40 protein-coding genes are annotated in these 53,595 nt (G+C 59.7%); 16 read left to right on the forward strand and 24 right to left on the reverse strand.

The features are described 5' to 3' along the window. Positions 1-616: 616 nt before the first annotated feature. The 4 genes from HNQ65_RS05240 to HNQ65_RS26635 are packed head-to-tail and all read right to left on the reverse strand — an operon-like array spanning position 617 to position 5,455. Positions 617-4,264: an FtsK/SpoIIIE domain-containing protein gene (locus tag HNQ65_RS05240; RefSeq protein ID WP_184338446.1), complete on the reverse strand. Its 3,648-nt coding sequence runs from the start codon at positions 4,262-4,264 to the stop codon at positions 617-619. Next, the gene (locus HNQ65_RS05245) at positions 4,248-4,448 is read right to left on the reverse strand and encodes a hypothetical protein (RefSeq protein ID WP_184338447.1); all 201 of its coding nucleotides are present in this window, start codon (positions 4,446-4,448) and stop codon (positions 4,248-4,250) included. The genes HNQ65_RS05240 and HNQ65_RS05245 overlap by 17 nt, the downstream gene beginning before the upstream one ends. Then, positions 4,445-4,966: a hypothetical protein gene (locus HNQ65_RS05250; RefSeq protein WP_184338448.1), complete on the reverse strand. Its 522-nt coding sequence runs from the start codon at positions 4,964-4,966 to the stop codon at positions 4,445-4,447. The genes HNQ65_RS05245 and HNQ65_RS05250 overlap by 4 nt, the downstream gene beginning before the upstream one ends. Before the next feature lie 30 nt (positions 4,967-4,996). Next, a complete protein-coding gene (locus tag HNQ65_RS26635; RefSeq protein ID WP_246437701.1) occupies positions 4,997-5,455 on the reverse strand; it encodes a WXG100 family type VII secretion target in 459 nt (152 codons plus the stop codon). A gap of 14 nt (positions 5,456-5,469) precedes the next feature. Between HNQ65_RS26635 and HNQ65_RS05260 the strand changes: the two genes are divergently transcribed. After that, on the forward strand, positions 5,470-6,186 hold the full coding sequence (locus HNQ65_RS05260; RefSeq protein WP_184338449.1) for a hypothetical protein: 717 nt from the start codon (positions 5,470-5,472) through the stop codon (positions 6,184-6,186). A gap of 294 nt (positions 6,187-6,480) precedes the next feature. Continuing rightward, complete coding sequence (locus tag HNQ65_RS05265) at positions 6,481-7,200, forward strand: hypothetical protein (protein ID WP_184338450.1); 720 nt, start codon at positions 6,481-6,483, stop codon at positions 7,198-7,200. Here HNQ65_RS05265 and HNQ65_RS05270 read toward each other — a convergent pair. After that, positions 7,197-9,878 (reverse strand): PSD1 and planctomycete cytochrome C domain-containing protein, encoded by a 2,682-nt coding sequence (locus tag HNQ65_RS05270; RefSeq protein ID WP_184338451.1) that lies wholly within the window; start codon positions 9,876-9,878, stop codon positions 7,197-7,199. The genes HNQ65_RS05265 and HNQ65_RS05270 overlap by 4 nt on opposite strands. 244 nt (positions 9,879-10,122) lie before the next feature. Between HNQ65_RS05270 and HNQ65_RS05275 the strand changes: the two genes are divergently transcribed. Next, positions 10,123-15,015 (forward strand): RCC1 domain-containing protein, encoded by a 4,893-nt coding sequence (locus HNQ65_RS05275; protein WP_184338452.1) that lies wholly within the window; start codon positions 10,123-10,125, stop codon positions 15,013-15,015. A gap of 361 nt (positions 15,016-15,376) precedes the next feature. Here the strand turns inward: HNQ65_RS05275 and HNQ65_RS05280 are convergent, their stop codons facing one another. From HNQ65_RS05280 to HNQ65_RS05315, 8 genes are all read right to left on the reverse strand, one after another. Continuing rightward, entirely contained in the window at positions 15,377-16,480 is a 1,104-nt protein-coding gene (locus HNQ65_RS05280; RefSeq protein WP_184338453.1) for a type IV pilus twitching motility protein PilT, read from the reverse strand. A gap of 37 nt (positions 16,481-16,517) precedes the next feature. Then, the gene (locus tag HNQ65_RS05285) at positions 16,518-17,624 is read right to left on the reverse strand and encodes a type IV pilus twitching motility protein PilT (protein WP_184338454.1); all 1,107 of its coding nucleotides are present in this window, start codon (positions 17,622-17,624) and stop codon (positions 16,518-16,520) included. Positions 17,625-17,642: 18 nt separating this feature from the next. Then, on the reverse strand, positions 17,643-18,050 hold the full coding sequence (locus tag HNQ65_RS05290) for a hypothetical protein (protein WP_184338455.1): 408 nt from the start codon (positions 18,048-18,050) through the stop codon (positions 17,643-17,645). After that, positions 18,023-18,424: a phage holin family protein gene (locus HNQ65_RS05295; protein ID WP_184338456.1), complete on the reverse strand. Its 402-nt coding sequence runs from the start codon at positions 18,422-18,424 to the stop codon at positions 18,023-18,025. The genes HNQ65_RS05290 and HNQ65_RS05295 overlap by 28 nt, the downstream gene beginning before the upstream one ends. A gap of 29 nt (positions 18,425-18,453) precedes the next feature. Further along, positions 18,454-18,819, reverse strand: coding sequence for a DUF883 family protein (locus HNQ65_RS05300; protein WP_184338457.1), 366 nt, complete (start codon positions 18,817-18,819; stop codon positions 18,454-18,456). Positions 18,820-19,072: 253 nt separating this feature from the next. After that, a complete protein-coding gene (locus tag HNQ65_RS05305) occupies positions 19,073-19,735 on the reverse strand; it encodes a hypothetical protein (RefSeq protein WP_184338458.1) in 663 nt (220 codons plus the stop codon). A gap of 108 nt (positions 19,736-19,843) precedes the next feature. Beyond that, positions 19,844-20,281, reverse strand: a complete 438-nt coding sequence (locus HNQ65_RS05310) for a hypothetical protein (protein WP_184338459.1) — start codon at positions 20,279-20,281, stop codon at positions 19,844-19,846. A 172-nt stretch (positions 20,282-20,453) separates the two neighbouring features. After that, positions 20,454-22,187: an arylsulfatase gene (locus HNQ65_RS05315; protein WP_184338460.1), complete on the reverse strand. Its 1,734-nt coding sequence runs from the start codon at positions 22,185-22,187 to the stop codon at positions 20,454-20,456. Positions 22,188-22,304: 117 nt separating this feature from the next. On the opposite strand from HNQ65_RS05315, the gene HNQ65_RS05320 reads away from it, so the two are divergent. Further along, a complete protein-coding gene (locus HNQ65_RS05320; protein WP_184338461.1) occupies positions 22,305-22,757 on the forward strand; it encodes a hypothetical protein in 453 nt (150 codons plus the stop codon). A 34-nt stretch (positions 22,758-22,791) separates the two neighbouring features. On the opposite strand, the gene HNQ65_RS05325 is transcribed toward HNQ65_RS05320, so the two are convergent. The 4 genes from HNQ65_RS05325 to HNQ65_RS05340 form a co-directional block, all read right to left on the reverse strand. Further along, on the reverse strand, positions 22,792-24,402 hold the full coding sequence (locus HNQ65_RS05325; protein ID WP_184338462.1) for a tetratricopeptide repeat protein: 1,611 nt from the start codon (positions 24,400-24,402) through the stop codon (positions 22,792-22,794). Between the two features lie 2 nt (positions 24,403-24,404). Further along, on the reverse strand, positions 24,405-25,607 hold the full coding sequence (locus HNQ65_RS05330; protein ID WP_184338463.1) for an SEFIR domain-containing protein: 1,203 nt from the start codon (positions 25,605-25,607) through the stop codon (positions 24,405-24,407). A 93-nt stretch (positions 25,608-25,700) separates the two neighbouring features. After that, complete coding sequence (locus HNQ65_RS05335) at positions 25,701-26,711, reverse strand: zinc-dependent alcohol dehydrogenase family protein (protein WP_184338464.1); 1,011 nt, start codon at positions 26,709-26,711, stop codon at positions 25,701-25,703. Between the two features lie 797 nt (positions 26,712-27,508). After that, entirely contained in the window at positions 27,509-28,108 is a 600-nt protein-coding gene (locus HNQ65_RS05340) for an LOG family protein (protein ID WP_184338465.1), read from the reverse strand. A 92-nt stretch (positions 28,109-28,200) separates the two neighbouring features. Here HNQ65_RS05340 and HNQ65_RS05345 point away from each other — a divergent pair, with 92 nt between their 5' ends. Further along, positions 28,201-29,127, forward strand: coding sequence for an amidohydrolase family protein (locus HNQ65_RS05345; protein ID WP_184338466.1), 927 nt, complete (start codon positions 28,201-28,203; stop codon positions 29,125-29,127). Between the two features lie 565 nt (positions 29,128-29,692). Here HNQ65_RS05345 and HNQ65_RS05350 read toward each other — a convergent pair. Next, positions 29,693-30,259 (reverse strand): response regulator, encoded by a 567-nt coding sequence (locus HNQ65_RS05350; RefSeq protein WP_184338467.1) that lies wholly within the window; start codon positions 30,257-30,259, stop codon positions 29,693-29,695. Positions 30,260-30,798: 539 nt separating this feature from the next. On the opposite strand from HNQ65_RS05350, the gene purB reads away from it, so the two are divergent. Both purB and HNQ65_RS05360 read left to right on the forward strand, forming a co-directional pair. After that, positions 30,799-32,226: an adenylosuccinate lyase gene (purB, locus tag HNQ65_RS05355; RefSeq protein ID WP_184338468.1), complete on the forward strand. Its 1,428-nt coding sequence runs from the start codon at positions 30,799-30,801 to the stop codon at positions 32,224-32,226. Between the two features lie 287 nt (positions 32,227-32,513). Next, the gene (locus HNQ65_RS05360) at positions 32,514-34,340 is read left to right on the forward strand and encodes a hypothetical protein (protein ID WP_184338469.1); all 1,827 of its coding nucleotides are present in this window, start codon (positions 32,514-32,516) and stop codon (positions 34,338-34,340) included. On the opposite strand, the gene lnt is transcribed toward HNQ65_RS05360, so the two are convergent. Then, on the reverse strand, positions 34,337-36,040 hold the full coding sequence (gene lnt / locus HNQ65_RS05365) for an apolipoprotein N-acyltransferase (RefSeq protein ID WP_184338470.1): 1,704 nt from the start codon (positions 36,038-36,040) through the stop codon (positions 34,337-34,339). The genes HNQ65_RS05360 and lnt overlap by 4 nt on opposite strands. A 147-nt stretch (positions 36,041-36,187) precedes the next feature. Between lnt and HNQ65_RS05370 the strand changes: the two genes are divergently transcribed. After that, positions 36,188-38,413 carry a peroxiredoxin family protein gene (locus HNQ65_RS05370; RefSeq protein WP_184338471.1) on the forward strand — a complete coding sequence of 742 codons (2,226 nt, stop codon included), beginning with the start codon at positions 36,188-36,190 and terminating at the stop codon, positions 38,411-38,413. A gap of 6 nt (positions 38,414-38,419) precedes the next feature. Here the strand turns inward: HNQ65_RS05370 and HNQ65_RS05375 are convergent, their stop codons facing one another. After that, on the reverse strand, positions 38,420-39,718 hold the full coding sequence (locus tag HNQ65_RS05375; protein WP_184338472.1) for a hypothetical protein: 1,299 nt from the start codon (positions 39,716-39,718) through the stop codon (positions 38,420-38,422). Positions 39,719-39,920: 202 nt separating this feature from the next. On the opposite strand from HNQ65_RS05375, the gene HNQ65_RS05380 reads away from it, so the two are divergent. After that, complete coding sequence (locus tag HNQ65_RS05380) at positions 39,921-41,189, forward strand: exo-beta-N-acetylmuramidase NamZ family protein (protein ID WP_184338473.1); 1,269 nt, start codon at positions 39,921-39,923, stop codon at positions 41,187-41,189. On the opposite strand, the gene HNQ65_RS05385 is transcribed toward HNQ65_RS05380, so the two are convergent. Genes HNQ65_RS05385 through HNQ65_RS05395 form a run of 3 tightly spaced genes read right to left on the reverse strand, consistent with a single transcriptional unit; the run spans position 41,180 to position 44,750 of the window. Continuing rightward, complete coding sequence (locus HNQ65_RS05385; RefSeq protein ID WP_184338474.1) at positions 41,180-41,857, reverse strand: response regulator transcription factor; 678 nt, start codon at positions 41,855-41,857, stop codon at positions 41,180-41,182. The genes HNQ65_RS05380 and HNQ65_RS05385 overlap by 10 nt on opposite strands. Beyond that, positions 41,854-43,419 (reverse strand): sensor histidine kinase, encoded by a 1,566-nt coding sequence (locus HNQ65_RS05390; protein ID WP_184338475.1) that lies wholly within the window; start codon positions 43,417-43,419, stop codon positions 41,854-41,856. Before HNQ65_RS05390 ends, HNQ65_RS05385 begins: the two co-directional genes overlap by 4 nt. After that, a complete protein-coding gene (locus tag HNQ65_RS05395) occupies positions 43,416-44,750 on the reverse strand; it encodes a hypothetical protein (RefSeq protein ID WP_184338476.1) in 1,335 nt (444 codons plus the stop codon). Before HNQ65_RS05395 ends, HNQ65_RS05390 begins: the two co-directional genes overlap by 4 nt. A gap of 119 nt (positions 44,751-44,869) precedes the next feature. Between HNQ65_RS05395 and rsfS the strand changes: the two genes are divergently transcribed. From rsfS to HNQ65_RS05430, 7 genes are all read left to right on the forward strand, one after another. Continuing rightward, entirely contained in the window at positions 44,870-45,346 is a 477-nt protein-coding gene (gene rsfS, locus HNQ65_RS05400) for a ribosome silencing factor (protein WP_184338477.1), read from the forward strand. A gap of 92 nt (positions 45,347-45,438) precedes the next feature. Continuing rightward, complete coding sequence (locus tag HNQ65_RS05405) at positions 45,439-46,488, forward strand: sugar ABC transporter substrate-binding protein (protein WP_184338478.1); 1,050 nt, start codon at positions 45,439-45,441, stop codon at positions 46,486-46,488. After that, positions 46,485-47,996: a sugar ABC transporter ATP-binding protein gene (locus tag HNQ65_RS05410; RefSeq protein WP_184338479.1), complete on the forward strand. Its 1,512-nt coding sequence runs from the start codon at positions 46,485-46,487 to the stop codon at positions 47,994-47,996. Before HNQ65_RS05405 ends, HNQ65_RS05410 begins: the two co-directional genes overlap by 4 nt. A gap of 317 nt (positions 47,997-48,313) precedes the next feature. Continuing rightward, positions 48,314-49,906, forward strand: a complete 1,593-nt coding sequence (locus tag HNQ65_RS05415) for a sulfatase family protein (RefSeq protein ID WP_184338480.1) — start codon at positions 48,314-48,316, stop codon at positions 49,904-49,906. 259 nt (positions 49,907-50,165) lie between these two features. Beyond that, entirely contained in the window at positions 50,166-50,486 is a 321-nt protein-coding gene (locus tag HNQ65_RS26510; protein WP_221306046.1) for a hypothetical protein, read from the forward strand. Continuing rightward, positions 50,461-51,168 carry a DinB/UmuC family translesion DNA polymerase gene (locus HNQ65_RS05425; RefSeq protein WP_184338481.1) on the forward strand — a complete coding sequence of 236 codons (708 nt, stop codon included), beginning with the start codon at positions 50,461-50,463 and terminating at the stop codon, positions 51,166-51,168. The genes HNQ65_RS26510 and HNQ65_RS05425 overlap by 26 nt, the downstream gene beginning before the upstream one ends. 2 nt (positions 51,169-51,170) lie before the next feature. Further along, a complete protein-coding gene (locus HNQ65_RS05430) occupies positions 51,171-51,578 on the forward strand; it encodes a hypothetical protein (RefSeq protein WP_184338482.1) in 408 nt (135 codons plus the stop codon). A 91-nt stretch (positions 51,579-51,669) separates the two neighbouring features. Here the strand turns inward: HNQ65_RS05430 and HNQ65_RS05435 are convergent. Beyond that, positions 51,670-53,595, reverse strand: a 1,926-nt coding sequence (locus HNQ65_RS05435) for an NHL domain-containing protein (protein WP_184338483.1), incomplete at its 5' end; no start/stop codon positions are given.

Raw genomic sequence — 53,595 nt, forward strand, 5'->3', positions numbered from 1 at the left:
CCGCTTCTCGCTTTTCTTTTCCTTTTGTTTCAGCCGCCGCTTTTCGTCGGGGGTCAGGAGAGTAGTTCAGCTCTGATTTCGTGCAACTGTATTTTGATAAAAAATGAAGATTTTTAATTCCGCGTTTTTTAAACATCCCGCAGCCGCTGCTTGACTTTGCAGATCACCTTTACCGCGCACCACAAAACGCCACCACATCACTTCTACGCCGCATGTGCATAGCGTCAGCATCTCCAATACCTGACCAGGCGGAAGCCCATCCGCCTCTTCATCTATGACTTCGTTTGAGATCTTCGTTCACCAGCACGCTGCGCCGAGCTTCAGGCTTCACCATCTGCATTCACAGATCATGCACGGCATTCTCTTCTCTACGCTGCTGTGCAGCAGGATGAGAACTCACCATCTTTCTAGCGCCATGTTTTACATGAGCTTCACTCACTGCTGCGTGCACATGGATGCTCTTCGAAGAGTCATTGCCATGCAGATGTCTGCTTTATCAATTTCTAACACCCACGGCAGAACAGTTCCGACCACACAAGCCTCAGCACTTCTTGAGTGAGGCCACTGCAGCCGCCGGGCTCTCCGCCACGACGGCTACAGTGAATTTAAAACCAAATTATCCGATGACCGCCAGAGCCTCTTCCACCCAGCCGGAGTCCGGCAGGGCAAAGGGACGGAAGGTTTCGAGACGGGACTCGTGCTCGCTGTAAAACAGGGCACGGTGAAGACCGAGTGTACCGGCCTTGGGTGAGTCGATGAGGCTGGCAGAATCGTTGGCGCTCATCTGGAAAAGAATGCGCATGCCGAGCTCGCTGACTGCCTTGCGACTGAGAGAACGATTGACATTGTTCAGAGTGTCCAGGCTCGTGATGACATGCACACCGACGGGCGGCCCCTCGGAAATGATTTCATTAAGCTGATCGCCCGGCTTGGGAGCACTGTCGCCACCAAAGGAGAAATCCTCTTCATAGCGCAGCTTGCGGAATTTCTGCAGTCCGTGGATGAAGAGGTAGATGGGCGGAGCCCCTGCGCTGCCTTCATCATTGCGGCGCTTCATCTCGGCATGAATCTCCGCGATGTATTCAGGAGCCTCATGCCCCTGCGAGATGCGCGCACGACCTTGGGCTATCTTTTCAAAGAACTCGAATTCCGGCGTGCCTGAGAGCGCGCTGTGAATGAGGTAGAAATGCGGTGCCTGCGCGCGCGGATGCTGCGCAGCCAGTGCGACAATTCCAAGCCCCATAATGGAGGCCACGGCTTCCTCGTTCTGCCCCACAAGCAGCAGGTGACGCCCGCTCTGGCGTGGGAAGACGGCTTCGGTGGGGCCTTTGATGGCATTCGGCATGCCCAGCCAGCATTTGGGATCTGCCGGAGCACTGGCAGGCGGCGAGGCAAGGGCGTTGGCCAGGAGCATGTTGTCCCGCACATCGGCTGGCATGTTCCCTTCAAAGACAATCGGCCGCTTTTTGTCGTAGCCATGCGTTCTGGCGTAGGCAGACACTTTGGCCAGATTGGCATCCCGCTCTTCGTCTGTGAGCCATACCACCTGGAAGGGGCTGTTTCCTTCCAGAGCACCGGCGGCATCGTTGTAGATGCCCTCCCCGGGACGGGAAAGAAGGCGCGGCGCCGTGTTTGTGTCGTCCATGATGAGGGCGGCATCAGCCTCATTGCACTGGAGCGCGATGCGGATGACCATCTGTCCCAGCGTCGTGCGGGCGAGTGTGTAGGCCCCCCCGAGCGTCTGCGAGCCCAGGAAGACATGAATGCCAAAGGCACGCCCCTGACGTACGATGCGGTCCAGCAGCAGCGAGGCCCCCTGCGCCACCGAATCGTCCTCCACAAAGTATTCCTGAAACTCGTCAATGATGAGCATGGAGCGCGGCATGGGCTCGGCACCCGGCGTGCGCTTGTACCCAGCAAGATCCTGCACACCCGCCTTGCGGAAGATTTCACCACGGCGGCGCAGCTCTTCATCGATGCGCTGCAGCACACTCAGTGCAAACTCGCGGTCGCTCTCGATGGCGATGACCTTGGCATGCGGAAGCTTTGCATCCGAATAGCATTTGAATTCCACGCCTTTTTTAAAGTCGATCAGGTAAAATTCGATCTCATCTGGACTGCAGGTGAGGGCGAGGTTCGTGATGATGATATGGAGCAGCGTCGATTTACCGGAACCCGTTTTACCAGCCAGCAGCGCATGCTGGCGGGTGCCCTTGCCGATGGCAAGGTACTGCAGCTTGGTGGCCCCGGTGCGGCCGATGGCGATGCGAAGCTCGTTGGTCGTGCTTTCCGCCCACATTTCCTTGGGTGCGACGACGCTAAAGGGCACCTGCACACGGTTCGAATCGATGCTGGACTGCCCGATCTGGTGCGCGAGATCTGCAGCCACGGCGTCTGAAGGCGGCGCATCCAGTTCCAACGCGCGGATGCCATTGACGCTGATCGCACCTTTTTCTCGCACGATACGCACGCAGCTTTTGCGCAGGTCCTCTGCACTCAGCCCCTCTGGCAGCGCCTGGCGGCGATCCCAGTGGATGAGCACAAAGACCCCGCAGCGTGCACCGCTCATGACGATGCTCTTGAGCCGGGCCATGGCATTTTCTGTAAAGGCCGCAGGCAGCCCCGCAATGACAAGAAAGTGGTACTTCTCCGCCACACTGCCGGCCTGCTCATTGTACTCCGTGATCGTGGCGTACTCATTGCGCAGGTACATCTGAATGACCTTTTCCACATGCTCATTGAGCTCGGCAAGACGCTCGTCGATCTGATCTCTCTGCGTCCAGATGCGGCGGTTGATCAGGGCGGGCTCATAGTCCGCCAGATGCATGAGGCCGGCAAAGTTCTGCCCGAGCCCCACGGGGTCGATGATGGTGAAGTGCACCTTTCCGGGAGGAGCCTGGGAGAAGAGGCTGAAGATGACGTGGTTCATCACATCAGAGACCCATTTGCCTCCATCATCATCTGTCTCGATGAGCAAGTTCCCCTCCTGCGGGAAATCGAGCGCCAGAGGTAGGCAGACGCGCTCATGGCCGTCGAGATTAAAGGGGGCCTCCTTGGCCAGCAGCGCCGCAGTGCTGTTGAAATCAAGGCTCAGCGCCCCCAGACGCAGCGCGTCAGGAAATCTCTCCTGAGGCTTGTAGTCGGTGCTCCATGCTTTTGCCTGGGAAACCGGGCTCTGCTGGATCTCTGCCACGGCAGCGAGGAGCGGAGGTATCTTCTTCTGCCACTCGGCATGCAGCGCGGTCCATCGTTGCTGCGCCTCATTCTGCATGGCCAGCTTGGCAGCCGAGTGCTTGTCCAGGAGTTGCTGACGCTGCTGCAAAAGCGGCGCTCCTACCTGCGCGATTGCCGCAGCCTTCTGCACCTCAAACCGCTGCAGATTGCGCGCCAGGAGCCGCTCATTGCGCGCCAGACAGGCCGGGATCTGGATGGCCAGACGTCGCTGCATGACCTTGCGGTACTTCTCCGCCACATCATCAGCGAGGTTCCAGTCTGCAGTCACCTGCGCGTCGGTACGTTCAAATTCCCCCTGAATTTGGGCTGCCGCAGCGTCCTTGGCCGCGTGGAGCTCCGCCAGGCATGTTTCATAGTCCAGCACCGCCGCACCGAGCTCCTTGAGGTCGATGCGTGGCTTGGAAAACAGTTTAAACATCCCCCCTCCTCCCTTGGCGGAGGCCAGCTGCTCCTCCAGGCTCTGGGCATGTCTCTCGATGTCTTCAATGCGCGCAGGGATGTCCTGCAGAGTCAGCTCGGGATTAGGCTGCGGCGCCTCCTTGCGGCCAAGTCGCTCCCCTGCGGCCTTGAGGACGGCCAGCAGGCGGTCCTTCGCGGCCGTCAGCCGGTGCAGCAGCTCATCGGCGGTGTGCTCCAGTTGCTGCAGGCCACGCTTGCGCGTTCCCTCGGCATGCACGCGGCGCATCTGCTGCCGGCCCAGCCAACGCTCACGCTCCTTTTGCGTCATGGCGGGGAGATCTCGCCGGATGCGGTCCTCATAGCGCTTGAAGGCAGTGGTGCGCACAGCATGGCGCGCATGAATGGTCTTGGCGTATTCATCCCACTCAGCGGCAGACGCATGCACCACGGAGGCATAGTGCGCGTCAAATGCCTCCAGATTCTGAATGTGTTGCTGCTCCACAGTGTAGCGGCGGGAGCGGGTCTCGCGGGAGATCTGCTCGCAGCGCTGCGCAAAGTCGGCGATGGACTCGTTCAGAGCGGAATGGATGGAGAGGATCCGCGAGGCGCGGAGGTCAAGGGTGCGGTTCACAGTCTTTTCGGATCTTGCGTAGCAGGTTTTCGAGTTCGTTGATCATCGCGCTGGTCTTCGTTAGAAGACCAGGCAGCTGCTCAAGATATTGTTTTTCAAATTCCTGGGCCCTGGCATCACGCCAGCAGGCCTGGGTGGCGCTCCAGCGCTCGGAGAGCTCACGCCCGTTTTGAATGAGATTCATGGTGTCTCTGGAGTGGTAGTAGGCGCAGCCGCAGCAGGTGCTAGCGGAGGTCTCTCATTGTAGGACTCAAGGATTTTTTGGATTTCGACGAGGTAGGCCGTCGCCTTGGCCAGGTCTGTCTCCAGATAGTCGCGCAGTGAGTCCGCCTTGCGGGCCAGCGGAGCCACCGTGGTGTCAAAATTCCGCCCCCAAGTCCGTGTGCGCTCCGCACCGGCCTGCGCCGCCTCCAGCGCAGCCCGCGCCTTGCGCACCGCAGCCTGCTGGGTGACCGGCGAATCCACATAATCCGACATCCGGGCGCTCATAAGTTCCTGCTGGGCCATATCCAGCTTCTTCTGCCAGTGGCGTATCTGCGCCGCCCAGTAGGCAGGTTGCTCAGTCTGCAGCCAGGCGCGGGTCCTGCCCACCCCCTCCTGCACAGAGTCCAGAGCCTGCCGTGTTTTGCTGATAAAAACAACCAGCGCGGCGCGAAAGGCCTCAATGGCGTCGAGATTGGAGATACGTGCCTGGTCTGACATCGGGCGGGGGGCTTGGATCCTGCCTGCGCATCAGCGCTGGCTGAGATAATCCTCGATACGCTGCGCCTTGCGCAGCAGGAATGGGGTGTGCTGCTCGGACATCTCCATGAAATGCTTGATGGCCTTCATGGTTGCAGAAAATTCTGTGGCAAACTTTTCGTGCTCGGCGTCCTGCCAGGTTTCGCCCAAAGCACTGAAGCGGCTCTGCAGGGAGGCTGAGCGCTGCTGCATCTCGGTATTGAAACGTTTCAGCTCCTGCGCAAAACGCCGGACCTCCTCGGGATTCATGATTGCCTGGGCCATGGCGGAATGATGAATGGCGAAATGATGGATGACGAGTGTTTTTACGATGAAATTTGGATCAGCCCACAGCCATCCCCTGCCCCCTGCGATTCTGAGCCGAACTGCGAAATAATCTCGACATAATCCCCAGCTCTTTGATAAAAAATGCGCTTTCGAATTTTTCACCACCTTCTGGCTCTCTTGCATTCAACACTCATGCAATGAAGCTCCCGCACCACGACACCATCGCCGCTTTTGAGCAGCCTTCCGTGAGGAATTGGCTGGTGGTTTTCATCTGCGGATTTCTCACCGTGTGCATCATCAGCCCCGTCGTTTATGCACTCCTCTTGCTGCTGCGCCTGGTCGCTGCTGGCATGAAAATCCCCCTCCCCGCCACACTGCAGGATCTGCCGCTTCCCTTTGTGGTCCGCATCACTCTGCTGGCCGCAGCAGGTTTCGGCACCTTGCTCGCAACACTGATGATTGTGGAGCTGGCCAGGCGCAAACAGCAGGAATATCGCGTCAAGGGGCAGCACTTGGTCTTTGGTCCTTATGAGCACTCGCCCTATCTCAAACGCTGGAGAGCCACCTCCACTCTCCCCAGCGGCGACTCTATTCGTGTTGAGGCCCGTGGTGCCAGTCCTTCCGAATTGCAGGCAGCAGTCTGGCAGCAGTTCATTGCAAGATACGACACGCTCAGCACCAAAGTGACTCGCGCTCTGCTGACACCCCCGCACCCGCTGGAAGGCTGCGGCTCCATCAGTCTCACACCAGATTCGGTCACCCTTTCCGAAGATGGTCATCTGCATCTGGGCTTTCATTTTATGACCAAGCCGGAGGCCTTCTGGAACTCTGAGGTGGAAGAGCCCATCCCTGTCGCGGTTTTCAGCCCCCGCCTTGAGCTGGAGAGCACGGAGTGGATCAGGCCTTTGAGCTAGGCACAACATGAGACGCGCCCTTCCTTCGCGTCTTGACCAGGCATCAAGACTTCTCATGGCAATGCAGCAGCTTATTTCTTTACGGCCTTGACCAGCTGGCCGCCAACCCCAGGAAAAACTCAACGCATTCCTGCCTGCGGAGTCTCTGTCATCCCGCCAAGTATGCGTTTGTAAGATGCTGATGTCGCCGCCCCTTCCGGACTATCCATTCAATGAAGTTTTTCAAATACGACTCCCCTTCGGGATCCGTTTGTAAAACGCTGATGCCGCCCCTCCTCCAGGACCATCCATTCAATGAAGTTCTTTAAATACGACACCTCCACAGAACTGGCACGGCCATGCCTCAGAAGCTGGCTGGTCATCTTCATCTGCGGCTTCCTGACAGCATGCATTATAACACTGGCTCTAGGCCTCCTCACTTGGGTGGTGGCGCTGGCCTTCACGCTGCTAAAAGGTGGCGTACCGTCCCCTTTCCAGCACCTCACGATGCACGCTGCCGTGATCATCATTCTCAAGGCCGCTGCAGTCTTTGGGGCGCTGGTCGCCACGGTACTTATGCTGGAGCTGCTGCGCCGCAGCAGACAGGAGGCGCACGTGAAAGGAACACATCCCGTGATTGGAGATTACGCCCACCGCCCATTCTACAAGACCTGGCATGCGGAGCCCATCCTGCCCACCAGCCGGCCGGTCCGTCTTAGCGGATACGGCAGCGGTCCGTCAGAGGTGCAGACTGCTCTCTGGCAGCAGTTCATCGCCCAGTATGACGGACTCATTGCCACCGCTACCCATTCCCTGCTGAGTGCCGCCCACCCGCTGCAGGGGGCTGAGCAGGTAAAGCTTGCTCCCAGCGGCATCACTCTGGCGCTGGATGGCGGACTGCATGTCGGATTTGAATACAGCACGGTGCCAGAGGACTTTGTCCCTGCCGAGTCCGAACCACACCCCTACCCCACAGCTAGCTTCACCAAGACATTGGAGCTCAAAAGCACTGAGTGGCTCAATGACTACGCTTAGTCCACATACAGCAGCGCATTGGAACTGAGCAGGGCATGACAAAAGGCGGTGAGCCCGAGGAAAGCGGGGTCTGCAGGTGTTTTGGAAGGCGCACCCAGCTCCACCTCCAGCGGCGAGGGGTTCTTCTGGTAGTAGCCAGTCTGCGCCTGCACAAACTCCACGCTCTGCTGCACATCAGCTTCTGAAGGCGCGCGACCATTCACCAGCTTCCAGGCCAGGCGGACCTCGTCGGCCACATCCTTGCCAGCGTCTGCCTGCACACGCTGGGCAAACTGCTGTGCATGCACTCGCATGGTGGTGCTGTTCATGAGTAGCAGGCTTTGTGGACTGACGGTGGTAACGGCACGCGCATCGCAGCTCGGCTCCATAATCGGGGCGTCAAAAGTGGCAAACATGTCCAGCGGGCGGGAGCGGCGTACCTGCACATAGATGCTCCTGCGGAACTCCGCACCATTCAGCGGGATGACCTTGCCTGAGGGACGCCCGGCGGTATCCGTGGTGTCCACACCAATAACGACCTGGCCATCTTCCGTGAACATGACGGGCACAGGCGCGCCACCCACCTGGGGATTGAGCTTTCCGCTGACGGCCAGCAAGGCGTCGCGGAGGATCTCGGCCTCGATTCGGCGCACACTCATTCGGCTGAGGTAGGAGTTGTCAGGGTCGATCCGGTCACGCATGGCATCCCGAGTGGAGGCTTGGCGATAGGTGCGGGAGGTCATGATTTCGCGGTGAAGCTGTTTGAGACTCCAGCCGCGGGCCACGAAGTCGGAGGCCAGCCAGTCGAGCAGCTCCGGATGGGTGGGCTTGCTGCCGAGCTGGCCAAAATCCCCGGGAGTAGCGACAATGCCTTTGCCAAAGTGGTGCATCCACACGCGGTTCACCATCACGCGTGCCACCAGCGGATGCTTCCCATCCGTGAGCTCGGTGGCCAGGGCCAGCCGGCGGCCGGTGGTGGCCAGCGCAGGATTTTTCTCCGGAATCTCCACCTTGCGGAATGAGGCTAGCACCGTGAGGTCACTGGGTGGCACCTGTTCCTTGGGTTGGTCAAACTGGCCGCGATTGAAGATGTAGGTGGCAGGGACGTCGCCGGGCTTTTTGGCCAGTTCGGTGAAGGCATGCAGAAACTCCTGCTTGGGTTTGGTGGCACGCACAGCGGCAGCCTCCTCCGCCATCTTTTTCAGCGTATCGGCATGCTTGGTTTTGTAGGTGGTGTCGTAGAGGTAAAGGGATCCGGAGCTCAGCTGGTTCACACGCGGCCAGGCCTTGAGGAGCTTGGTCTGATCAGCAGTGCGCTTTTTCACCTCGGTACGGTAGGCCGTGCGCAGGGCATCACGGTCTTTTTCAGGAGCCTTGGCCAGCTCCTTTTCCAGCACTTCGGTGATGAACTCTTCAGCCTTGGCTGTGCGTGCAGCATCGAGCTTCTTGGCCTCGGCCTCGATCTTGGCAGACTCGGCGATCTCCTTCTCTGTCAGCAGCGAGACGAGGCGGCCGCCGGGGGCGCGCCACGCCTTGGTGTCAAAACCGGGCTCAAATACCGCACGCAGGCGGTAGTAATCAGCCTGCGAGATGGGATCATAGCGGTGGTCGTGGCACTGCGCACAGCCGATCGTCAGGCCGTAGAGGGAGGTGCCGACCATCTTCAGCGTATCGGCGATGTTGGCATTCTGCGTGGCGGCGTCGTTCGTTTCACCGGTGCCATTGGGAGACATGCGCAGAAAGCCAGTGGCCGCCAGCTTGTCGATGGCGTCAGCCGAGAGGTCCTTGTAAGGCTGCGGCACCATTTCATCTCCTGCCAACTGCTCACGGATGAACTGGTCAAAAGGCTTATCCTTATTCAGCGAGCTGATGACGTAATCGCGGTACTTCCAAGCCCACTGGCGCTCGATATCTTTCTCACCATAGCCCTCGCTGTCCGCATAGCCTGCGGCATCCAGCCAGTGGCGGCCCCAGCGCTCGCCATAGTGAGGAGAGGCCAGCAGGCGGTCCACGAGGCGCTGCACGCTCGCTTCAGGATCCTTGATATAGGCGGCCACAAATTCATCCACCTCCTGCGGCGTCGGCGGCAGCCCCAGCAGGTCAAAGCTGGTACGGCGGATAAAAGTGGCTGGATCCGCCTCCGGCGAGAACGAAAGCCCCATCTCCTGCAGCTTCGCAGCAATGAAGGCATCGATCCCAGGCTTCATCTTCATGCTCTGGGCACTTGAAACTTTGAACTTCAACCTTGGAACTTGTGGCTTGGAAATCGGCTGTAGCGACCACCACGCGCGCTCCTCATCCGTAAAAGCATGCTCCGGCCCCAGTTTCTCAGGTTCCGGGCGCATCGTCTTCGCCCCCTGGGCCACCCAGGCCTCCAGAATGGCGATGTCCTGATCCTTGAGCTTCGTCTTGCCTTTCGGCATCTCGCCTTTTTTGACGAGGTCGATGAGATGGCTCTCCGCCGTCTTTCCAGGCACGATGACGGGGCCGTCCTTGCCGCCTTTGAGAATGAAACGCGCCAGACGCACATCCAGCCCGCCTTTCATCTCGCCATCCTCGCCGTGGCAATGAAAGCAATGCGTCTTCAGGATGGGGCGCACGTCTTTTTCAAAAAGCACCTGTGCAGGCGCAGCCCCGGCAGAAAAAGGGGCGGCGGCCAGCAACAGGAATGCTGGGAACGTATGAGAGGCGCGTGTCATGCTGCGGAAAATACGGGGAGGCCGCGGCAGCTCTTGCATCTGCGTAGGGACAGCAGGCCGCAGTCAGGAAAAACGCGAGCGTTTTCTGTGCCAGCGCAGCGCAGGACTCCCCTGCGCCACCGCGCCAGACAGGCGGCAGCCCCAGGCTCGGAGAGGTGTTTTCACCCACTTTTTGAAACAGGAAATGGCTTGATGAGAGGACTATGATCCATGAGAGATCGAACGCATACCACCTGAGTCATTCATGCCGATCATCAGTAGCATTTACCTAACCCTATTCTGCGTTTTCTTTGCATGCGCCCTGTCCGCTGAAGCCGCCACCGTCAATGCCACGTGGAATACGGCTGCGGATGTGCCCGTGACGGCAGCCAGCTACACCGCCACGGGAAACACCGTGAACTTCACCCTGAACTTTGCCCCGCCCACGGGGACGAACCTGACGGTGGTGAACAACACGGGGCTGCCCTTCATCAATGGCTACTTCGACAACCTACCCCAGGGGCAGGCCGTGGCACTCAGCTACAATGGGCTGACATACAACTACGTGGCGCACTACTACAGCGGCACGGGCAATGACCTGGTGCTGGTCTGGGCGAACAACCGCGCCTTCGCGTGGGGCTACAATAACGACGGTGAAGTGGGAGACGGCACCACGATCAGCCGCCCCCTTCCCACTGCAGTTTCGGCCACGGGTGTGCTGGCAGGCAAAACTGTGCTGGCACTCAGCATGGGAGCCAGCCACGCACTGGCGCTGTGCTCAGACGGAACGGTGGCTTCATGGGGGGACAACACCTATGGACAACTGGGCAACAACAGCACAGCCTCAAGCCTGGTGCCGGTGGCCGTGAACAATGCCAGCGGAGTCTCCGCACTTTACGGCAAGACGGTGGTTGCCGTCTCAGCAGGGGGCGTTTTCAGCCTGGCGCTGTGCTCAGACGGCACCGTCGTCGGCTGGGGATACAACCTTATAGGGCAGCTCGGAGACACCACCCCCGCACAGCGCAATGCGCCGGTGGCCGTCAACACCGCCAGCGGAACCTCGGCATTGCATGGCAAATCCGTGGTGGCCATAGCGACGGGCCAATATCACAGCCTGGCCCTATGTTCGGACGGCACCGTGGCAGCCTGGGGATACAATGGTCCCGGCGCACTCGGAAACAACACCATCAGCACCAGTTATACGCCGGCGGCCGTCAACACCACGAACGGACTCTCCGCACTGTATGGCAAGTCCGTGGTAGCGGTGGCGGCAGGCCAATATCACAGCCTGGCCCTTTGCTCTGATGGCGTGCTGACGAGCTGGGGCAGCAATGACAGCGGTCAACTGGGCAACACAAGCTTTACGAGCCGGCAAGTGCCAGTGACGGTCAGCAGCAACTCGGCACTGAATGGCAAAACCGTCGTGTCCATCTCGGCGGGCTACAGTCACAATCTGGCGCTATGCAGTGATGGTACGGTGGCAGCCTGGGGTAATAACAGCTTCGGCCAACTGGGAGACAGCAGCATCACATCGCGCAATGCTCCCGTGGCGGTCAGCACAGCAAGCGGAATCTCGGCCCTGTATGGCAAATCCGTGACCGCTTTCGTTGCAGGGCGGATGTACAGCATGGCGCAATGCTCCGACGGCACCATGGCGGCCTGGGGGGACAATTATTATGGGGAACTCGGTGATTCCACCACCACGCAACGAATCGCTCCGACAAGATGCAGCCCGCTGGTGGCAGGCCAGCAGCTTTCCATTCTTCCCAAGAGCAGTCCCAATGCGGCTCAGTGGACTCTGGCGGCGGTAGCGGTGCCGGCCTCTCCCACCGTGGGCACCCAGGCGGCAGCAAACATCTCCGGCACCAGCGTCATCCTGAACGGCACCGTGGTGGCCGCGAACGACAGCATGGCCGTATCCTTTGAATATGGCACCACAACAGCCTACGGCAGCACGGTCACTGCCACGCCTGCGCAGGTCAGCAATGATTTGCCGGCCGCCGTAAGCGTCCCGCTCTCCGGGCTGCTGCCGGGCACAACCTACCACTACCGCGTGAATGGAGTGAACAGCGGTGGCATGCTCAGCGGCGATGACCTGACCTTCACGACTCTCAACAACAATGCAAACCTGGCCAGCCTGGTTCCTAGCGCGGGCACAATGTCCCCCGCTTTTGATTCAGGAACACTGAGCTATACGATAAATGTCCCCTACCTCACCACCTCCATCACCGTCACGCCGACGCTGGCGGACGTGAATGCACAGGTCCAAGTCAATGGGGTGGTGGCAAGCTCCGGCAGCGCCAGCTCCAACATCAGTCTTGCCGAAGGCAGCAACTCCATCATCCTCGTCGTCACCGCTCAAGATGGCATAACGCAGCAGACCTACTCACTGAACGTGGTACGTGCAGCAGGCCCCATGCTTTCCAGCCTGACGCTGAGCAGCGGCGCGCTGAGTCCCGCTTTTGCAAGCACCACGACAGCCTACTCGGCGATGATTCCGGGCGAGACCAGCTCATTGACGATCACTCCAGCATGGGGCGACAGTGGTGCCACCACGACGATCAACGGCCAAAACATCTCATCCGGCAATCCCAGCAGCCCGTTTACGGTCACTTTCGGGAATAGTACGACGATCACCATCACCATCACGGCCCCCGACGGCATCAGCACCCGCACCTATGTCATTGCAGTCCAGTGCCAGCTGAATGCAGCTTATGCATCTGGCAGTGACGTGCCGTTCACGAGCAACGGCTTTACCGCCACGGGCGGGATCGTGGACTTTGCGCTCAACTATGCACCAACGCCAGGCACCGCCCTGATGGTGGTGAACAACACCGGGCTTAGCTTTATCAGCGGCACGTTTGCCAATCTGGCCCAGGGACAGCTCGTGGGGCTGACCTACAATGGCATCACGTACAACTTTGCAGCGAACTATTACGGCGGCACAGGCAATGACCTGGTGCTTGTTTGGGCAAACAGGCGCGCTTTCAGCTGGGGCAGCAACAGCAGCGGACAGCTGGGCGACGCCACCACCACACAGCGCAACGTGCCGGTGGCTGTGTCTGCCTCCGGGGTGCTCGCGGGCAAGGTCATCGTAGCCATCGCAGAGGGCGGATCTCATACCCTGGCGCTATGTGCTGACGGCACCCTGGCGGCCTGGGGCAACAACGGCTCCGGGCAACTCGGAGACAGCACCTTTACACAACGCACTACTCCTGTGCTGGTGAACAAGACCAACGGGCTGTCCGCTTTGTATGGGAAGCAGGTGGTTGCCATCTCGGCCGGCTTTAACCACAGCCTGGCCCTTTGCTCGGACGGCACCGTGGCTGCATGGGGTGACGGGAGCCAGGGTCAGCTGGGCAACGGCAGCACCAGCAGCAGCAGCGTGCCGCGGCTGGTCGTGGCCAGTTCCGCGCTGTATGGCAAGACGGTCGTGGCAGTGGCGGCGGGCCTGGCACATAGCCTCGCTCTTTGTTCGGACGGCACTGTGGCAAGCTGGGGGTTCAATGTGTATGGACAGCTCGGCAACGCTACCACCACAAACAGCTCTTCTCCGACGGCTGTAAACACCGCGAATCGTATCTCTCAGCTTTATGCCAAGACTGTGGTGGCCATAGCCGCAGGAGGCCTCCACAGCCTGGCTCTCTGCTCCAACGGCACTTTGGTGGCATGGGGCTTGAACTCATCCGGCCAGATCGGCGACAACAGCACAACGAACCGTCTGGTGCCGGTGGCGGTAAACACAGCCAGCGGCACCTCAGCCCTGGCGGGCAAAACCATAGCGCTGCTGGCTGGCGGCACCCAGCACAGCTTGGCGCTATGCACTGACGGAAGCCTCACAGCTTGGGGAAATAACGCCTCGGGGCAAATCGGTGACAACAGCACCACCAGCCGCCTTGTGCCCACAACGGTAAACACGGACAACGGGATTTCAGCCTTGGCTGGAAAAACCGTGACATCCATCGTGGCAGGTTCAGCTCACAATCTGGCTCAGACTGCCGACGGCTCGCTGGCAGGCTGGGGGGCAAATAGCAACGGACAGATAGGCGACAACACCACGAGCAATGATCTGGTGCCGGTGGCGGTGAACCGCAGCGGACTCGTTGCAGACGAAGTTTTTGCCGGAGTCTCCGGAGGCAGCTCTGGCACGCACTCACTGGCTCTGGCTGCAGGGCCGCCAATGCCAGACGTCATCAGCTTGGCAGCCACTTCCGTCACCGCTGGCAGCGTGACTCTCAACGGCACGGTAAACGCAAACAATAATAGTACAACGGCCGCCTTCGAATACGGAACAACCACCGCCTATGGCATCACAGTGCCCGCAACGCCAGCCACTGTGACAGGCGTGAGCACTACAGCGGTGAGCGTGGTGGTGACGGGTCTCGCACCCGGCACAACGTATCACTTCCGCAGCACGGGCGTGAATGCGGCGGGCAGCAGCACCAGCGGGGACCTGAGCTTTACCACTCTGAGCAACAATGCTGACCTGGCAAACCTCACTCTGGACAGCGTCCTGGTGAATCCCTTTTTTGCCAGCGGGACCACCTCCTACCTCGGAAACGTGACCAGCACCACAAACTCAACCACCGTGACAGCCACTGTGACCGAGAGCCATGCCACGGTCACCGTCAACGGTGTAGCGGTGGCCTCCGGCAGCGCCAGCAGTCCCATCCCCCTGAATTTTGGCGACACCGCCATCACCACCGTGGTCACCGCCCAAGATGGCAGCACGACAAAGACGTATGTGGTCACCGTGACTCGACCGACGATCCTCCAAGACTGGCGGCAGACCTACTTTGGCACCGCCGCAAGCACCGGAACCACCGCTGACCCCTCGGATTTCGACAACGACGGCATCCCCAACCTCATCGAGTGGGCCTGCCACCTTGATCCGACAGCACGGAACACGCTGCCTGTCACGACAGTGAGCAACGGGACAAACTTTGAGTACACATACACGCGCAGCACAGCTGCCGTGACCGCAGGCGCGTCATTCACCGTGGAATGGAGCGACTCTCTGGCGTCGGGAAGCTGGAGCAGCGCCGGAGTGACGCAAACGGTGCTGAGCGATGATGGCACCACGCAGCAGGTGAAAGCGGTGATTCCGGTCAATGCGGCCAGTGCAAAGTTTGCACGACTTTCGGTTGTAGCACCGTGAGGAGTCCAGCCTTTCCCCTGCCCCGTCGCTCTCCCGGCTTCCTTATACCACGCACAGCTGAAAACAGGTCTCATGGGTGAAAGCCAGCTTTCCATGCGGCCAGCCTGCGCTCTGGCGGAGTGGGATCGTCCCGATCCCACACGCTCCCGCATCGCCCAGTGCCCTCGCATATCCTCGAACCCGCTGCAGGTGGGGGATCAAGATGATCCCCTTTCGTCGGCTCGTGCCTCCGCTTTCAGCCCCGTTTTCATCGCATCATGGTATTGAGACGCTTCTCGCATGCGCCCCCCCATAAAGCAAATCGGCTGGCAGATCTGCCAGCCGACGCATTTGGAGCTATGGATCCCGCATGGGGCCGGGATTACTTGTTGGCGTCGCCGCCGCTGGCCACCGCCACGTCCGCCTCTTCGGCAGGCAGGAAGGCCTTGAAGCGGTTTTTGTCGATGGCCTTCATGTACGCCTCCATCGGCGTCACGTAGCCGTCGCGCAGCTTCTGCCAGATGGCTTCGTCCATGAACTGCATGCCCTGCGCCTTGCCGCCGATGATGACGTCATACAGCTTCTGCGTGGCACCTTCACGGATGATCGCGCCCACGGCGGGGTTGGACACCATGATCTCATTCACCGCCGCACGGCCTTTGCCGTCGGACTTCTTCATAAGGAGCTGGGCCACCACGCCTTTCAGAGAGGCGGCGAGCATCGTGCGCACCTGGCTCTGCTGGTCGGAGGGGAACACGTCAATGATACGGTCAACGGTTTTGCGCGCGTTGTTCGTGTGCAGGGTGCCGAAGACGAGCAGGCCCGTCTCGGCGGCGGTCAGCGCCAGCGAGATCGTTTCCAGGTCGCGCATTTCCCCCACCAGCACGATGTCCGCGTCCTCTCGCAGCGCGGCGCGCAGGCCGTCGGCGAAAGAGGGCGTCTGGATGGGCACCTCGCGCTGGGTGATGATGCTCTTCTTGTTCCGGTGCACGAATTCGATGGGTTCCTCGATCGTGATGATGTGGCGGCGGAAGTTGGTGTTGATGTAGTCCAGCAGCGCGGCCAGCGTGGTGGATTTACCGGAACCCGTGGGGCCCGTCACAAGTACGAGGCCGCTGCGCATGTGGCCAAACTCCTTCACCACCGGCGGGATGCCCAGCTGCTCCAGCGAGGCGATCTTGGTGGGGATGATACGGAAGACGGCGCCATAGCCATGCTGCTGCTTGAGGTAGTTGCAGCGGAAACGGCTGTTTTCATCCATCTCGTAGGCAAAGTCGAGGTCGCCCTTCTCCTTGTAGCGCTCCCAGGCGCGGGGCTCGCAGATTTCCCGCATCATGGTCTCCAGCAGGCGGTCGTCCAGGATCTGGTCGGAGATAGGCTTGATGCTGCCGTGCACGCGCACCTTGGGCGGCTGCTTCTGGCTGAGGTGAAGGTCGGAGCCGCCCAGTTCGATGAGCTTCTGGAAATATTGGTCAATGATTGGCATGAGACTGTGTCAGTGGTCGGTTTGGCGTGGGGTGGGCTCAGGATTCAAAGTATTTCTTCATCATCACTTTGTCCTCAGCGCGGAATTCGCACTCCTCACGGCTGATCTGGCCTGTGGCGTAGAGATTGCGCAGGGCGTCGTCCATCGTCACCATGCCCACGCCTTTGCCGGTCTGCATCACGCCTCCCAGCATGTAGGTCTTGCCTTCGCGGATGCAGTTGCCCACAGCAGGCGTGTTCACCAGCACCTCCAGCGCCATCACGCGGCCGTTGCCGTCGATCTTGGGCACCAGCTGCTGGGAGAGAATGCCACGCAGGGATTCAGACACCATGATTCGGATCTGATCGCGCTGGTCGATGGGGAACACGTCCAGCACACGGTCCAGGGTGCGGGCGGCGCTGCCAGTGTGCAGCGTGCCGAGCACAAGATGGCCCGTTTCTGCAGCGGTGATCGCCAGGGAGATCGTCTCAAGGTCGCGCATTTCACCCACCATGATCACGTCCGGGTCTTCACGCAGCGCACCGCGCAGAGCGGCGGCAAACGAGGCCGTGTGGGTGTGCACCTCGCGCTGGTTCACGTGGCAGCCCTTGGGCTCGATGATGTATTCGATCGGGTCTTCCAGCGTGATGATGTGGTCCTCGCGCTCTTCATTGATGGAGTCCACCAGCGCGGCCAGGGTGGTGGATTTGCCGCAGCCCACGGGGCCCGTCACCAGGATGAGGCCGTTGTGGAAACGGGTCAGCGTCTTGGCGGTGGGCGGCAGGCCCAGCTCCTCCACCGACTTAATCTGCGTCTTGATCACACGAAACACCATGTCAATCCCCAGACGCTGCTGCACCACGGAGGCACGGAAGCGGCCGTAGTTGGGTGAATACGCAAAGTCCACGTCCCCGCGGGATTCCAGCTGCTTGATCTGCGCCTCTCCCAGGAAGCCATAGGCCAGCCGACGTGCGTCCTCAGGCGTCAGCAGAGCGGCATTGTCCCAGATGGGCTGCAGATTGCCGTAGCGGCGCCAGACAGGCTGTGCGCCCGTGGCCAGATGCAGGTCGGATGCATCGTACTCCATGCAAAAGCGCAGGTAGTCATCCACGGAGCCTAAAACGGGAAGAAGATCTTGAGGAGGGGGTGGGTTGGTATCAGACATGTAGGGTGATGAAAGGGGCTAGACTGCTCCGGGCTCGGAGTCGTTCGGAGAAACTTTAGAACGCAGATAAGTTTCAAACCATTGGGTTCCGTAGTTTAAAACAGAACGCCGGGCAAAAGCGATGGCTGGACCAAGCAGCAGCGCCATCAGGCCGCTGCCTTTGGCTCCAGAGAGAAAATTCTCAGACCGGCCGCCAGCTCTGCCAGATGCGGAGGGCATGACGAGCTTGATCAGCGCCATCCCGGCGATGACTGCACCGCCGATCCACAGCGCGCGGTGCTTCTCGACACTGCGGGTCAAGAGCGCCTTCGGGCTCCACTCTTCGGCCGCCAGGGAGGCATGATGCGCCAGGGACGCACGTGCGTCCTCCAGATCTCGCAGGACCTGCTGCTTGGGGGTCAGTTGTTCTTGTTGCGGGCGAGCCATTCGCGATCCCGGCGGAATTGGTTGAAGGATTCCTCAAAAAGCTGCATGCCTCGCAGCCGGTTTTTGAGTCCGGCCAGCAGCAGCAGGCCCAGAAAGAGGTGAATGCCAGCGCCACCCAGCGCCACGCGGGTCCAGTGCCAGCCGTAGGCTTCCGCAATCATCCACACCAGCGCTGGCGCAGCCAGCATCCAGCCGATGATGAAAGCCGTGAGCGACATCATAAACATGCCGGTAAGTCCGGAAACGCGGCCTGCGGCCTCCTGCCCTTCGATGTGGAGCAGCCTGCCACGTGCCTCGATGTACAGCGCCACAGCGCGCAGCAGTCCTGCTGCGCTGGCGCGTTCCTCGGGAGCGGGGGGCGAGCCTGAGTTCATGAATTAGACTTAGGGACTCAGATGGAGCTTCAGCGTCGCAAAATAGCCCCGACAACAAAGCCAATGCCAAAGGCCGTCAGCAGAGCCTGCAGCGGCTTTTCACGGGCAAACTTCTCCGCCTCGGCGCGCAGGTCATCGTAGCGCACACGGGCTTGGTTCAGCGTCTGGTCGGCGATCTCTTCGGCGCGGTCACGAATGTCAGTGGCACGCTGCTCAGCAGTAGTGCGGAACTGCTGTGCGCGGGTTTCGGCGGCGGAGCGGAATTCGGTCACCTTCTGCGCGGCGGCGGCACGCAGCTCTTCGGCGGCCTTCATCGCGCTGGCCTTCGCGGCCTGAAAGGGATCATGAGGCACGGCGCTGCCAAAGGGCGAATCTGCGGTGGGGTTCTCAGTCATGGGGGGGGCGGACAGTAAAGGGTTTATGCAGGAGCTTTCACTCACGGGAAGTTTCCGCTCAGCGCCGAAGAATAAAGACTCCCGCGCCTCTTGGCGAGAGGAAAAAAGCATGCCTGCGCTTAATCTTGCCCCGGCATGCAGCCCGCAGGCTGCGGCCGCCTAAAGCACCATTCATGCACCAGGCGCATCACCCCTCGCGCCCCCCAGCTTGCCGAGGAGCAAAAGCGCAGTTGCGCACGCAGGATCAACACGTTTAGGCGCTGCGGCCGTTTCTGCCGCGCAGAAGCGTGCTCTTCCGTGCGTGGGCGGTGACCACAGGAGCCTTGCGGCGTGCCAGCAACGCCGTGAGCTGCAGCGAGGCGTTTTGCTGCTTGGCCAGCGCCAGCTCGGACTTCACGGCAGCCAGCTCAGTTTCCAGAGCCTGAATGCGCAGCGTCTCCATCGCTGGCAGCGCGGGCAGCGCAGGCTTGGGCACGGACGGCGGTGGGGGCGGCGGAACTGCCACCGGTTTGACCGCCAGCGCAGCCTCTAGTTCGGAGATCTTGATTTTGGCGGCAGCCAGTTCGGCGGCCTTGGCATCAGAGTTGGTCAGCACTTGCTGGCAGGCCTTGTCCAGCTCCTTCAGAGCATGTGCGCCGTTCATCTCCGTCTGCACCAACTGGGTGGAAAGCTCAGCACGCAGCGCATCAAACTGCCGCTGCATCTTCGCACGCCAGGACTTCGAGTCATGGTGCGCTCCCGTCACCTCCATCTCCTGGATCGCCAACTGCTTGTTCATCTTCACCCCCTCGGCGCTCAGGCGGCGGTTGGAGCGGTAGAGCGCCAGCATCCGTCCCAGGGACAGCAGAAACATGATGGAGACAATGCTGAGGCCGATGATCATGGCCATGACGTCCTGACTCAATTCTTTGTTCATTAGCGTGGGTTGTGCAGCAAATCTTGTTCCAAATCAATCAGGCTTGCGGTCCTTCGCTTTCGCAGACTTTCAAGACCTCGGCGGCTGGGTTCAGGGCATGTTCAGGGCTCAGGAAATGTTCAGCGCAGGCACCGGCAGCACGGGCTTCTCATCGGCGTCCACGCCGCGTGTCACCACCGTGCCCGAAGGCAGCGGCGGGGAGGAGAGCGCCACGGGCCGGACGGGCTTGCTCATCGACTCGGTGCGTTTCTGGATTTCCTGATAGCGCGCCTCGGATTCCTCCAGACGCTTGGAAAATTCCGCGCGGAAGGCGTCAAACATGCGCTGCACCTCGCCTCGCCATGCATTCGAATCCGACTTCACGGAGAGAATCTCCTGGTGCTGAAAGAGCACCTGCTGCTCCATCTTTTCGGCGCTGATCCGCAGGCGCTCATTCTTGCGCAGCAGAAAAACAATCCGAATCATCGAAAGGAGAAGCAAGCCTCCCACGATCGTTAAACTCAACTTCAGAGTCGGCACATCCAGGGCGATTTGGGATAGATCCATGGCGGCGCACGAGAGCACGAACCGTTCCACAAAGCAACGCGCTATCCTTATTTTTACCCACGCAGAGGCTTAGCCTGATAATCAGCTTTGCAGAAGGAAATCCTAAATCTCCAGGCCCACATGGCGCGCAGAGAAATATTCGAACCCAAAATGCTCCAGACGGGCGGGCTTCCTACTTCGCCTCCGCCTTCTTAGCAGCCCCTTTTTTACGCGCACCCTTCGCATTCACATCGGGCCTCTTCCAGGAGCCCAGCGGCAGCACCTGCGCACGCGCAGCCCAGGCATCCCAGGCGGCGGCCATGCTACGCACGCGATCCGGTTCCTCAGAGGCCAGATCGTGCTGCTCAGCGCGGTCTTTGGAGATGTCGTACAGCTCCCACGGCTGGTCCTCCTTGGCCACCAGCTTCCACGGGCCCATGCGGTGCGCGCGGTTGCCCTCATGCTCCCAGAAAATCGACCGCGTGTCATCATGGGCGCTCTTTTGCAGCACGGGCATCAGGCTCACGCCTTCCAGCGGCTGAATGCTCCGCCCTTCCACCTCGGCAGGATACTTCGCGCCCGCCACATCCACACACGTGGCCATGATGTCGATCAGGTGCCCCGGCTGGCTCTCAATCCTCCCACGCTGCGCCTCCGGCAGCCCTGCGGGCCAATACGCGATCAGCGGCGTGGAGATTCCCCCCTCATGCACAAAGTGCTTGTACTCCCGGTGTGGCGTGTTGGACACATTGGCCCACGCTTCGCCATAGGCGATGTAGTCGTTCGGCCCTCCTGGCGTGATACCCTGCCCTTGCCGCACCGGCTGCCCGTCCCGCGTCTGCTTGGGGATCACATCCAGCCGGATCGCGTCCTGCGCGATGACAGGAAAGGTCTGTGTATTGAATTTCGGTGGCGTGGCCTGCCGTCCGATCGGCTCCTGGCAGCCGCCATTGTCCTGCAGGAAAAAGATCAGCGTATTGTCCAGCTGCCCGTGCTTCTCCAGCTCCGCCAGCACACGACCGATGCCCTGGTCCATGCGGTCAATCATCGCCGCAAAGACCTCCATGCACCGCGTCTCCCAGGCGCGGTCCTTCACCTGCGACCAGTCTCCCTTCGTGGGCGAGAGCCCCGCATCCGCCGCCACCAGCCCCGCCTTCTTCAGGCGCAGCAGGCGCGCCTGCCGCACGGACTCGTAGCCCGCATCATACCTGCCATGGTATTTTTTCACATCTTCTGGTAGCGCGTGCATGGGCCAGTGGGCGGCGGTGTAGGCCATGTACATGAAGAAAGGCTGCTGCGCGTGGTCCCGCGCATGCTCGCCGATGTAGCGCACCGCGTGGTCGCTGATGGCATCCGTATAATAATACTGCTTCGGCTGGTATTCCGCGTCGGCAAAGGGGGAGATCATGGCGTCATCCCGCGTCAGGGTGCCGGGATCATAAAAACTGCCCGCGCCGGTGATGGTGCCGTAAAAGCGGTCAAAGCCCCGGTGCAGCGGCCAGTTGTGCTTCGGCCCCTCGGGCACGGCATGCTTCGTCACATGCCACTTGCCCACGCCGTAGGTGCGGTAGCCGGCGGGCCGCAGCACCTCGGCGATCGTCCGGCTGCGCGCGCTCAGGTCTCCGCGATACCCCTCCTGCCCGCGGTCCTCCATCATGTGCCCGATCCCCGCCTGATGCGGGTACAGCCCCGTGAGCAGCGAGGCCCGCGTGGGGCAGCAGCGTCCCGTATTATAAAACTGGCTCAGCCTCACCCCGCCCTTCGCCAGCCGGTCCAGATTCGGCGTCTCGATCTCTCCGCCATAGCAGCCGATGTCCGAGAATCCCATGTCATCCGACATGATGAGAATGATGTTGGGCTGGGCGGCGGAGAGGGTGGACGCTGTCAGTGCGAAAGAGGTGAGCAGAATGTGGAAGCGGCTGGGCATGGCTGGGAAAAGGGAACGAAGGGCAGGCGCGGTTCTCACGCGGAACTGCGTGCAGAATCAACCAACGCCTATCGAAAAACGTCAGGACGTGCTCTATAGCACGCTCTCCCACCTTTCATGCCCGCCTCCACTGAGTTCCCCATCTGGAAAATCCACGCTGACATTCTGCGCACGTTGCATGGCAACGGCAACCGACTGGTGCTGGTGGCACCCGCGGGCTCTGGCAAGACGACGCAGATGCTACTGGATGCGGGCGTGGCCGGAGAAAAAATGATCGTGGCGCTGCAGGATGATCGTGCGCTGCAGAAGGTGGGCGCGGTGGTCTTCGATGACTTTCATGAGCGCAATCTGCTCAGCGATGTGACCCTCGCTTTGGTGAAGCATCTACAGCAGAGCCAGCGACTTGAAGATGCTGGTGATGTCTGCCGCACTGAATGCGGAGCCAGTGGCGGCGTATTTAAACACATACCCCATTCTCATTTCCGAAGGGCTGAGCTTTCCTTTGGAGGTGGGCTACCTGCCGCTGCCGGATCAGCGCCCTTTCACCGTGCAGGCGGCGGAGATAGTTAAATCAGTAAAAGATCCGTTTAGTAAAACAAGTTATTTATCGGTCACTTCGTTTTATAGATATGCGGGTCCGAATTTGACGCACCATTTTGAGTTGATCCCTCCAGTTGGGAATATTTGAAAACTGCGATACAAGCTTTTCTAAAAGCTCTATGCTTTTGTTTAGATATTCTCGCGCTTCTTTTAAACGCTTCCTTTTGATAAGAAGAGACCCAACCCTTGCGCTGGTTGATGCATATCCTTGCTGATAATCTATATTTTCTGGGTCGAATTCCAACAAAATTTGGCTGATGCTTAAATCCTCCTTATACGAACGATAAGCCTGCTCAAGATCTCCTTTGGCAGAAAAGATGCCAGCGACCTGATGGTGTGATGACGCCAATCCCTCCTGCCATGCCACATTCGTTGGGTCAAGTTTGACTAGATTGAGGGAGATAGTTAGGGATTTCTCGGCAGCATCATGAGCCTTGTCCAGTTCCGACTGAGATTTGAAAATAGAACCCAACTTAGAATAAGAGACCCCTACGCAATGTTGCCAATCTGCGTTTAAAGGATCTAGCCTAACACACTTTTCGCCAATAATCAAAGCCTCTGTGAACGCCTGCTTTGCCAAATTCAACTTGCTCTGTGATTGAAGAATGCCTCCGAGGTGAAGGTAGATTGAGGCGAGATGCACTTGAAACCTAATGTCATCTGGAAACTCGGCCGCGAGTTTTTTTGACAAAGTGAGTCCATTATTCGCGTATATGAAGGCGGAATCGAAATCACCCTTTTTCTTGAGGACAGCGCTTATTTTTTCATATGCCGTGCTCAGCCGATGCGTCCACATTCTTTCCATGGGGGAGTCGTTAACCAACTCTTGGTAGGTAGACAAGCACTCTTCATAAGCAGTAATTGCTTCATCAAATTTTCCTAGATTTTGGGAGATATCACCATTCAAGCACAGTGCTAAACCAACGATCGACTTGCGCGATGCAGTCCTTGCCAAGCCAAGCGCTTGGCTGGCGAGAGTGAGAATCTGGGAACTTTCCCCCCGGCTGTTTCTTACAAAACCGATGCTGATTAAACTCATTGCTTGTGCAGCGCCCGAAAGCATCTTTGCATTTTCCAACTCCTGGAGTGCCGCTGCAAGAGCCAGTCGGTCTTCAGGATGAGCCGTGTCAACGAAATCTTGATCCAACTTTTCAAGATCTTCTTCGACAGATACTGCGCCGGAGCAAAGCTGGTGATAGATCCACTCAATACGTGCCTGAGCCAAAGGCTTACTTGCAAAGCACTCTGCGGCTTTCGCGGACCACATTCCGAAATGCTTTTTCTTGTAAAGAAATAGATGCTCACGCAAAAGGAGGCGGCTCTTTTCATGCACATTTACGGCCATTTCTCCACGAGCTCGAAAACTCTCAATGAGAGATAAACACTTTAAGTCTTCTACAATAGAAATTCCTTCCTCGATTGGAATATCTAGTATCTTTGCAAGAATACAGCCGTCGAACCAGTGGGGAATGGAAGCCGCTTCCAATGCATTTTTCAGTCTTAATTTATCTTGCTCAGACCTGTTAGGGAATGCCAGATCAACCGCTGCAAAACATAATTGGATAGGATCTCCACCAGCAGACTGAAGGATGCGTAAGGCGAGATGAAGATCCATAATTAATTGTTTAAGGATTTGGGTCCAAGTAAATTCCAAAGCAAACTCGCTCTTCCATTAGCGAGGGAATGAAGTTGTTGGATAAATTCCTCATTCACATCTGGGCGGTATTTTTTTGCGCATGTTATCCAGTCTTCGCAACTTGGGGCCTCGAGTTTAGTAAACTGAGCCTGCCCCGCCCATGAGGCCGCCCGATTATCTGGGACGCGCTGCCCAGCAACCACAACTCGCAACCAATCGGCACGTGGCGTGGCGACCAAAAGCAACTTCTCAACCCAGTCGGAAAACTCTCGAGCTTGCGAGTCATCATATGTGTCAACTATAAGCAAAGTTGGAGTCGCTCTTTTTTGAAGATAGACAAAAAGCCGTCGCAATCTATCTACTACTTTGCCGTTCCCCATCACCTCTTCCATTTCTCCGGCTCCAATTAGATGTTGTGCAAAGCTGCTCAGCTCTTCATCCAACCCCGTTCCTCCTTTTAAATCTAGTCTTCCACAAGCTAGCCATGAGCATGCCAAGCCTAGGCCTAGCATATGTTGGGTCATGCTGGTTTTGCCAAGCTCGCTACCGCCACGAACCAGCAGTACTCGATGCTTTGCGGAACGCGTTAGCAAGTCCGCAAACGCGTCGCGAACATGCAGTGCGTCTGCAAAAGGCCACGTGATATCAGGAGTGTTTTCCAACCAATATTGATTATTAGGATGAGGTGTCACTTTGGGGCACCCCAGCCATTCAAGCAAATGGTCTACTTCATCGGGCTTCTGGGCGTTGTATCGATGGTAACCTTCAATCTCATTGGGTATTGTGATAGATCCAGACGTTTCGATAACAACAATCCGAAATTTATTAGTGACCCAACCCACATTGTAGAGCTGTTGGAATATTAAATGTGCTTCACAAGCCGCGCCGAGTCCAACTCCGTCAACCTCTTTCCCTTCAAAACAACGGAACCATCCTGAGGACGCAATAATAAGAACCTGGTCGGCATCTTTAACCTGCTGTGCACACCATTTTGGCCAACCCATATCTGGCCCTCCTCTATTTGAACAGAAATAGAGCTGATCAACGACCACATTGACGCCTGCGTCTCGCAAATAGACGGCAAATTCAAGAACGCACTTTTTGTGTTCCTCGTTTTCGTGTCGGTAGGTTAAAAATACCATCGTTATTAAAAATAATTCCAGTGCAATATGCGAATCAATCAAAATTCTTAATTGTAGCCCAATATTTCGTCAAGATTTCTGCGAATAATGATAGAATTTGAGGACCGAATGTAGTTTTGGTAAATAGCTGAAGCCTCACACCCGGATCACGATCTTGCCAAAATGCCTGCCGCTTTCGATGTGCTGGAAGGCGGCAGGCGCATCGGCAAACTCAAACACGGAGTCGATCACCGGCTTCAGCTTCACGCGCTCCATCTCCGCCAGCATCTCGGCAAACATCTCGCGGGAGCCCACGTAGATGCCGTCCAGGCGGATGCCCTTGCGCAGGATCTGCACGGTCTGGATCTCGCCGCTGGTGCCTGTGAGCACGCCGATCAGCGCGATGTGCCCGCCGAAGCGCGTGGCCTTGAGCGAGCGGTTTAGCGTCTCAGGCCCGCCGATCTCGATCACCTTGTCCACTCCCAGCCCGCCGGTTTGTGCCAGCGCCCAATTGTCCCAGTCCGGATCGGTCTTGTAGTTGTGCACGGCATCAGCCCCCATCTCCAGCAGGCGCTGACCCTTCTCATCACTGCTAGTGGTGGCCAGCAGGCGGGCACCGGCCAGCTTGGCAAACTGCAGCGCAAAGATGGAGACGCCGCCCGTGCCCTGAATGAACACCGTCTCTCCCGCCTTCAGGCCGCCACGGCAGTGCAGCGCGTCCCAGGCAGTCACGGCCGCACAGGGCAGCGTGGCCGCCTCCTCGACGGAAAGGTAGTCTGGAATGCGCAGCAGGCTTTTCTCAGAGATCACCGCCAGCTCTCGCAGCAGGCCATCCACCGCGCCACCCATTGCCTGAGAGGCATGCACTTGGCTAAAACCGCCCTCCAGCCAGGTGGGCATAAAGGGGCACACCACCCGGTCTCCAGGCTGAAAGGCCGTCACGCCGGCCCCCACCGCCACCACCTCCCCTGCACCGTCAGAGCACGGCACGCGCGGGATCGGCCCCGTGACGCCTCGGATGCCCATCACATTCATGTAGTCGCGGTAGTTCAGGCAGGTGGCCCTCACACGCACCAGCACCTCGCCGGGTCCTGGGGTGGGGTCTGGCAGGGTCACTGCCTGCAAGGAGCTCAGGCCTTCGGTGCCGGTGATTTGGTAGGCTTTCATGGTGTTGGAAATACCCGGACGCTACCGGGACAACTTGCCCTCACAAGGAGGAACTGCAGCCCGCCTTCCCGGGTGCAGCCCAGTCTGTCCTTGGAGAGGAAAAAGAGTTCTCAACAAGCGCTGTGAACAAACTGCCAGCAACTCACCCCCGAAATCTCACCCAGGCGGAAAGGCGAATCCAAATTGTCAAAAATGAAATGATTTAAATCGCAAAGAAAAAGCTTGTACCTGCTTCTGAGACGCAGTCTCCCCGCAAATGGGGTCTGTATCGGGCCCGACACAGACCCTATCGGCTCACAGCTCGCCTTTTTTGCACCTGCCCTGAAAAGCTTACACCCGCGATTAACGCGTAACCAAGTCCTCAAGGACCCATTTAAATAATTGAATTCCAACAACTTAAAAAGTTGTTAACCATGGCAATCCTCCTTTGCCTACTGCTTGCCGCCTACCTAGGCTTATGGCTCAGAGTGTGTCGAGAATGTTTCAATCGAATGAATTCGAATTAAGTTCCTCGGTTCAACCACAAAGGTTCCACACATCAAATCTCCTCACATTAATGCCACCATGCACTAGGGATGATTTTCTATCCTCTGATCGATTGAGACACAGCTTTGAGAACGGCACAGGCATTGTGAACAACCTGTCAAAAAGTGCGTTTTACGCAGGTAGCCAGTGCGAACAAGCCTCCCTTCCCCAGGAGAAGCAATCCCCACACTCTTCCTCAGGGATGCGTCGCAGCGCTTTCCAGCCAAAACACGGCTTTATTCACAGCCCCGAGGGCTCCAGCACCCGGCACCTCACCGTGCCTCGGCGGCCAGTTTTTCGATCCATTTGCCCAGCTCCGGCGGGCGAAAGGCCTCCATGCGGTCCAGGAGGATGGCAGGGTCCCTCTCCACCAGCACGCACGCAGCGTGCTCGGGCTTGAGAAAGCCACTGCGGCTCATATGGGAAATGAAATCCACCAGCCCGTCAAAGAACCCGCCCACGTTCAGCAGGCCCACGGGCTTGTCATGAAAGGAAAGCTGCAGCCAGGTCAGCGTCTCAAACAGCTCGTCCAGCGTCCCAAAGCCTCCCGGCAGGGCGATGAAGCCATCGCTCAGGTCCACCATCATCTGCTTGCGCTCGTGCATGCTGCGCACCACGTGCAGCTGCGTCACGCCGCCGTGGCCCAGTTCTTTTTCCATGAGCGACTGCGGGATCACCCCGATGACCTCTCCCTTTTCCGAGAGCGCTCCGTCCGCCACCGCCCCCATCAGCCCCACATTTCCTCCACCGTACACCAGCCCACGGCCGCTTCGCGCCAGAAAAGCGCCCGCCTCATGCGCGGCGGCGCGATGCGCAGCATCGCTGCCGGAAGAGGAGCCACAATAAACACAGATTCGGCGCAGGCGGGACATGCCCTGCATCATGAATGCATTCCGGCAGTGTGCAAAGTCTTGCGCAGCGGCGTACTCTTTCCGTATTTTGCACATCACTGCCGCATCCTGTCATGAACACCACACGCCGCTCCTTTCTCGCCACCTCTGCAGCTCTCACTGGCTGCCAGCTTCTTCCAGGACATCGCGGAGGGGATTGGATCGACGCTCACGTCCATGTGTGGACGCCGGACGTCCAGAAGTACCCGCTGGCACGTGGTTTTGCCGTCAGCGACATGCAACCGCCCTCCTTCACGCCGGAGCAGCTCTTTGCCCACTGCAGGCCAGAGGGCGTGCGCCGCATCGTGCTCATCCAGATGAGCTACTACCAGACAGACAACTCCTACATGCTGGACATGATGCGCACCCACCCGGGCGTCTTCAGCGGCGTGGCCATCGTGGATGAAAAGGCGGAAGGCGTGGCCGAGACCATGCGCAGCCTGGTGCGCCAGGGCGTGCGCGGCTTCCGCATCCATGCCGGCAGCTCCAGGAACCTCTCCGACTGGCTCGGCTCTCCCGGCATGGCCACCCTGTGGAAGACCGCCGCCGAACTGAAGGTGAACGTCTGCCCGCTCATCAATCCTGACACCCTGCCGCTCATTGACAAAATGTGCGAGTGGTATCCCGACACCAGCGTGGTGGTGGACCACTTTGCCCGCTTGGGCATGGCCGGACCACCCAAGGCCGAAGACCTGCGCAACCTCCTTCGTCTGGCACGCCATGCCAAGACTCACGTCAAGGCCTCCGCCTTCTATGCCCTGGGCTCCAAAAAGCCCCCCTATCTCGATCTAGCCCCGCTCGTCCGCCAGGTGCGCGATGCCTTCGGCCCTCAGCGCGTCATGTGGGCCAGCGACTGCCCCTTCCAGGTGGACCACGGCCACAACTACCACAACTCCATCGCTCTTATCCGCGATCGCCTCGACTTCCTCTCCGAGCAGGACAAGACCTGGATGCTCCGCGGCACGGCCGAAAAGGTGTTCTTCTCCGCAGCAGCGGTGTGAGCCCTTTCAATCCTTCTCTTCATCCTCCTCTTATACCACTGGCAGTTGAAAACGAGTCTGAACAGGATCACAGACTCAGAGTCTTCCTCGGATAAAAAGCGGAATGGCTGGTCCGCTATCTTGGATCGTGGGATGGGTGTGGCGATAGCCCGTAAGTACATGAGCGTGCCGCAGGTTCTGGGGCGTGAAAGCACAGCGTCCCATTTGGAGTGTGGTCGCGCAGTGAGGAACGAACGAAGCTACCGCTTTCCGCAGGCCGGACGGCTGGCTGAGGCCGAAGAACCTTCACGACCCCGCGAAAGCGGTAGCTCCGATGCAGGCCTGCGCCTTGCATCTGCGCGACCGCACTCCAAATCCAGATGCACGCCATGCCTGCGGCGACAGAATTGCAGACCCGTTTTCAAGGACTCGTGGTATTGCTCTTCATCCGTTGGATTGGAGCCGGGGTTTCACGCCACCCTCTTTCAGGGAGTAGGAGGAAGATTCCACCTCAACAAAAAGCCCCGTCAGAATCACTGACGAGGCTTAAATTTCGGGAGAGCGCTAGTGGTTGCTCAGATGAGAATCACACCGCAGCTTCGGCGCCTTTGTGGCCCAGCTGCTTCACGGCGAGGTTCAGCTGATCGTACTCGATCGGCTTCTTGATCACCGTCACAGGGCCGTGGCCGAGGATGCGGCTGAGGATCTCACTGTCTGGGTAGCCGGTGATCACCACGATGGGCAGATCGGGATACAGAGCCTTAAGCTGGGAATACACTTCGTCTCCGGGCACATCAGGCAGCTTCAGGTCCAGGAAGACGAAGTCAAACTTCTGCTTCTTGGCCATGGCGATGGCTTCCGCACCGGTGCCCACCACGAGGCGGCCAAAGCCTGCCTTCTTGAGGAACTGCTTGAAGAGCGCCTGCAGCGCAGGGTCATCGTCCACCACCATCACGGTGGGCTGGCCGGCCTCGTCTTCCTTGCGCAGCACGTCACGGTCCAGAAGGCTGCGCTTGATGCGCCAGCGACCGCCAATCTGCACAGCAGGCAGCTGCCCGCGCTGGACGAGGTAATAGACAGTCGGAAGAGGGATGCGGAGATACTCCGCAGTCTCTTTCACAGTCATGAGTTCAGGTGTTGCAAGGTCGGCCATAAATTTAGAGAAGTGAGTGGATGCCTAAATCATCTTTAGAAATCGAATGTGAGAACGGGTTTTTGAGGTTGTTCACAAATTCAATCCGTAATTTTTATTATTACAAGGTAATTGTCAGCGTTCAGGGAAAGGTTTGGTTCGAGATAATTGGTAGATTTGCGAATTATTGCCACAATTGCAAACCAAAAGTGTGCACTGAGCAAAAAACTTCGGAAAACCTGAAGAATTTCATACAATTGACATTAAGTTAGACTGAAAATAATCAGTCAAAGTTAATAAAACGAGTCGATATAGCATAATCCAATTTCACAATGGTTATGGATTATCCCGTTTTTTCGAAATCGCAAAAGCCCCACTCTTGAAAATGCGAGTATGGCCAGATCTCTGTCTAAACCTCTCTCTAAATCGCACGATCCACCCCCAATCTAACAGACTAAATGCGAAAGCCTCCTGCATTTGAGATTCAGGCGCAATCACAGCACTCCCTCCACAGCTATGAATTTGCCAAGCTGCTGCGCATGGCCTAGATCAACCCTCCCATGTCTGATTCCATCCCTAATGTACTCGCTGAACGTTACGCCACCTCCGCCATGCGCGCCCTATGGTCGCCTGAAGGCAAGGTCAGGCTGGAGCGTGACTACTGGATTGCCGTTCTCAAAGGTCAGCGCGACCTCGGTATTACCGTACCAGATGGCGTCATCAAGGCTTATGAGAAGGTCAAAGATCAGGTGAACGTGGCCTCCATCATGGAGCGTGAGCGCGTCACACGTCACGACGTAAAGGCACGTATTGAGGAATTTTGCGACCTCGCCGGGCACGAGCACCTGCATAAAGGCATGACCAGCCGCGATCTCACGGAGAATGTGGAGCAGCTTCAGGTCTTCCGTGCTCTATTAGAGGTACGTTCCAAATGTGTGGCCGTGCTGGCCGGAATCTCCCGCCGCGCTGCGCAGACGCGCGACATCCCCCTCACCGCCCGCACTCACAACGTGGCCGCGCAGGTCACCACGCTGGGCAAGCGCCTGGCCATGTTTGGCGAGGAACTGCTCGTAGCCTTTGGCGATCTGCAGCATCTCATCGCCAGCTATCCGGCCCGTGGGCTCAAGGGGGCCGTGGGCACCCGCCTGGACCAGATCACTCTCTTTAATGGAGACGCCAAAAAAGCCTCCGAACTGGAGCACCGTATCCTCCAGCACCTGGGTATGCCTGCCGCCTTCAATGCAGTTGGCCAGGTGTATCCCCGCAGTCTCGATCTCCAGGTGGTGGCCTCCTTGTGCCAGCTCGCCAGCGGTCCATCCAGCTTTGCACGCACGCTGCGCCTCATGGCGGGACAGGAACTCGCCAGCGAAGGCTTTGCCAAAGGACAGGTGGGCTCCTCCGCCATGCCGCACAAGATGAACAGCCGCTCCTGCGAACGCATCAATGGCCTCCACGTCATCCTCAAAGGCTACCTTGCCATGGCCGCCGGTCTGGCCGGGGACCAGTGGAATGAAGGAGATGTCTCCTGCTCCGTGGTGCGCCGCGTCATGCTGCCAGACGCTTTCCTCGCCATGGATGGCCTGCTGGAGACGCTGCTGACCGTGCTCAATCAGATGGAAGTCTTTGAAGCCGTCGTGGAGCAGGAACTCATGCGCTACCTTCCCTTCCTCCTGACCACCACCGTGATGATGGAAGCCGTCAAGGCCGGTGCCGGACGCGAAACCGCACATGAGGTGATCAAAGAACACGCCGTGCAAGTCGCCAAAGACCTCCGCACCGGCACCGTACGCGAAAACGACCTTCTCTCCCGCCTGGTGCTGGACGAGCGTCTCACCCTCACCACCGAAGACATGCAGCGCCTCGTGGAAGCTGGCAAAGCCAATGCCGGAGACGCCCCCCAGCAGGTGGACGCCTTCTGCGCCAGCGTGGCCGCCATCGCCAAGGAGTATCCGCAGGCTGCTAAATATGAGCCAGGCGTGATCCTTTGAGTCAACGAATGGGATCGTAAGTGATGCAAGGTTGCAGTTCATGGGAATGAGCTGCAGCCATGTACAGATGCTGAATCACAGACTCAGCTCCCTCTGCGTATATGCGCATTGTTCATCATCGAAACACACGCTTTGCCCAGCCCGCTTCGCTCGAACTGATCCGCAGCTTCACGGGCCTTCGACTCACGTCCGCGTGAGTTCGGTCCGATTCCCTTCCGACACCTCATTCGTCGGAGATGAATCTTGCCGCAGCAGCAGCTGTGAATAAGATAGGTAAACAATCAAGGATGAGCACCGCTCCTGCAGGCCCACTGCCAGACCCGCCCCCCGCACAGCCCGGCCAGATGCCAGGACCGTGGGCTTTGCTGGCGGCCACGGCTGTGGGCGGGGTGATCGGCACTCGCCTGGGCCCCACACCGCTGGTGCTGGCTGCAGGCGCAGCGGCACTGGCGCTGCTGCAGCAGAAAAAGAGTGCCTCCCCAGTCTCTGCACCGCAAGCCCATGCTGAGCCACCTCCTGTGGAGCAGCCGCCCGCATCGCCCCAGCCTGGTTTTGTCGCAGGCGCCACAACGGGCACCGGTTGGCATCCAATTTCCACGCCGCAGCCGCCCGCAGAAAACGCTCCAAGCCGCCTCCAGATGCATGAAAGCATGCAGAACCAGGTGGAAGCATGGCTTTCCAGACAGATGCAGCGGGACAAAGAAGAGCCCGTAATCGAGCTCAGCCTGCAGGCACCAGACGTTGCAGCAACCCCACCACCTGCTGGTGACGCCTTTTTCTCCACCGGCAGCACCACGCCCGATCAACCAACCCAGAGCCATCCCGTGCAAGCTGCTGACACGGACGCTGCGGATGACTACCGACCAGGCCCCTTTCTGCTAGATGAAGCAGAGAGCCCGCCTGAGACGGCAGAGCTTGTGCGCAGCCAGAACCACGATGTCTTTGCCCGGCTCACAGCCCCCAAGGACATGTATGTGGTGCTGGAGACCGCGCCATCGCAGCAACCATCATCACCTCAGAAAGACGCCCCCCCTGCCCTGACGCAGCAGCCACCACCCTTTGCGCCCTCAAAGCCCGCTCTCTCAGAACCTGCGCCCTCACCGTTTGCCTTTGCGTCTGCGGTGTCCGCTCCGGTGCTGACCTCGATGCCTGCGCCTGCCTCGCGTCCGCTGAATCTGGAACCGCTGCCTAGCCTGACTGACTCCGAGCCCGGCAGTCTGCCGGCAGGTGCTCTGTTCTTTTCTACCCCTCCGCCAATGCCGCAGGTGGAACTCGATCCCCAGCCTGCGGCATCCTCACCCACTCCCTCTCCGACGGAGGCCACGCCAGCACCCGTATTTCAGGGCGCGGCTTTTCCAGATGCCATCGAAGTGCCCATGGCCTTCAGCCTGGATGAGATCCCTGCCGTGCTCTTCAAGGAAAAAACGCCCGCTGCTAAAGACTCCCCCATAGACTCCAACAAGTCTGCCGAGGTGCCCTCCTACCTGCCAACAGGCATGCCTTTTTTCAAAGTGCATGAACCCGTGAGGGAGATCGAAGTGCAGCTCGCAGCCCCAGGGGAGGCATCGTTTGATTCGCCGCAGGATGCCATGCCAAAAGATCCATGGCAGGCACAGATGGAAGCCGCTGCAGCAGCCACCACCGCACCATCAGCACCTGAACTGGATGCGGCCACAGGGCTGCTGACCTCACCTTCGTCCAGCCCCGACAGCATGCCTGGCAGCCCTTTCTGGGATACCGTCGCCATGGGCACTCTCGCACAGCCTGAACCACCGGCCCCGCCGCATGGCCATTCCATCGGCCCTGTGGTGGATGCGGAGATCCTGATCAAGGCACGTGTCCAGGAGGACACCCGGCCTGTATTTGTGGCCAAGCCGCGCCCGCTGGCGCCAAGCTTTGCCGTCGCAGCCCGACAGGCGCAGGCAAACGGCCATTTGCATCTGCACCTGCATGCCCATGTGCATGCTCATCCTCCTGTTCAGGACAGCCCCCAAGATCTGCCCGCCCCATTGGAGACGCCTGCGGAACCAGAGCCCAGCATCCCCAATCCACTTCCTGCCACACGCTCCCATACCCGCCGCTCCAGCTGGCACTCCTGGTGGCAGGGGGACTAAGGTTTGCGTCCGACCCTTCTTGCGAGCCACACCAGCACGCACATGCCAAGCAGCGTTACTGCAAACCAATCGCCATAGCGGGCGTAAAGCGTCATCTCGGCCATACGTGGCACCTTGACCTCCCCGGGCAGCGTGCCTTCAAGAAAGGGGCTGCCGGTTTCGGGATCGGTCAGCTTCGAGGTGACGTGGCCGCAGGTGTCGATGAAGCAGCTTACACCGGTGTTCGTGGCGCGGATCATGGGACGGCGCAGCTCGATGGCCCGGAAGAGTGCATTCGTCATGTGCACCTCCGGCTCGTCGCTCTGCAGGAACCAGCCGTCGTTGGTGATGTTGACGATCATCTGCGGCACGGGGCGCACAAAGCGGCGCGCCACCCGGCCCACGGTGTCTTCAAAGCAAATGAGCGGGATGATCTGCACCTGCGGCTTTTCCAGTAAAAGCGGCTCGGTCTTCTCCCCCGGGGTGAAGGCCCCCTCAAACATGCTGCGAAAGAAGGAGAAGGGAGGGATGTTTTTCAGCGGAAGATACTCACCAAAGGGCACGAGGTGCACCTTGTGGTAGTCCTGCCGGTGGGCAAAGCCGCCCCGGAAGAGCACGGCGGAGACGTGCGCAGTCTCAGGACTGGTGGAGATGTCTGTGCCGGTCATGAGGCTGAAGTCTCCCACACTCAGCAGCTCATCAAAGTAACGCGCGTGCCATCCGGGCGGCAGCTGGTGAAAGCGGTCCTCGATATTCACTGGCAGCGCGCTCTCCGGCCACACGATCAGATCGGTGGAAGTCTTGCCGTCTTTGGCGGTGCCATACATTCGGGTAAACTGGTTCAGCCGTGTGTAGGTCTGCATGCCAACATCCGGATTCCCGGCATCTGCCAGCGCCACATTGGGCTGCACCAGCACGGTGCGCACAGTGATGGCCTCCTTTTCCTCCTCTTTGGCGGCCGTGATTTTAAGAATGCCATAGCCTGCGGTGATTAGCATGAGCACCAGCGCCACGGTGAAGTCGAGGCGGGACTTGCACGTGCCCTCACCACGATACGCCAGGACCAGGCGCGTGAGGGTGTTCCACGCGGTGCAGGCGGCAAAGACCGGCAGGAAGGAAAGGCCAAAGACGCCCACGAGATCCGCCGCCTGGATGAGCGGCAGCGTGCGCTGCATGGCCACGCCGAGGCCGTTCCAGCCAAAGCCGGTGAAGACTGTGGTGCTCCGCAGCCACTCGCACGCCACCCACGCACCTGCGGCTAGAAAGGAACACACCAGCGAGTGCTGCGTGCTGGGCCACCACGCATCCCGTGTCAGCGTCTTGATGCGCGGCCGTGCATGATGATGCACAAACCACGCCCACAGGCCAAAGTACACCGCGCAGTAGCCGGAGAGCCCGATCCATGCCCCCCAGCCCAGCAGCTCCGGGCCGATGCCCGCCCAAGTGTCGTCCACAGCGCCGGCCAGCCGCACGCGTGCAGAGTGGTGCACCCAATAGAGATTCGGCAGGAAGAAGCCCAGCCCCGCCAGATAGCCGTGCCAGAAGGGCCGCGCCCTGACGCCCTCCGCCTCCTTCCACGGCCAGAGCACGCCCAGCAGCGGCAGCAGCCAGATCCACACCACCAGATCCGAGCGGCACGGCGGGAAGGCCAGGGAGAGAATGACCCCGCTGAGCAGCGGAGCGAGGAGCATGAAAAGGCGCAGGCGGCGGGGGGCGGTCACAGTTGGGGGATGATGCCAAAGGCGGCGGAAAAGCCAAACGTGATTCTGTGATTTTGGCGGAGGGTATGCCGTCCCCTGGCATTCGGCATTCAATGTGAATGCTCGCACCACATGCGGACGTATCTTCTAGCTGTTCTTTCCCCTTCCATGCGTCGCTTTCTCATTCCTGCTTTTGCTCTCTCCATCTCAACGCAATTTGCCCTGGGAGACCCAGGCCACTCGGCCAATGGGGAAGCCTTCAATGAGGGGCCGCGTCAGGCGGCGGTGCTGATGCCCGGCTGCGGAGATGCGGTGCATTTCACCATCAGCACCAAGAACGCGGAGGCTCAGAAGTTCTTCACTCAGGGCGTGGGCCAGCTCCATGGCTTCTGGTATTATGAGGCGGAGCGCTCCTTCCGTCAGGTGGCGGCCCTGGACCCGGACTGCGCCATGGCCTACTGGGGCATGAGCATGGCCAACGTGAACAACGAGCGCCGCGCCAAGGCCTTCATCAAGAAGGCCACCCCGCTCAAGCCCAAAGCCAACGCACGCGAGCGCAAATGGATCGCCGCCCTGGAAAATCTCTACCGCGACGACGACAAGCGCGACAAAAAACAGAAGAGCCTCGACTGCATCAAGGACTTCGAAGCCCTCGTGCAGGACGATCCCGCCGACGTGGAAGCCCGCGCCTTCCTCATCTGGCGCATCTGGTTCTCCCGCGAGGAGGCCCCCATGTCCAGCCTGCAGGCCGTGGATGCGCTGCTGGACCAGGTCTTTGCCAAAGAACCCAACCACCCTGCCCACCACTACCGCATTCACCTGTGGGACCAGAGCAAGCCTATCCTGGCGCTGAAATCCGACGCGCTCTGCGGGCAGTCGGCGCCGGGGATAGCGCACATGTGGCACATGCCGGGCCACACCTTCTCCAAACTTAAGCGCCCGGACGACGCCGCCTGGCAGCAGGAAGCCAGCACGCGGGTGGACCACGCCTACATGATCCGCACCTTCATTTTGCCGGATCAGATACATAATTACGCCCATAATGAGGAATGGCTGACGCGCACTTTCAATGAAATGGGCCGTGCCAAAGACGCCGAGGCGCTGGCCCGCAGCCTCATCGCCATCCCCCGCCACCCGGCCTACAACACGCTGGACAAGCCCAGCACCTCCGCCAGCTACGGCCGCACAAGACTGATCGAAACGCTGACAAAATGGGAAAACTGGGAATCCCTGCGCGATTTTACGCAGGCACCAGTAGGCGTGGCGGCGCATGACATCGCACGGCTGCGCGCGCTGGGCATTGCCAGCTATCATCTGAAAAACACCGCCGCCTTGGATTCTGCGCTGCAGGACCTGGAAAAAATCTCCACCGCCGCCCCCAAGCCCGCTGAAAAGGAAAAGGCTGCGAAGCCTGAAACCAAAACCGCCGCCAGCAGCACCAAAGACAAGGAGAAGGAAAAGAAAACACCACGCCCGGAAGTGAAGGCCAAGGAAAATGCCCTCGCCGAGCTGAAAGCCCTGGCAGCTCTGAGCGCCAGGGACAAACAAGGCCGCACCGCCGAAACCCGCCGCCTCCTGACCGCCCTGAAGGACACCGACACCCCCAAAGAACGTCTGGCACACTACTGGCTGGCCTTTGACGACAAAACCCAGGCCGCCGAACTGACCAAAAACTTCGCCACCGATCTCCCCGGCCTGGCCACCAAAACAGAAGTACTGCAAGCCTGCGGCAAGACGGACGAGGCCAAGAAGGCCTTTGAAGAAACCCGCAAGCTGGCCTTTGCCATGGACCGCGATCTACCCCAGGCCAAACGGCTGGATGCGCTGGCCAAAGCCTTCGGCATCTCAGGCGAGTGGGCCGCGCCCGCACCCAAGCGCACCGACAGCGGTGTGCGTCCGGAGATCAGCAGCCTGGGCCCCATTCACTGGCATGCGCCAGACGCCCCCGTGTTTGAGGCGCGCACGCTGGAAAACAAACCGGTGAAAAGCACCGACTACACCAGCAAGAAGCCCACGCTGTTTCTCTTCTATTTGGGCCACGACTGCGGCCACTGCGTGGAGCAGATGCAGGCCTTTGCCAAAGCACAGCCCGACTTTGAAAAAGCAGGCATCCAGCTCGTGGCCGTAACGCTGGAGACACCCGAAGTCGCCGCAGCCATCCGCACCAAGCTGAATCTTAAAGAAGGCCAGCCCCTGCCCTTCCCCGTGCTGAGCGACGCCAGCCTCGCCGCCTTCAAAAAAGTGCGCGCCCACGACGACTTTGAAAACGACAACCTGCACGCCACCCTACTGATCGACCCTCAGGGCAAACAACGCTGGTGGGACATCAGCTGGGAGCCCTTCAAGGACACGAAGTTTGCGCTGGAGGAGTCGAAGCGGCTGCTGGCGCAGTGAGGCGCATCACTTCGCCGCCTTGTAGCCGACGTAGGCGGTGGAGCTTATGCCGAGAAGGGTCATGAGGTTCTCGTTAAAGGTGGGCATCTCCCAGTTTGAGAGGCTCTGCCAGATGAAGACCACGCCCAGCACACCATTCCATACCAGCATCTGCAGCTTGGACACCTCGGCGTCCTGTCCTTCGGAGACCACATCGGTGAGGAAGCCGCGCGTGGGGATGGGGGTGAGGTCTGCTCCGTCGGCATCGGCGGCAGCCTGTGCTTTTTTGCGCTTGGAGTCAGCCACCCACGTAGCCGCCAGCAGCGTGCCGCCATTGATGCCCAGCAGCAGGGGCGCGGAGCCGGAGAGCACATTCATGCTGCCCTGCATGGCCCACAGGAAAAGATAGCAGGCTGTGCAGATGGCCAGCCACCAGGCAAAGACCACACGCGAGGTGCTCCACGGGCTGACCGTCCAGTCGGGAATGACCGTGGAGGCGGCAGGCACCGTTTCCCGCAGCACGCCGGTCTGCGTGGAGACGCTGACGAGGAAGAGCAGCACGGCGGAGAGCGCGGACCAGGCCAGCGCACGCATCACTCGGGGGCGCAGAGGCAGGGAGAAGTCCTGACGCTGGGTGGGCGCGCCTTCGTTCACGAGGCTGCTCATGGTGACATAGTTCTCCTTTTCCTTGGCATTTAAGAACGGGAAGGAAATGCTGATGGGGGCACCGCACTCCGAGCCGTAGAGCTGCACGAGCTGCTTCATCTTCAGGGCCTCGTCGCCATCTGGCTGCAGCTTGCAGAAGGCCAGCCGCGTCCAGGTGTAGTCCTCGGCGTTTTGCGCCTTCACCTGCACGGAGGTGCTGAGCACGGGGTCAGGCTGCATCGTCTCAAACACCACCGAGCCGATGGTCAGACGCACCTTGGCCAGGGAGTCGCGCATCCAGGTGTTGAACTTGTCCTTTTCATCGGGCGTGCGCATGTCGGGATCTTTGGCCCAGTAGGCCTCCAGCTCCTGCGCGGAGTAGCCGCCGTCTGTAAATGTCTTGGGGTAGTTTTTGATGCGGTCGTGCAGCCAGCCGTCAAAGTTCCGCACCCACACGGTGAGCATGAGCGCAGCCAGCGGCGATCTCGACTCGCCCTTGCCGTCGATGTCGCACAGCCCCTCGTACACCCGCACCACGCGCTGGGCATCGGCCTCCTTTTTCACCGGGGCCAGGGCCGGAGCGGACACATGCGAAAAGGTGTAGAGCATGTTCCAGCCGAAAACCACCAGCGGCAGAAAGAGGAGCAGCCATTGTTTCTTGAGCAGTGCAGTCAGGTTCATCCGGCGAGAATGAAACGCAGCGATGATGGAGTCAATCCAGATTAAGCGAGATGCCTGCCGCCCATGCACTGATCTTCTGATTTCTCCGCCATGCTGCAATGGCGTGCGCCTTCTCACCCGAGAAACGCTTTGAGAGCAGGGACCGGCCGTGTTTTCACCAGCCAGCATTGCAGCCACCGCATTCTCAGCTAATGCTCGCCGCATGCCTTTCCGACGCGCGCTTCCCTTCCTTTTCTCCTGCCTCGCTTCGCTGTGCATCGTTTCATGCGAGCTTCCGCAGTCGGGATACCAGCCCCGGCCCTATGCCCAGCAGCAGCCGATGCCCCAACAGGGCCCATTCATGCTGGGGATCGATGTGCTGGAGTCGCGTGGCTTTGACCTGATCCGTGGCAAGCGGGTGGGACTGATCACGAACCAGACGAGCATGACGGGGCGCGGGGAACGCACCCGCACGGCCATGCAGCGCGGACTGGGACGGAATCTGGTGGCACTGTATGCACCGGAGCATGGGATCGATGGAACCATTGGCGCCGGGCTGCATGTGAGCACCCGGCGGGACAATGTGACGGGCCTGACGGTCTACTCGCTCTACGGCCCCACACGCAAGCCCACGCCTGCGATGCTGGCCCCGATCGACGTGCTGGTGTTTGACCTCCAGGACATCGGCTGCCGCAGCTACACCTACATCAGCACCATGATCGTGGCCATGGAGGCGGCGGCCGAGTGTGGAAAGCAGTTTGTGGTGCTGGACCGGCCCAACCCTCTCGGTGGCTGGCGTGTGGAAGGGCCGCCGCTGGAGGCAAAGTGGAAGTCCTTTGTGGGTCAGGTACCGGTTCCCTATGTGCACGGCATGACGGCGGGAGAGCTGGCCATGATGGCCTGCTCCCGTGGCTGGGTGGCACGGGTGCCGCGCCTGGACGTGGTGAAAATGCAGGGCTGGAGCCGTGGCATGACCTGGCAGGACACCGGCCTGCGTTGGTACCAGACCTCCCCCAATATCCCGCATGCCACCTCCCCCTTCTACTATGTGGCCACGGGCATCCTGGGCGGCGCGACCTCGGTGGATATCGGCATCGGCACGGAGAACCCCTTTGGCTATGCAGGCGGCAGCGGAGTGAATCCGCAGGCGCTCTACGCCTACTGCCAGCGTCTCAACGCCCCCGGCGTCAGCTTCTCCCCGTATGCCAAGAACGGCTTTGGAGGGGTGCGCCTGAACATTTCCCCGCGTGCCACGGCGGACATCACCGCACTGGATGTACTGCTGCTGGGAGAGATCAACCGCCTTTCAGGCGGCAAGGTGATCGGGCGCATGAGCGGGTCCAAGCTGAACCTCTTTAACAAGGTGTATGGCAGCGAATCGCTCTACCGCGACCTGCGCCGCGGCGTGCCTGCCATGAGCATCGTGGCACGGTGGCAGAGCTTTAATCAGAGCTTCCGCTCTCAGCGGCAACGTTTCCTTCTCTATCCCTGACCTCGCCAGCGATAACCGACGCCGCGCACGGTCTCGATGATCTCCTCGCTCTCGCGTTCGATCTTCTTGCGCAGCTTGGCGATGTGCTGATCCAGCGTACGACTTTCCGGCATGTAGTCGAGGCCCCAGCATACATCCAGCAGGGTGTCGCGGCTGAGCACCTGCCCGACGCGCTCGTGCAGCAGTTTTAAAATGGACACCTCACGCGGGGTGAGATCCATGCTGTCGGCACCGCGCTGGGCACGCAGTTCGGCAGGGAAGACGCGCAAGGGACCGAGCTGAAAGCTGACGACGGAAGAGGTGGCCGCCTGCGTGCGACGAAGAGCCGAACCAATACGGGCGATCAATTCGTGCTTGCCGAAGGGCTTGCGCACAAAGTCATCGGCTCCGAGGCGCAATCCCACAACGACATCGATTTCCTCGCTTTTGGCGGAGAGAAAGAGGATGGGCACCGTTGCGTCCGCCGCACGCACGCGGCGGCAGACTTCGTAGCCATCGGTGCCGGGCATCATGATATCGAGGCAAAGGATGTCGGGTTTATGTTTTTGCCAAAGCGTCAGCGCCTCTTGACCATCCCGTGCCCGCAACACGCGGAAGCCTTCGGGCTGCAGGCAGGTGGCAAGGCTTTCGAGAGTAACGGGGTCGTCTTCGGCTAGGAGGATGGTCATGATGTGGAGAAGAGATCAAGATGGAGCTGGAAGGAAGCGCCTTTCTCACTCGGAATCAGTTCCAACGTCCCCCCCATGCGCAAGGCCAGATCTCGTGCGATGGCAAGACCAAGTCCGGCGCCGCTGACACCGGCCTGAACGCGATCATCGATGCGATAGAAGGGCTCAAAGACTCGCTCGACCTCTCCTGCTACGATGCCCGGCCCACCATCGGTCACCGTGAGGATGAACTCGTTTTCGTTCTGCCGTGTATGAAGCATGGCTGCAGCCTTGGGGGCGTATTTTTCCACGTTCGAGAGGAGATTGCCGGTAATTTGTGCCAAGGCGTCCGCGTCCAGCATGGCTTCACTCTTTTCGCCTTCATGAATGCGGGTCAATGAAATGTCACGGCGTCGCAAGGCGGGCTCAAACTGACGCGTGATGCCGTCCACAATGTCGGTCGGACAGCAGCGGGTATTGTTGAGTTTCAGCCGGCCTTCCTCCTGGCGGGAAAAAGTGAGAACGTTTTCGATGAGGCGGCTGAGGCGCCCGGCTTCTTCACGCACAAGATTGAAGCGGCCCAAGGTGGCATCGGGCACGGAATCTTCGATGACATCCAGATTGAGCAGAATGTTCGTCATGGGTGTGCGCAGCTCATGGGAGACGCGGTTCACGAAGGACACTCGCTGAGCCGCCAGCAATGAGGCACGGCGCTGTTGGGTGCTCATCCAGATGCCGCAGCCTGCCACGAGAACGGCCAGAGCGAGGGCTCCGGCCAGGGTGGGCAAATGATAGGTGGTGTGGGTTTCACGCATATCCCAGGAGACGACCTGCCAGACTCCAAAGCGTGAAATGACCGGCCCCAGCACGTCCGGCTGATGTGTGGGAAGTTCGCCGGTAGAGCTCAGGATTTTTCCATGGAAATCCTGCACAGCATCGGGACCGCCCAGCTTCGCCACGGATTGAAATCCTTCTGCAAGCCAGGTTTGAAAATGGCTTGTCATGGCAGAGCCGATGGCTTCGCGGTCAATCATCATAACCACCGCCGTTCCGAGAGTTTGGACATAGAACATCAGCGGCTTGCCGGGCTCATCGATCCAGCCTGATGTCCTGCCCCCGGCCTCGCGAAACAGAACCTTTGCATCCAAAAGCACGCGTGGGCGAGGGATGCCTCGAGGCTCCTTTTCGAGAGTCGGCTCAGGCAGGGGCGGATTCGCAGCGGGGCTGAGATTCAGCTGTGTCTCGGGATTGGCGCTCTTCCAAAAGAGCCACGCCACGTGCTGAATGCCCTCAATGTTAAAGGCTAGCCGCCTCGCAGTTTCGAGGTCGCTCCAGGTATGGGTGAGCCGCTCGCCTGTACTTTGCAGGTGGGCCTGATAGAGATCCTCCAGTTTGTGTACTTCCGCCTGCATTCCGGCGCCGAGCGCATGCTGCGCCTGGCGGTCACGTTCACGCCGCAGTTCCACATCGCGCCTGGAAACCAGCACGCCGCCGAGAGCGATGCAAACAGCGAGCACGAGCATGATGCCAAGCACCATGCCCGCGCTCGAAAATGTTGAGCGTTCTTCGGAGCGAGTTTTCATTCCAGATTCACATCCATCAACAGCAGCCACATGCGACCCTCGTCCTTGCGCCCGTTTACACCGGTGTCTCCCGGAGGATTGAGCGTGCTGATCAAAAATGTGGTGCCAACGAGTTGAACATAGGAAGTGTTGATCTTCTGGCAGGAAAACACGGGGAGATCAGGGTAGTGCTCGTTCCAGTTCTCGGCCTTCAGGTTGCCGGTCATGGTGATGAATTCAGGGGCTAGAGTGAGATCGGCGGTCGCGCCATCTGGACCGATCACGGGCTCTACTTCCAAACGAAAACCGAGCGAACGGGTTTCAAAGGCCATGGTGCCCGCAAGGCTGGCGGGAATGGCGGGCTGCCCGGGATCTTTGGAGTCTTTTCCCGGCTGAGCGGGCACGCTATCAGTCGGAGGAGAGAATGCGGTCCCATAGGTATGGAGGACGCCCGATTCGTGCATGGCACGCACCCCCGGCTTCACATTGATCGTCGCGGCATGCTCAAGAACGGCTGCTTTGGCGGCGATCATGGTTTTCAATTCCGCCATGCATGCTGCGCCCACGGGGCCATGCTTTTTAAGGAGTTCCCAACCTTTGACACGGTCGAGAGAGATCACTCTGGCAGTGAGCAAGACGTTGCCGTCCACCGCTGCGGCGGACGATTTGGCGGCATGAACAGGAACCACATGAGCTGTGGCAAACAGCAGGGTCGTGAGGCCTGGCTCCGGGTGATTTAGCGTGGCCAGCAGCGTTGGTGCCCCGGGAATGAAGCGGCTGGAAGACGTGCGCTTGCGACCATAGAAGTTTGCCACCGGCACGCCCGTAAGCGTGTTGTCTGCCTTGAAGAGGCGCAGGCCGAGGAACTGATCCCGTGAGAAATCATAGGTGACGTCGAGAGTGCCGTTATTGGTGTTCAAAACGGTCTCGTATTCGAAACGATCCCCCATCTGCCGCATTTCCAAGGCCATAGGATATTGAAATCCTTTGTGATCGGCAGTCGTCCACTCCGTGGGATGCATCAGTTCGTCCACGCTCTCGAGGACTGTGCGCATGCCGCTCTTGTTGGTGACCCAATGACAGCCGTCGAGCTTGGCGCTGCCAGCTTTCACCGCTTCCAGCACCTTCGGGTAAAGCTTTTGACGGCCCTCGGGAGCGTCGAGCAGCGCCGCATATTCGGCCAGGGGCAGCGTGAAGCTTTCGAGCAGGCACTGGATGTTTCTCGGGGCATCCTCCGGCATCGCTGGGGCGGCCGCAGCCTGCTTGTCTTTGACGAATGGGTCCTTGGGTTTGTCTTGCGCGACGATGAGGCTGGCGCTGGCGAGGAGGAGCAGGCAGATATGTGTTTTCATGGCGCCGAGAGAGTGGCGCATGGTTGGGTGCTTGCGTCAACGCCGCATGATGGCAGTGTAAAAGTTCTGTCAAAACGCCGAAATCCGTGCTTATGACTGCGCGTTAGTTAAAAACAACCATGGAAGACCTCGAAATCGCCCGCGCCTGCGCCCTTTACGCTGATGACAAAAAAGCGGAGAACATCCGCATTCTGGACCTGCGCGGCCTCTCCCCTATCGCCGACTACTTTGTGCTTTGCACAGCCCTTTCCACCCCGCAGCTGCGCGCCGTGCGCGACGAAATCGTGGAGCAGATGAAGGAGCAGCACCAGACGCCCCCCACGGTGAAGGACGGCAACTTCGAGAGCCAGTGGATTATTCTCGTCTATGGCAGCGTGATGGTGCACATTTTGACGCCTGAAAAGCGCGAGTATTACGCATTGGAAGAGCTGTGGGGCGATGCCCCTGAGCTGGCCCTGACTGTGGAAGCCCCTGCTCCAGAGCCGAAAGAGCCCAAGCCGAAGAAAGCCGCTGCAAAGAAGGCCCCCGCCAAGAAAGCAACAGCCAAAAAGGCGGTGAAGAAGGCACCTGCGAAGAAGGCGGCGAAGAAGAAGTAGCTCCTGGAGCAACCGCCCCGGTTGCCGCTGGAGTTTTGAGTTGGCAAGCCGGAGGCTTGCACTACGCACACGCTTTCGCTAAAACAGCAGGCATGTCCGCCCGCATTCTGCTTGTTCTTGTCTCCTGCGCCCTGAGCGTCATCACCGGTCTTGTGATCGCACGCGGTGGCGTTGGCAGCACGACGGTGCGGCAGCGCCCGGTGATCGGGCTTTCCATGGACACGCTGAAGGAGGAGCGCTGGCAGGTTGACCGCGATCTTTTCACCGAGAAGGCGAAGGCCGCAGGGGCGGATGTGCTGGTGCAGTCGGCCAACAGCAACGACGCCATCCAACTGCAAAACGTGGAGAGCCTCATCACGCAGAAAGTGGATGCACTCGTCATCATCCCGCACGATGGCGCAGCGATGGCTAAGGCCGTGAATCTGGCGCATCAAGCAGGCATTCCGGTGCTCTCCTACGACCGCCTCATCACGGGCTGCGACCTGGATCTCTACCTGACCTTTGACAATGTGAAGGTAGGCGAGCTGCAGGCTAAGTTTCTGGTGGATCGCATTCCCGCAGGCGGCAAGCTGCGCGTCATCCGCATCTATGGCGCAAAGACGGACAACAACGCCAAGCTCTTCAAGCAGGGGCAGGACAATGTGCTGCAGCCGCTCATTGCCGCAGGAAAGCTGGAAGTGATCTTTGAGGACTGGGCGGAGGACTGGAAACCCGAGAGCGCCAAAAAGATCACGAATGCAGCCATCACCAAAAACGGCGCGAACTTTGACGCCATTCTGGCCAGCAACGACGGCACGGCAGGCGGTGCCATCCAGGCACTGACGGAGGAAGGGCTGACCGGAAAGATCATCGTAACCGGGCAGGATGCAGATCTAGCCGCGTGCCAGCGCATCGCTCAAGGGACGCAGGCCATGACAGTTTATAAACCGATCCAGAGCATCGCCACCAAGGCGGCGGAGCTAGCGCTGAAATTGGCGCAGCGCAAACCGCTGGTGGCCAAAGACGCCATCTCCAACGGCCAGTTCGAGGTGCCTGCCGTGCTGCTGGACATTGTTTCTGTGACGAAGGAAAACCTGCGCGAGACCGTTGTGAAAGATGGTTTCCGCAAGGAGAGCGATGTGTTTCAATCCAGCCAGCCATGATTCTTAAAGCGCAAAACATCACCAAACGCTTCCCCGGCGTCACGGCACTCAAGGATGTCTCGTTTGATCTCCAAGAAGGCGAGATCCATGCACTGTGCGGCGAGAACGGCGCGGGCAAGAGCACACTGATCAAGCTGCTCTCCGGGATTCACCCACATGGGAGCTATGAGGGGAGCTTTGAGGTGTCTGGCGTGGAGGCGAAGTTTTCCACCATCAAGGATGCGGAGACGGCGGGCATAGCCGTCATCTACCAGGAGCTGGCACTGGTGGAGGAAATGACGGTGGCTGAAAACATCTTTCTGGGACGCGAGCCGCGCCGCTGGGGAGCCTTCATCGACTGGCCACGCATGCATCAGGAGGCTCAGGCACTGCTGCAGCGCTTCAAGGTGGACCTGGACCCTGCCGCGCCGGTACGCACGCTGGGCGTGGGGCAGAAGCAGCTGGTGGAGATCATCAAGGCGCTGGCGAAGAATTCCAAGATCCTCATTCTTGATGAACCGACGGCGGCGCTGGCGGAGCATGAGGTGCTCATTCTTCTCGATATTCTGCGCGATCTGCGGCAGCGCGGCATTGCCAGCATCTACATCTCCCACAAGCTGGATGAGGTCTTTGGCATCTCCGACCGCATTACGGTGCTGCGCGATGGCTCCACCGTGGGCACCAAGAACGCCACCGAGACGAGCAAGGCCGAGGTGATCCGCCAGATGGTGGGGCGTGAAATCGGCGATCTCTTCCCCCGCCGCAGCACGCAGCCCGGAGAAGTGATCCTGCGCGCCGATTCTCTCACTGCTGCCGATGATGAAACAGGGCGCGCAAGGCTGCAAAACATCAGCTTTGAGCTGCGGGCGGGCGAGGTGCTGGGCATCGGCGGACTGATGGGCGCGGGGCGCACGGAGCTGCTGATGCATCTCTTTGGAGCCTGGGGTCGTCATGTCTCCGGCAGCGTGGAACTGAAAGGCAGCCCGCTCTCCGGGCTGACGCCGGAGACGATCATCCAGCGCGGACTGGTACTGGCCTCCGAGGACCGCCGCCGATATGGCCTGCATCTGGAGCAGAGCATCGGTTTCAATCTCTCACTGTCATCCCTGAGTAGCATCACACGCGGCGGTTTCATCCAGCGCAATGCAGAAGTGCGGAGAAATCAGGACATCTTCAGTTCGCTGCGCGTGAAGGCCACCGGTCTTGAGTCTGTCGTGGGCAAACTCTCCGGCGGCAACCAGCAGAAGGTGGTGCTGGGCAAGGCGCTGCTCACCGAGCCCTCAGTGATCATGCTGGATGAACCCACACGCGGCATCGACGTAGGAGCCAAGCTGGAGATCTACGAGATCATCAACCAACTCACCGCCGCAGGCAAAGCGGTGATCCTGGTTTCCAGCGAGCTGCCGGAGCTGATCGGCATGAGCGACCGCATCCTCATGCTCAATGAAGGCCGCATCGGCGGCTCCTTCACCCGCAGCGAAGCCACCCAGGAAAAGCTCATGGCTGCTGCCATGGGGCATGCGGGGTGATGGAACTCAGCACCATTTGGAGTGCGGCTGCGCAGCGAGGAACGAGCGGAGCTGCCGCTTTCGAGCGTCTCGTGTCACTCGTAAGAACTCTGGCCTTGGAACATCCACCGGCCCCCTCCTTCGTATGACTCATGACATGAGAGAACCACCCGGCCTGCGGAAAGCGGTAGCTGCGCTCGTTCCTCGCTCCGCGACCGCAGTCCAAAAGCTCTGCGCCCTCCCGCGCCAACTTTCTTGCAAAGATGCCCCATTTCCTTCGTTCGCACTTCATTCCCATCCTTCCGCCCAGCTTTCATCTGCCATTCGTCCCACCCCTCATGCTCCGCGCTCTCTTCACTTCCCTCTTCCTCGCCACAGCGGCCAGCGCCGCGCAGCCGCCGAACATCGTCTTCATCTTCTGCGATGACCTGGCCTATCAGGCGATGAGCTGCTATGGCGACCACCGCAAGCTGCTGGAGACGCCAAACATGGACCGCCTGGCCAAGGAGGGCATGCGTTTTGACCGCTGCCTCGTGACGAACTCCATCTGCGGCCCCAGCCGTGCGGTGATCCAGACGGGCAAATACTCGCACGCCAACGGCTTCTACAACAACAGCAACAGCAAGTTTGACAGCAGCCAGCCCACCTTCCCCAAGGTGATGCATGAGAAGGGCTACCAGATGGCCATGATCGGCAAATGGCACCTCATGACCGACCCCGTGGGCTACGACTACTGGAACGTGCTCCCCGGTCAGGGCGTGTATTACAACCCGCCGATGATCGACAACGGCAAACCCGTGAAGTACGACGGCTACACCACAGACATCATCGGCGACCTGACGCTGGACTGGCTGCAAAAGCGCGACAAGACCAAGCCCTTCATGATGATGTGCCAGCACAAGGCCCCGCACCGCGAGTGGGAGCCGCCGTCACGCTACCTGGGCTTTGACAAAGACCGCGTGTATGAGGAGCCGGAGACGCTCTTTGACAGCTACTCCGGGCGCAGCAAGGCGGTGAGTGATCACGACATGGGCATTGACCGCACGATGACGGACCGCGACACGAAACTAGTGGCCCCTAACAATCTGACGCCGGAACAGAAGAAGGCCTGGGACGCCTACTACGAGCCCCGCAATGCGAAGTACCGTGAGGCCGCGCCTGCGGGCCGTGATCTGGTGAAATGGCGCTACCAGCGCTACATGCACGACTACCTGGCCTGCGTGAAGGCCGTGGACGACAACGTGGGCCGTGTGCTGGATTACCTGGACAAAGAGGGCCTGACGGAAAACACCGTGGTCATGCTGAGCAGCGACCAGGGCTTTTACCTCGGAGAGCACGGCTGGTTCGACAAACGCTGGATTTTTGAAGAGTCCCTTCGTACCCCCTTCCTGGTTCGCTGGCCCGGCGTCATCAAACCCGGCACTGTGAACAACAAGATCGTGAGCCTGATCGACTTTGCCAGCACCTTCCTGGACATCGCCCAGTGCCCAAACCTTCCGGATGTGCATGGCCGCAGCCTGGTGCCGCTTTTCAAAGGCGAAGAACCCGCCGACTGGCGCAAATCACTCTACTACCACTACTACGAGTACCCCGTGCCCCACCGCGTGCGCCCGCACTACGGCGTCATTACGGACCGCTACAAGCTCATCCACTACTACAAGCCGGACGTGGACGACTGGGAGCTGATGGACCGCGAGAAGGACCCGCTGGAAACCAAGAGCTTTTACAACGACCCCGCCTACGCCGAAACGGTGAAGGAGCTGAAAGCCGAGATCCTCCGCCTGCAGGCCGAGGTCAAAGAGACCATGCCTCCGCCGCGCTTTACCCACGGAAACAAGGCCTTTGATGGCGAGGTGAATCCTCCCGTGCAGGAACAACCCAAGGGCAAAGGCGCCGGGAAGAAGAAGGGCGCAGCGAAGAAAGCGGAGTGAAACAAGCAGCGGGGTAATACCTCGTTGCGCTGAAAACGGGTCTAATGGCGGAAGCACAAGCCGACGGGGGGACATCTTGATCCCCCCACCTGCGGCGTGGTTGCGGATGAACCGTGTGCGCCGGGCGATGAGGGAGCGTATGGGATCGGGACGATCCCTCTCTGGAGTTTGGCCTTTGACTAGATAAGTCCGCAGTTAAGCGATCAAACTGGATGTTTTTGTGTGGAAAGAGTCTAGTTATGAAACCAGTGTTCGTATTATGGGATTGCCCACCAAAGTTCGGATCATCAGCCGCAAGGCCAGCGAGCATTGGTATAGCAACCTCCCCTCCGCCATCGCTCAGGCCATGGAGTTCACCAAAGGCGAGACCGTCGAGTGGATCATCGCTGACAAAGGCCACCTCATCCTGGCCCGCAAAGAGGTGCCCGCCAATCCGGTGGACATTCAAAAAATACGCCACGGTCTCCCTGAGCGCCCTGTTGCGCCAGCGCCTCGACTCCGCCTGCTCAGCGGCTGCTTCCGCCGCCTCCTGCGCCCGCAGGCTCGCCGTCCGCATGCTCGCCTCTCTGCCGTGCCCTGAACGCGGCACGCCCACCAACCTGATTTGCACCAGCGGCGCGCAGCAGGCCGACTGGAGCGCCCACTACCCGCTCTATGCCAGGGAGCGTGTCAGCGAGAGAACGCTCTTTGACACCGTGCGCACCGCCGAGCAGCAGGCCCTGCCCGAAGACCATCCGCTGGTTGTCTCGCTTGATGACACGCTGGTGGGCAAAGGAGCGTCTGACTTGCATGGCTACGCACTGGGGCATGATCCGCGCCCCGTCATCTGCGAGCCACCGGAGGCCAAGAGCTACGGCGAGCAGGAAACCTTCAATGCCGACACCACCGATGAAGCCTTCATCCTAGCCCGGCTGCGGGCAATGGCGGACTCCCTCATGCGGCGAGTAAGGAATGACCGGAAGAGCATACGCAGCGTGACCCTGCGGCTGCGATACAACTCCAACACGCTGGAGGTGCCCACGGCGCTGGAAAATGATGTGTATCCCCTGCTCACCGGCCTGCTGAAACGAGCCTGGGAAAGGCGAGAAAGCGTGCGGCTGGTGGGGCTGAAGTTCAGCAAGGTGTATGAGGCAGGCCTGCTCTCGGTGGTGCCGCTGGAGCCTGCGGACATGGTGCGCTGCCAGTGGCACAAGCTGGCGGGGGTGGTGGATGCTCTGCAGCATGGCGGCCATAGCGTCATGCGTGGGCATGACCTGGGCTGAAGATGAACGGAAACACGGGGCGCGAACTGCTGCCCAAGACCATGCCCGTGGCAGGCCAGACCGTGGAGACCACCCACCGCGTTCTACGCGGGCGCCCGAGCACGGGACAGGTCATCGTGCGGACTCCGGCAGATTGTCGGGCCGTTCCTGCGCTGAATGTGCGGAGCTGTTTCAGCTTCATGGATTCGGCTTTGACCATCCCGGCCATCATTGAGGCTGCCGCGGCGCATGACGTGCCTGCCGAGGCCATTACTGATCCCGGGCTCTATACCGCCGTGTGGGAGCTGGCGGCTGACTTCGAGGACTATGGCGTTATGCCGTGCACACCAATGGCAAAGGGTTCTACTCTCCTCTGGTTTATACCTTGGAATGCCGTCGTCTGGGCATCGGCTTTCTGGTGCCATGCGTAAAATTCTGGACTTTTTTCCGCATATCTGAAAGCAATCCGCAGGAGAGGCTGCGAAGAAGCGGAACAGCCCATGGTATTTCGTGAGAACTACGCTACCGCACCCGCAGACGTACGAAACGCCTGCTGCTTCCTGCGGATATCGTGGCCCTCACCTGCTGATGCGCGCCGTCGTCACTGACCAGGCTTTCACCAACCCCGGCAGTGGACCATGTTGTGAGATCGTCACTCCACTCCACTTGAAAGGTCGTGCCACTGTGGTGGGCTGCAGAGCCGCGGGTGTACGTGTACTCCAGATTCCCGCCCGCCGTGCGCAAATTCTCAGACACACGGCTGGCTGCATTCGGCGGCAGGTTCAGGGCACGCTCCAGCAGGTTGGGTATGCCGTCACTGTCCGGGTCGGCATCATCGGCCGCTTGCCCGCTGTTCGCAAAGCTGCCAAAATGAGCTTTGCGCCAGGACTGATGGAAGGTCAGCGCGGTGAAAGAGCCCACGCTCGTGTAGCTGGTTCCTTGGCTGTTGGTCGCATATGCCCGGAAGCTGTAGTCCGTCTCCTGCACCAACCCCGTCACCGCAGCGGTGAACTGGCCGGTCGTCCCGGAGGCCGTCACCTTCGTCACTCCAGCACCCCCAATCAGAGGGTTGCCATTGCTGGCTGTCACTGAATAAACCACGCCGCGCTCGGTGATCTCCGCCCCCCCGTCGGAGATCACATTGCCGCCCAGCGACGCCCCCGTTGCACTGATACTTTCAGCCTCCGGGCTGTCCACCGTAGGCGTGGCAGCCCCGCGGGCCACCGCCACCGTGTAGGTCTTCTGCGTCACCCCGTCCTGAGCGGTCACACGCACGTCCACTGTGTTGCTGCCAGAGTTAAGCGCCAAAGCGCCGCTTGCACTGCCGCTGATCACGCTGGCATACGTGCCTCCGTTGCTCCGCACCTGCACGCTGCCACTGGCATCCGCAAGCGTTGGAGTCACAGTGATGGAGTTCACCGCGTTGCCCACGCTGGCCGTATAGCTCACCGTCCCGCTGGCAAACACCGGGCTCAGCGTCCCGCTGTTCAGCGCCAGTGCGCTGAGATTCGCATTGCTGCTCAGGGTGGTGGTAAACATCCCACCGAGTGTGGTTTGAGTGCCGTCCACATTGACCGCGCTCAGACGATAATAATAAACCGTATTGGGCGTCAGACCGGTGAGGCTGGCAGACACATTCTGCGCAGTGGTGCCGCTATTGGCGCTAAGCGTCACTGCTGCCGTGCTGCCGTAGCTGGTGGTGGTGCCGTATTCAAACTGCGCAGTGGTCACAAAGCCGTTCGGGTTCACCGTGCCATTGAGCGTGGCTCCAGTGGTGCTCAGGGCGCTGATTCCGCCCAGCGTGAGCACCGGCTGGAAACCTGACAACTGCTGCCCCTGGACAACACGATGATTAGAATCGGTCACGTAAATCACCCCGCTGGGGGAAAGACTGATGCCAGAGGGCTTGTAGAAGCCTGCGACGCTGGCATAGCCGATGGCATGGCCAAATTGACCGGCAACTCCGCCAATGGTGCTCACCACTCCTGCTGAGGTCACCATGCGGATCGTGTGGTTGAACTGATCCGCCACATACACGTTGCCTGCGCTGTCCACCATCACACCGGTGGGGTTGTTAAACCTCGCGGCGCTTCCCGTGCCATCCGCGCTGCCGCTCACCCCGGCGCTTCCGGCCAGCGTGCTCACCACCCCTGCCGCTGTCACCTTGCGGATCGTGTTGCTGTCACCATCCGACACATACACACTGCCTTCGCTGTCCACCGCCACGCCGTTGGGGTAAAAGAACCTCGCTGCGCTTCCCGTGCCGTCCGTGCTGCCCGTTTCTCCGGCGCTGCCCGCCAGCGTGTTCACCACCCCTGCCGCTGTCACCTTGCGGATCGTGCTGTTGTCACCATCTGCCACATACACATTGCCTGCGCTGTCCACCGCCACACCGCTGGGATTGTTAAACCTCGCTGCGCTGCCTGTGCCATCGGCGCTGCCGCTCAC

Source organism: Prosthecobacter vanneervenii, assembly GCF_014203095.1.
Taxonomy (GTDB): domain Bacteria; phylum Verrucomicrobiota; class Verrucomicrobiia; order Verrucomicrobiales; family Verrucomicrobiaceae; genus Prosthecobacter; species Prosthecobacter vanneervenii.

What these genes read in the sequence shown, in the direction of transcription:
- HNQ65_RS05340 (WP_184338465.1), bottom strand. Translation starts at nt 28,108, where the DNA reads ATGTCCCGCCTGCGCCGAATCTGTGTTTATTGTGGCTCCTCTTCCGGC.
- HNQ65_RS05390 (WP_184338475.1), bottom strand. Translation starts at nt 43,419, where the DNA reads ATGAAAACTCGCTCCGAAGAACGCTCAACATTTTCGAGCGCGGGCATG.
- HNQ65_RS05360 (WP_184338469.1), top strand. Translation starts at nt 32,514, where the DNA reads ATGAGCACCGCTCCTGCAGGCCCACTGCCAGACCCGCCCCCCGCACAG.
- HNQ65_RS05370 (WP_184338471.1), top strand. Translation starts at nt 36,188, where the DNA reads ATGCGTCGCTTTCTCATTCCTGCTTTTGCTCTCTCCATCTCAACGCAA.
- HNQ65_RS05410 (WP_184338479.1), top strand. Translation starts at nt 46,485, where the DNA reads ATGATTCTTAAAGCGCAAAACATCACCAAACGCTTCCCCGGCGTCACG.
- HNQ65_RS05245 (WP_184338447.1), bottom strand. Translation starts at nt 4,448, where the DNA reads ATGAATCTCATTCAAAACGGGCGTGAGCTCTCCGAGCGCTGGAGCGCC.
- HNQ65_RS05310 (WP_184338459.1), bottom strand. Translation starts at nt 20,281, where the DNA reads ATGGATCTATCCCAAATCGCCCTGGATGTGCCGACTCTGAAGTTGAGT.
- HNQ65_RS05260 (WP_184338449.1), top strand. Translation starts at nt 5,470, where the DNA reads ATGAAGCTCCCGCACCACGACACCATCGCCGCTTTTGAGCAGCCTTCC.
- HNQ65_RS05395 (WP_184338476.1), bottom strand. Translation starts at nt 44,750, where the DNA reads ATGAAAACACATATCTGCCTGCTCCTCCTCGCCAGCGCCAGCCTCATC.
- HNQ65_RS05415 (WP_184338480.1), top strand. Translation starts at nt 48,314, where the DNA reads ATGCTCCGCGCTCTCTTCACTTCCCTCTTCCTCGCCACAGCGGCCAGC.
- HNQ65_RS05350 (WP_184338467.1), bottom strand. Translation starts at nt 30,259, where the DNA reads ATGGCCGACCTTGCAACACCTGAACTCATGACTGTGAAAGAGACTGCG.
- HNQ65_RS05335 (WP_184338464.1), bottom strand. Translation starts at nt 26,711, where the DNA reads ATGAAAGCCTACCAAATCACCGGCACCGAAGGCCTGAGCTCCTTGCAG.
- HNQ65_RS05375 (WP_184338472.1), bottom strand. Translation starts at nt 39,718, where the DNA reads ATGAACCTGACTGCACTGCTCAAGAAACAATGGCTGCTCCTCTTTCTG.
- HNQ65_RS05265 (WP_184338450.1), top strand. Translation starts at nt 6,481, where the DNA reads ATGAAGTTCTTTAAATACGACACCTCCACAGAACTGGCACGGCCATGC.
- HNQ65_RS05270 (WP_184338451.1), bottom strand. Translation starts at nt 9,878, where the DNA reads ATGACACGCGCCTCTCATACGTTCCCAGCATTCCTGTTGCTGGCCGCC.
- purB (WP_184338468.1), top strand. Translation starts at nt 30,799, where the DNA reads ATGTCTGATTCCATCCCTAATGTACTCGCTGAACGTTACGCCACCTCC.
- HNQ65_RS05345 (WP_184338466.1), top strand. Translation starts at nt 28,201, where the DNA reads ATGAACACCACACGCCGCTCCTTTCTCGCCACCTCTGCAGCTCTCACT.
- HNQ65_RS26510 (WP_221306046.1), top strand. Translation starts at nt 50,166, where the DNA reads ATGGGATTGCCCACCAAAGTTCGGATCATCAGCCGCAAGGCCAGCGAG.
- HNQ65_RS05430 (WP_184338482.1), top strand. Translation starts at nt 51,171, where the DNA reads ATGAACGGAAACACGGGGCGCGAACTGCTGCCCAAGACCATGCCCGTG.
- HNQ65_RS05425 (WP_184338481.1), top strand. Translation starts at nt 50,461, where the DNA reads ATGCTCGCCTCTCTGCCGTGCCCTGAACGCGGCACGCCCACCAACCTG.
- rsfS (WP_184338477.1), top strand. Translation starts at nt 44,870, where the DNA reads ATGGAAGACCTCGAAATCGCCCGCGCCTGCGCCCTTTACGCTGATGAC.
- HNQ65_RS05250 (WP_184338448.1), bottom strand. Translation starts at nt 4,966, where the DNA reads ATGTCAGACCAGGCACGTATCTCCAATCTCGACGCCATTGAGGCCTTT.
- HNQ65_RS05290 (WP_184338455.1), bottom strand. Translation starts at nt 18,050, where the DNA reads ATGGCTCGCCCGCAACAAGAACAACTGACCCCCAAGCAGCAGGTCCTG.
- HNQ65_RS05285 (WP_184338454.1), bottom strand. Translation starts at nt 17,624, where the DNA reads ATGTCTGATACCAACCCACCCCCTCCTCAAGATCTTCTTCCCGTTTTA.
- HNQ65_RS05305 (WP_184338458.1), bottom strand. Translation starts at nt 19,735, where the DNA reads ATGAACAAAGAATTGAGTCAGGACGTCATGGCCATGATCATCGGCCTC.
- HNQ65_RS05300 (WP_184338457.1), bottom strand. Translation starts at nt 18,819, where the DNA reads ATGACTGAGAACCCCACCGCAGATTCGCCCTTTGGCAGCGCCGTGCCT.
- HNQ65_RS05385 (WP_184338474.1), bottom strand. Translation starts at nt 41,857, where the DNA reads ATGACCATCCTCCTAGCCGAAGACGACCCCGTTACTCTCGAAAGCCTT.
- HNQ65_RS05380 (WP_184338473.1), top strand. Translation starts at nt 39,921, where the DNA reads ATGCCTTTCCGACGCGCGCTTCCCTTCCTTTTCTCCTGCCTCGCTTCG.
- HNQ65_RS05315 (WP_184338460.1), bottom strand. Translation starts at nt 22,187, where the DNA reads ATGCCCAGCCGCTTCCACATTCTGCTCACCTCTTTCGCACTGACAGCG.
- HNQ65_RS05295 (WP_184338456.1), bottom strand. Translation starts at nt 18,424, where the DNA reads ATGAACTCAGGCTCGCCCCCCGCTCCCGAGGAACGCGCCAGCGCAGCA.
- HNQ65_RS05405 (WP_184338478.1), top strand. Translation starts at nt 45,439, where the DNA reads ATGTCCGCCCGCATTCTGCTTGTTCTTGTCTCCTGCGCCCTGAGCGTC.
- HNQ65_RS05325 (WP_184338462.1), bottom strand. Translation starts at nt 24,402, where the DNA reads ATGGATCTTCATCTCGCCTTACGCATCCTTCAGTCTGCTGGTGGAGAT.
- HNQ65_RS05280 (WP_184338453.1), bottom strand. Translation starts at nt 16,480, where the DNA reads ATGCCAATCATTGACCAATATTTCCAGAAGCTCATCGAACTGGGCGGC.
- HNQ65_RS05275 (WP_184338452.1), top strand. Translation starts at nt 10,123, where the DNA reads ATGCCGATCATCAGTAGCATTTACCTAACCCTATTCTGCGTTTTCTTT.
- HNQ65_RS26635 (WP_246437701.1), bottom strand. Translation starts at nt 5,455, where the DNA reads ATGCAAGAGAGCCAGAAGGTGGTGAAAAATTCGAAAGCGCATTTTTTA.
- HNQ65_RS05320 (WP_184338461.1), top strand. Translation starts at nt 22,305, where the DNA reads ATGCCCGCCTCCACTGAGTTCCCCATCTGGAAAATCCACGCTGACATT.